We start from the raw sequence: 57671 nt of genomic DNA on the forward strand, positions 1-57671 counted from the left end.
TTTTAAGCAGAGAGCCAAAATCTGTGATTTTGTGCGAATCGGTTAAGCAGACATACAAAATCTGTGATTTTGATATGTTCGCTTACTCTGTGAGTACTCATCTGACGTAAGGAAGATGAGTTTCATATAAAATAAGAAGCTTTGATAAACTCGTACCTAAAAACACTTCACTAAGACTGATAAAAAAGTTTTTAAAAATGCCTTCAGTCTTGGCATCATATTCCTACGTATAAGTTAAATTTAAGCTATGGGTATCTATATATACTATTGAATTACATATTTTATTATAATTCATCTTCCATAGATAAGATAAAGTTAACTACCGCATAGATTCCATAATATAGTGCCTCATCTGAAACGTCAAATTTAGTAGAGTGAAGTGGATGTTGGCCTTTTAATCCATCACTTATGCCTAATCTAAAATGTACAGAAGGTACTTTTTCAGCAAAAAATGCAAAGTCTTCTGCGGCAAAGCTTCTCTCTAGGTCTAATACATTTTCCTTACCTAAAATTTTAGTAGTAGCATCTATAAATTTATCAGTAAGTGCCTTATCACTAATTAAAGGTGGGTATCCTGGATCAAAATTTACCTGAGATCCACACTTATATTTCTGTGCACATATATTAGCTGTATCTGTAATTTCTTGTATTAATTTTTTTCTTAAGTGGTTGTCAAAAGTTCTTAATGTCCCAAGTATTGTTGCATCATCTGCAATTACATTACAAGCATTCCCAGCATTTATTGAAGAAAAAGTAATAACAAATGGATTTAATGGATCATTTTCAATATTAATTTTTTGATTCATACTTTGTATAAAATCCAAGGCAGGATAAATAGGGTTTTTACATAAATACGGCATTGCTGCGTGACCGCCCTTGCCCTTAAAGTTTATAGCGAAATCATCTACAGATGCCATTGATGGTCCAGCAGTTACTTGAATTTTTCCAACTTCTACACCAGGCCATACATGAAATCCTATTATATTCTTTACTTTTGGATTTTCCAATACACCCCTATCAATCATAGGTGCAGCACCACCTATATCTTCTTCTCCAGGTTGAAATATAAACTTAATGCATTTACTAAATCCTATATTCTTTAAAACTAGTGCGCAGCCTAGCGCCACTGCCATATGATAATCATGTCCACAAGCATGAGAGACACCATTTACAGGTAATGCATCCATATCTGCTCTTATGGCCAAACATTCTTGCCCCTCATTAATTAATGCAACCACACCAGTTTCGAGTATCGTTTCAGTACTTATACCTAATTTATCTAAAAAGTTCTTTAATATTTCAGCTGTTTTAAATTCTTTAAAAGATAATTCTGCATTTTTGGAAAGCTCTTTTCTAATGTCAAATATAGTTTCCATGTTATCCCTTATAATTCTACATAAATCCATGTTAGTTCCCCCCTTGTATAATGAGCTATACTATTGAATAATTATTCACATTTTATCACTACTTTTTTTATTTTTCAATATCGTATATATAGATAACCACGCCCGAAATTTAACTTATACGTAGGCATATATTATCAATATTGAAGTCACATTTAAATATTTTTTTATTAGTCTTAGCGAAAATTTGAGCTTTAGACTAATTAAAAATATTTAACGTGGCGAAATATGGTAATATATCCGGTCGTATAAGTTATATTTGTGGCATGGTTATCTATATGAACTTAAAAGCTCTACTCTAAATTTAGAGTAGAGCTTTATGAATACCAAATTATTTTAATTTTATTAATAATTCACCTGACTTAACTTGTTTTCCTTCTTTAGCAAATATATTTTCAACTATTCCGGAAACTGGTGCTGTGATATTTGTTTCCATTTTCATAGCTTCTATTACTATTAGGCTTTGACCTTCTTTTACTGCATCACCTTCTGCTACTAGAACCTTTAATATAGTTCCTGGAATACTTGCGCCTATTTCCATTTTGTTATTAGGATCTGCTATAGCAGTGGATTCTTCAAGACTTATGGATCTTGCTGCACATTCTCTATCTTTTATCTTTACTTCTCTTCTATTACCATTTATCTCGAATTCAACACTTCTGTTTCCATGTGAATCCAGCTTGCCAATTTCAAGTAGTTGAACAATTAATGTCTTACCTTCTGCTATTTCGATTTCACTAGTTTCTCCTTCGTATAAGCCATGGAAGAATACATCACTTCCCATACGGCTTAAATCGCCATATTCTTTAAGTGATTCTAAATAACCTTCAAATACATCTGGATATAATGCATAGCTTAGTACATCCTTTTTAGTAGGCTTCATCTTATATTTTTGTGATAAATATTCTTCTATCTTATCAAAATCTTCATCTGGAAGCATTTCTCCTGGTCTACAAGTTATAGGCTCTTCTCCCTTTAGTACAAGTTTCTGAAGCTCTTGAGGGAAACCACCTTCTGGTTGACCCATCATTCCTTTAAAATAAGATACTACAGAATCTGGGAAGGCCATATTTGTTGCCTTTTCAAATATATTCTCAGGCGTTAAATCATTCTTAACCATAAATATAGCTAAGTCTCCTACCATTTTGGATGAAGGAGTAACCTTTACTATATCTCCAACCAAGAAATTTACTTTTCTATACATTTCTTTTACTTCATCAAATCTATGACCTAATCCAAAGCTTTCAGCCTGTGGTTTAAGATTAGAATATTGTCCTCCAGGTATTTCATATTTATATATTTCTGCAGTACCTGTAACTAATCCTGATTCAAATTTTGTGTACACAGGCCTTACTGAATCCCAGTAGTCTGATAACTTTTGAAGACCATCCAAGTCTATTCCAGTATCTCTGTCAGTATTCTTCAGAGATGCAACTACTGAGTTAAGAGCAGGTTGGCTAGTAAGTCCTGACATACTATTAAATGCTGTATCTACAATATCCACTCCAGCATGAGCAGCCATAAGAACTGTTGCAACACCATTACCAGTAGTATCATGTGTATGTAGGTGTATTGGAATAGATATTTCATCTTTTAGCGCTTTTATAAGTTTAACTGCAGCATAAGGTTTTAATAAAGCTGACATATCTTTTATACCAAGAATATGTGCACCAGTCTTTTCAATTTCCTTAGCTAATTTAACGTAATACTCTAATGTATACTTATCTCTACTTGTATCTAAAATATCTCCTGTATAGCATATACAAGCCTCTGCAACTTTACCTTGCTTTAATACTTCATCTATAGCTACTTCCATACCCTTTAGCCAGTTTAAAGAGTCGAATATTCTAAATACATCGATTCCTGAATCTGCTGATTCTTTTATAAATTCTCTTATTACGTTATCTGGATAGTTCTTATATCCTACTGCATTTGCTCCTCTAATAAGCATTTGGAATAATACATTAGGTATTCTTCTTCTTAATTCCTTAAGTCTTTCCCAAGGAGATTCATTTAGGAATCTGTATGCAACATCAAAAGTTGCTCCTCCCCACATTTCCATTGAGAATAAATCTTTTCCTAAAACAGATTGAGCCTGAGCAATTTTAATCATATCTCTTGTTCTTAATCTAGTAGCCATTAAGGATTGGTGAGCATCTCTCATTGTTGTATCTGTTAACAATAATTTATTTTGTTCTTTTATCCATTTAACTAGCCCAGCTGCTCCCTGCTCATCTAAAATTTGTTTCGTACCACTTAAATCTCCCACTGCCTTTACTTTTGGAACTAAAGGTACATCAAATTCTGTCTTTTCACCATGAGTTTCATTTACTACTTTTTCACCTATGAATTTAAGTATTCTTAACTCTTCGTCTGCTCTTGGTGATATATCAAACAGTGATGGATTATCAGCTATAAAATTAGTATCGCACTCACCCTTTGCGAATTGTTCGTGATTTAACACATTTATTAAAAAGTCGATATTTGTCTTAACTCCAGAAATTTCCATTTCCTTTATTGAACGTATAGACTTTCTTATAGCATCTTGGAATGTTCTAGAATATGATGTAGTTTTAACTAAAAGACTGTCATAGTATGGACTTATAACTGCACCAGCAAATCCATTACCTCCATCTAATCTTATACCAAAACCCGAACCAGTTCTATATACATCAATTTTTCCTGTATCAGGTGCAAAATTATTTGAAGGATCTTCAGTAGTTATTCTACACTGAATTGCATATCCTCTTATTTTTATATCCTCTTGCTTACCTATTCCTAATTCTTTTGATCCTAGTTCATAACCTTCAGCGATTAATATTTGACTTTGAACAATATCAATACCAGTAACCATTTCTGTTATTGTATGTTCAACTTGAACTCTAGGATTCATTTCTATAAAGTAGTGATCTCCGTTTTTATCTAAAAGGAATTCCAATGTTCCAGCACTTCTATATCCAACTAAATTTGCTATTTTTAGAGCGTCTTCACATATAGCATTTCTTTTTTCATCTGAAAGAGCTACTGCTGGAGTAATTTCTATAACCTTCTGATGTCTTCTTTGTATAGAACAGTCTCTTTCATATAAATGTACTACATTACCATGCTTGTCACCAAGTACTTGCACTTCTATGTGCTTCGGTTTTTCTAGATATTTTTCAATGAATATATCATCAATACCAAAAGCCTTTTTAGCTTCATTTTTTGCACTTCTGTACGCTTGTACTAATTCCTCTTCATGGGTTACAATTCTCATACCCCTTCCGCCACCGCCGGCAGCAGCTTTTAACATAACAGGGTACCCACAGATTTTAGCAAATTCTACTGCTTCTTCCTCTGATTGTATTGGCTTTTCAACTCCAGGAATAGTTGCTACTCCTGCCTTTTTTGCTACAATTTTCGACTTAATTTTATCTCCCAGTTGATCCATCATTTCAGCAGTTGGTCCTATGAATTCTATGCCAGCTTCTTCACATTTTCTTGCAAATTCCGTATTTTCGGACAAAAATCCATAACCAGGATGTATTGCATCTACACCTTTTTTTAGTGCAAGACTTATTATTTCGTCAATATTCAAATAGGCCTCTACAGGTCCTTTATTCTTTCCTATTAAGTAAGCTTCATCAGCCTTTGTTCTAAAAAGCGAACGCTTATCTTCATCAGAGTATATAGCTACAGTTCTAATACCTAGTTCTTGACAGGCCCTAAATATTCTTATTGCAATTTCCCCTCTATTGGCCACAAGAACTCTTTTAAATTTTTTAATCAAATTATTCAGCCCCTTTTTATAAAATTACTGCATATTAATTAATTTGCAACTATGATTGCTAAGTCTTAATATTATTATTATATATAAGTATTAAAATTATTTCAATTGCATTGTTTTTTTATTTTACTTGCATTTATTTGTAAATGGTTTCTACTAAAAAGCTAAGTATATTATTTATTTTACTACAAAATATCATTCATATTATATTTTGCACATTTATATAGTTACTAAAAAATGCAACTTTTTTATCAATATACAATCACAATAGCCATACAATATTATATATAACATTATCAATTTTGTAAATATATGATGTTTCGTGTTTCTTACTGTAGGGTTCAAGAGCAGCAACTTAACTTATACCTGGTATATATCACCATACTTCCTCATAATAAATATAAAACAAAAATTACCTAAGCATTAAATCTTAGGTAATTTTTTCTATCTTTCTCCGAGCTTTAAATTTGGTATAGCATTTAAAGTCAATGAAGCTATATTCCCTCTTAAGTACTCAAAATAAGCTGCACTTCCAATCATAGCTGCATTATCAGTACACAACTCAAATTTGGGAAAAAGTACATTTATATCATTATTTTTTCCAGCCTCTATAAGAGCTGCTCTGAGACATGTATTAGATGCTACGCCTCCTGCTACAGCAACTTTATTAACTCCTTTTAATTTGCAAGCTTTCATAGTGTTATCTACTAGAAAACTTACTACTGCCTTTTGGAAAGATGCCGCAACATCAGCGGTGTTAACACTTTCATTTTTCATCTCCATTTGATTTAAGTAGTTAAGTACAGCAGATTTAACACCACTAAAAGAAAAATCTAAAGATTTATCATCATGAAAATTTGCTCTAGGAAATTTTATAGCATTTTCATCTCCTTCTTTAGCAATTTTATCTATTTTAGGTCCGCCTGGATAACCTAGTCCTATAGCCCTTGCTACTTTATCATAGGCCTCTCCAGCTGCATCATCTCTTGTTTGACCAAGCACCTCAAATTTGCCATAGTCCTCCATATACACTATAAAAGTATGTCCTCCAGATACTACAAGACATACAAAGGGTGGTTCTAATTCTTTGTATTCTATAAAATTAGCACTTATGTGACCTTCTATATGGTTTACACCTATTAAAGGCTTTCCTAATGCATAAGCCAACCCCTTTGCATATTGAAGACCTACCAGCAATGCTCCAACTAATCCAGGACCATATGTTACGCCAATAACATCTATATCACTAAAGTTTAAACCAGCTCTATCTAAAGCTTCTTGTACAACCGCAGCTATAGCTTCTACATGTTTTCTAGATGCTACTTCAGGAACTACCCCACCAAATTTAGTATGTATATCTATCTGAGAAGAAATTATATTCGATAAAACTTCTCTTCCATTAACTACTACTGCCGCCGATGTTTCATCACAACTTGACTCAATAGCAAGTACTTTTATATCTTTACACATGGATTTTACCTCACTTCATTTTTATTAAAAATACTAGAAATAATTATACTTTATCCGAAAATTATAATCAATGCTCCACCTTTATTCAACTGACTACACACTATATATAATAATTTATTGTGATATAATTATACTTATCAATAATTTAGCTATATAGATAACTACAACTTAAATTTAACTTATACGTAGGAATATGCTGCCAAAACTGATGGCACATTTAAAAACGTTTTTATCAGTCTTAGTGAAGTGTTTATGAAAATCTTAGAAGCTTTCAACCAGCGACTTATCAATGGTAATTGATAAGTTGGTCCGGACTGAGGTACGAGTTTATCAAAGGTTCTTATAAATTTATAATGAAACTACTCTTCCTTACGTCAGAGTAGTAAGCGATTCGCACAAAATCACAGATTTTGGCTCTCTGCTTAAACACGAACTTTAGACTGATTAAAAGTTTTTAACCTGCCGAAGTTTGGCAGCATATTCGGTCGTGTAAGTTAAATTTCGGGCATGATTATATATAGGTTTCAAGTTTGAGATCAGTTTCTATAAAGGAGTACATTATGAACAATACATATGCAAAAGTTATAGTAAAAGGTTCCCCCATATCAAAATCCAATTTTAAACTTTTCAACATAAACGGAAGAGCTATTTTACCTTACAATTCAGGTAAATATCATGATAGATATGCTTTATACGAGGAAGAAATTGCCTATGAAACCAGAAGCCAAAACCCTGGCATAGTATTGAGTGAGTCTCTTATTGCTATACTTAAAGTATATTATAAAAGCAAAAAAAGACATCCGGATACCAATAATATTACTAAAAGTATATTCGATGGTATTGAAAAAAGTGGTCTTATAGTTAATGATGCACAGATTAGAAGAATTATAGTAGAAGAGTTTTACGACGAAGAAAACCCTAGATTTGAATTAGAGCTTTTTGGAGAAAGTACCTATGAAATAGACTATGAAATACGCAAAAAGCCTATAAAAGACACCCCCTTAGAGTATTCTCCTCCCTCAAATAAAAAGAGAAGTTTACCTTCTTCAGAGAAAATTGTTAAAACATCTATAACTACGAAGGAATTTCATTGCGAAATATGTAACAAAGCAGTTCAAAAAAATGACCTAGTCACAGCAAACAAGGGCGCAACTTTCATCTGTAAGAACTGCCTAAAGAACTTATTTTAGGATAAAGACAAGCCTCACCGTTCTTACTTCTTTTTGACGCCCTTCGCTTGGCGCGCCCAGGAAGTCCTTGCTTGGAGAAGTAACAGTTACCCTATTGGGGAACTTGCTGCTGTCGTAACAATCAAGTTTCACATTAGCAAGAATACTCATGCTGCATATATTATAATAGAGGAATTAAGTTTCTTCGATTTATAGAAAGCAATAATTCTTATGCGTTCTAAACTCATGTTTCTAAATTGAAGATTCCAATAAACACTTAGTACAGTGTAAGAACATTTATGCTTTCTATTTAATAACAAAATGATAAAAAGGTGGCGAACTTATGGAAAATGTATATGATTCCCAAGGTAGGCTTTATGGTTATGTTGATGAAAATGTAATTTATGACGAATTTAACAATGTCGCAGGTTATACTGATGGTTCAATGGTTTACGACCAATATTATACCCCTTTGGCATATGTAAGTAACGGATTAGTTTATACAATGGATGGTACACCTGTGGGTTATTACGAAGGCTATCATTTATACGATATGGCTGGAAACTATATTGGATATGGAAATCAAGGCTTTCGTGGACTACTTGGAGCTATCCTTCTCCTATTACTCCTTAGGCGTTTTTTCATACGCAGATTCTAGCCGATAAGCTGGGAATGGTGGTAAAGCCATCTTTTCCTGCTGCAAAATAACTATCTATAATATAAATAAATATAAATCTTGCTTTTTATAATATATCTTATTTTCACCCGAATTATTTATGAACTCAAATCTCATGGTTATTGTATAGAAAACGGGACATTTCTATACAACTAAAGTACTATTTTAGCTTGTATTATTTACAAAAGGCCCGGATATTTATCCGGGTTTATATATTTTAGGTAACATATATTGAATCAACAATGTATCTTTCTTTTTTACTAAATCTTGATTTATAGATTACTTAACAATTAAATTAAAAAGTATTTAACCTGACGAAGGATTGGCAACATATCCGGTCGTATAAGTTAAATTCCCACGGTATACTATATCTAAACTTATTTAAAAAACTCGTCAATTATTTTTTCAGCCATTCTTTTTTGTATATTAGCCTTTAACACTAAGGAAATTACAATCATAATTAGTTTACTTATATCTTTATGCTCTTCAAAGTTATCCTCTTCTCCTAACTCTTGCTTTATATGATTTATAAAATTCTCTTGAAACTCATGATTAAATTTTTCTGTTTCACTTTTTTCTATAGCCAAAAATGTATTATAAATATACTCCAAGTCTTTATCATGATTTTCTCCCGAATTTATAGACTGAACCAGTGGTGAAAACAAATCATGTATATCATTTATAGAAATTATTTGCTTTAAATAATAAGTTAGAATAATAAGTATCATATGTTGTTTTGAGTACTTCTTTTTTTTAGGAGGCATTAATATACCTGCCTTTGTGTAGTTATTAATCATAGTTTTTGTTAACGATGCATCTTCTAAATCCCTTTTTATGTATGAAAACTTTTCATCTATGAATGTAGTTATCTGATCCATATATAAATCTATATCTGGTATATTTGAAAGCTTTAATTGTTCAAAAGAACAAAGATCCTCTAATAATTTTGCTAACTTTTTCTCGTCCATTTTATTATAAATCCTCCTAAGATTTTAGTCTCTTCTTTAGTGTAAGTTTTTCTTTACATACTCAGCAGCACCTTTTCCAACAGCATAACTTCCAATAGCAGCATCATCTACCAAATCATAAATATGAAGTAAATTGCCACAAGCAAAGATACCTTCTAGATTAGTTTCGAATTCCTTGTTAACCTCAGGCCCACCCGTTGTGCGAGATATGTTAACTCCTGCTTTTCTAGAAAGTTCATTCTCTGGAGTCAATCCAACGGAAAGAATCAATGTATCACAAGCTATAAATTCTTCTGTACCCTTTATTACTTCTTTATCTTCATCAACAGATGCTATAGTTACTCCTTCAACTCTTTCTTCTCCTTTAATATCTATCACTGTAGAACTTAGCCTTAAAGGAATATTGAAATCATCTAAGCACTGAATCAAGTTTTTCCTAGTACCAGCAATCTGTGGCATAAGTTCTACTACTGCTCTAACCTTAGCCCCTTCAAGAGTCATTCTTCTTGCCATTGTAAGACCTATATCTCCTGATCCTAAAATAACAATTTCAGTTCCAGGCATATAACCTTGAATGTTAACAAACCTTTGTGCTGCTCCAGCAGTGTATATTCCTGCACATCTACTTGCTGGTATATTTATAGCTGACCTTGCGGTTTCTCTACATCCTGTGGCTAGAACTACGGACTTAGCTTTTACTTCTAAAATTCCATCTTCTTGATTCACTGAATATATAATTTTATCTGGATTTAAATCAAGTACCATAGTATCTAATTTATATTCTATTTTCATGTCTATAACTTTATCTATCAATCTTTGAGCATATTCTGGACCAGTTAAATCCTCTTTAAAAGTACGAATTCCAAACCCATTATGAATGCATTGATTTAATACTCCTCCTAGTTGACTTTCTCTTTCAAGAATTAGTATATTATCTATACCATTTTCTTTTGCGGCAATTGCAGCTGTAAGACCTGCGGGACCTCCACCAATTATTACTACGTCATAATTCTCCATTAATCTTAACCTCCAAATTTTACAGTTAGCCTTTCTGAACATTTTTATGTCATTATATAAACTCTTATAATTTTGGAAATGTTACTTTGTTTAATATCTATATACATTAGTTTTCTCTGTTATTAACTATATTATATAATATACTAAATCTTGAAAGCAAAAAGAACCAAAATTTAAAGCATACTATGTATACCTTAACTTGGCTCATATAACTCCAAACTAATTTATGAATATTATAAACTTACTAAATAAATTTACAATAATATAATTATAGGTTATTTTGCATCCTACATGCCTTTATAACATGCTTTGCTAGTATGGAAGTAGTTACTGCTCCGACCCCACCTGGCACTGGTGTTATCATTGAAGCTTTTTCTACACAATCATCTGTGTCTGCATCACCACAAAGGTTGCCGTTTTCATCTACATTTATACCTACATCCACTACCACGGCTCCTTCTTTCACGTATTTTGAATCAATCATTTTAGCTTTACCTATACCAACTACTAATATATCTGCTTCTGATGTTACTTTATGCATACTTTCTGTTCTTGAATGGCAGATGGTAACTGTAGCATTTTCATTCAACAGCAACATGGATACAGGTTTCCCAACTACCATAGATCTTCCTATAACTGCAGCTTTCTTTCCTGATATAGGTACATCATAATGTTTTAATATTTCAATAACTGCTGATGGAGTACAAGGTGCAAAACCTGTAGCATCACTTTCCATTATCTTAGCTACGTTAACAGGGCTAAAACAATCTACATCTTTTTCTGGTACAATTATGTATTTAATGGTACTTTCATCTAGTTGTTTTGGAAATGGTCTGAAAATTAATATACCATTAGTAGTCTTATCTTCATTTATTTTTCTTAATTCATCTATAAATTCATCTTGTGATATATCTACTGGAAACTCTTTGACTTCTGTTAAAATTCCTATTTGTTCGCATCTTTTTAATGCTCCTCTTTCATAGGCAAGGTCACTTCCATTTGCTCCAACTCTAACTATAGTTAACTTTGGAGTAATTCCCTTCTCTCTTAATTCTGACGTTTCTTTAGTTAAAATCTCAGTTATAGCATCTGCAACTGGTTTACCTTTTATTAATTGAGCCATACTTAAATTCTCCTTTGTATATAAATAATACTTATTTTACACTATAGATAACCATGCCCGAAATTTAACTTATACGACCGGATATATTACCATGTTTCATCACGTTAAATATTTTTAATTAGTCTAAAGCTCAAATTTTCGCTAAGACTAATAAAAAAATATTAGATGTAGCTTCAATATTGGTAATATATCTCTACGTATAAGTTAAATTTAAGTTGTGGTTATCTATATAAGGTTCTTAGGTTTTCTTAAATACAAACTTTAGACTGATAAAGTTTGGCAACATAATGCAATCTTCAATACTTCTACGCAAGCTCCATCTGAATTAAGTTTTACTTTAACTATGTTTATTTTGACAAAGCCTTTATAACTTTTTCATATACTGTATCAACAACTTTGATACCATCCTCTACTAAAGGTTCGGTTTCAGTTTTTACTTTATCAATATATGACTTATCTTTAATGGAATTTATATTTATTATTACATTTAACTGAGCTCCCAAAATTGCAGCTCTCAAACATTGCACTCCAACGCCTACATCACTTATAGCCAGCTTTGAACAGTTATCTACTAAAGCTTCATGTAATTTTATTGATTCATAAGCTAACTTTACAATGGAGATAGGCACTTCACATGCTTGTTTCAAACATTGTTCTAAAGTCTCTTCTTTTAATAACTTTTCTTCTTCAGTTTCTGCTTTCATTCCATAAGCCTTTGATAAAGGTAGAAAACATTCTGCATCTGCATCTATCATTTTTAAAAGCTCTGATTGCAGCTGGCCAGCTCTGTTAAGTATGCCTTTTACCTTTTCTTCATATTCAGCGAACTTTTTCTTTCCTATGGTTAAGTTACAAACCATACTTCCAAGTGCCATACCTATGGCACCTGTCAGAGCTGCTGCACCACCACCACCTGGCACTGCTGCTTTAGATCCAAGCTCTTCTATAAATTCTGTACAACTTTTATCTGCTAGCTTCATTAAAATTTCCTCCCAAGAACTTAGAATAAGCCACTTATTACTCCATTTTCGTCTACATCAATTCTCTCAGCAGCTGGAACCTTAGGAAGTCCTGGCATCTTCATTATAGAACCAGTTATAGCCACCACAAAACCCGCTCCTGCTGAAACTGTAACCTGTCTTACAGTTATATTAAAGCCTGTTGGTCTTCCAAGCTTTGTTTGATCGTCAGTTAAAGAATACTGAGTTTTTGCCATACATATCGGAGTTTCACCGAATCCATTCTTTTCTATTTCATTTATTTCTTTATTTGCTTGATCAGTAAATATAACATCATCAGCACCATAAATTCTTTGAGCTATAGTTTTTATTTTTTCTCTTATAGGTAGTTTCACATCATATAAGAATTCAAAGTTGCTTTCATTACTTTCTATAAGCCTTAATACTTCATTAGCGACTTCTACCCCGCCTTCGCCGCCTTTTTCCCAAACTTCAGATAACTTAACATTTACTCCAAGCTCTTTACATTTATCCTCAACAAGCTTTAGTTCTGCAGCTGTATCTGTTGGGAACTTATTTATTGCCACCACTGCTGGTAATTTGAATACTTTAGTTATGTTCTCAACATGTTTTAATAGGTTTGGAAGTCCTTTTTCAAGGGCTTCTAGATTTTCATTGTTTAATTCAGGCTTAGGAACTCCACCATTATATTTTAATGCTCTAACTGTAGCAACTATAACCACAGCATCTGGTTTTAATCCCGCCATTCTACACTTAATATCTATGAATTTTTCTGCTCCAAGATCAGCACCAAATCCTGCTTCTGTAACTACATAATCTGTAAAATGTGAAGCCATTCTAGTAGCCATTATTGAGTTACATCCATGAGCAATATTTGCAAATGGTCCCCCATGTACAAAAGCTGGCGTTCCTTCAAGGGTTTGAACAAGATTTGGCTTTAATGCATCTTTAAGTAATGCAGCTATAGCTCCTTGAGCATTAAGCTGACCAGCTGTTATTGGCTCTCCAGCTCTACTGTAGCCGATTACTATTTTAGCTAGCTTCTCCTTTAACTCACTTATATCATTTGATAGGCAGAATATAGCCATTATTTCTGATGCAACAGTAATATCAAAACCATCTTCTCTCGGCATTCCATTTACTTTTCCACCCATACCATCTACTATAAATCTTAATTGTCTATCGTTCATATCAACACATCTTCTCCAAACAACTCTTCTTGGATCTATATCTAATGTATTTCCTTGAAAAATATGATTATCAATCATAGCTGCTAGTAGATTATTAGCTGCTCCTATTGCATGGATATCCCCTGTAAAGTGAAGATTTATATCTTCCATAGGAACTACTTGAGCATATCCACCACCTGCTGCTCCACCTTTCATTCCAAATACTGGTCCTAGAGATGGCTCTCTCAACGCAACCGCAGTGCTTTTTCCAAGTTTTGATAAGGCATCAGCAAGACCTATAGATGTAGTTGTTTTTCCTTCTCCCGCTGGAGTTGGGTTAATTGCCGTACATAATATAAGTTTTCCTTTTTTTCCTTCTGTTTTCTTTAAAAGATTATAATCGATCTTAGCCTTATGCTTTCCATAAAGCTCAATATCATCTTCTGTAATCCCTAATTTTTCAGCTATTCTTCTTATATCCTGCATTTCGCATTGTTGTGCTATTTCTATATCAGATTTAAATGTCATTTAAAATACCTCCGTGTCTAGTTTTTCTTTATTTTTCTAATTTTATCTACAGATTTTTTGCTGCAATCACAAGCACTTTTATTAATTCTACCAGACCTTGCAGCAACTTATCAATGATGAATAAATTCAATATAAACATCTTTGTTTATATTTCTAAAAATATATTCTTTATTCTATATATTCTTTATTTTAATATGTACACCTCCTCTTTATTGGTATAATCGCATAAATATACTATAACATCAACTAGCAGATTTCTCAAAATAATAACGTTAATTTAATCGTTATTAATTCAAGATTATTTTTAACTCTTTCTATATTCCTAATTTTACGTTTTTCATTATAGAATAGTACCATATTATATATATTTTTTACAATATAATACTATAAATATTAAATATAAAAAAATGTCATACATCATCAAAATTCGATAATATATGACATCGTTTTATAACTCTTGTATATCTGCCCTTTTAAAATTCACTTTTACACTAATGATTAAAGTTCCTGATAAAATTAAAATACACCCTATAAGAGTTCTTCCTGTAAGCCTGTCTCCGATTAATGTAGAAAAAAATGCACCAAAAACCGGTTCTGCTAAATATATAATAGCAGCATGAGTTGGGTTTATATAGGGCTGCATTGCATTTTGCACACACATTGCAATTGCTGTACTAAAAATTGCAGTAAAAAGAATTGCTCCCACAATAACTGCATTAAAATTTATTTGAAGCTTTTCCACTCCTATAGCTGGAATAAAACTAAAAAGCCCTACTACAAATAATTCTAAAGCAGTTAGTACCCCTGCATCAACATTTCCCCCATACCTATCTACTAATATAATCTGAGCAGCAAAAGCTACTGCTCCTAGCAAAGTTAAAAAATCACCAAAATTAATGCCCATACGTCCATTTATTGACATGATTCCTAAACCTAAAATGGATAACACAATTCCTATAATAGTCTTTAAATCTGGAATTTGTTTGAAAAAAAGCGCTAAAATTACAGGGACAAATACTGCATTTAATCCAGTAATAAACCCAGACTTACTTGGAGTAGTATAAATAATTCCTACTACTTGAAATATGGTGCCAATGAGTAGAGCAACACCAATATATACTGCCGCTTTTATTGTTTTTTTATCTACATTCCTAAATTTTTTATAAAATATTGCTGCTAAAATTAAAGCTGCTAATGTGTTTCTAATAGCAATAAAAGAAAATGGCGGTATACTTTTTAAAGCAACACTCATAATCGGAAAACTCATTCCCCAAAACACCGTAATTCCAAGTAAAGATAAATCTGCTTTTAATTCCTTTGTCATTTTTGCCTCCCTTAACACTAACTTAATGTTCTTGCGCTCCATCTTTCCGAAGAACACATAGTTGCATAGAACTCTCTTTTCAAGCTATCTTCAATTGAAATAAGCTCTACAAAATGAGAAATAGCATTGCAGTTTTTTTATATTTATTATATCATCTTATCCTACATATTCAATTAAAGATAAACACTTTAGATTTATCTTTAATTCGGCAAGTAAAGGTTAACATAAAAGCAAAATTTAATAATAAAGAGGAAAGGCTATCTTACGTCATTTGAGAAAATAATAAAAGCGGTGTTTGTCAAGAGGGTTGTCGCATGGGCTTAAAAATTTTAGTATGATGATTCTCTTTTTTTATATTTTTAAATTATGTAATAATATTACAGTGAATTAGAAAGCACTAATCTATAAGCTTAAAATGAACTTTTTAAAATTTTAGAGACATTTTTTCTTTATTTCCTCTTTAATTTCATCCGTAGGATTTAAGGCTACCTTATTATCTAGATTCCAATTTCGTATTCCTTTGTTAAATCTTTGAGGATTTAGTTTCCTTGCAGTTTCATATACTTTTTTCCTGTTATTCATTATTATCTCAGTTTGTCCGTTATGTCTACTATTAGGTGTTAGGAATTTTAATCCACGGTGGTAGTGTTTATTGTTATACCAATCAACAAATGTACATACCCATTCTCTTGCTGTTTCTAAGGTTTTAAAGCCATCCTGTGGATATCCTGGCCTATATTTCAAGGTTTTAAAATGCGCCTCTGAAAATGGGTTATCGTTACTCACTCTTGGTCTTGAATAAGAGGATAGTACCCCCATTACTTCTAGCTTAGATTTAAGTGTATAGGACTTCATTGGCGCTCCGTTATCTGAGTGAAGAACTATTGGCTTACCTTTAGCCTTTTCGGCTAATAGTGCTCTTTCTACTAGTTCTGCAGCCAATTCTCCATTTTCTTCTGTCCACACTTCCCAAGCCACAATTTTTCTACTGTATATATCAATAATCATATATAGTTTATAGTAAATACCTCTAGTGTAGGTATTTAGCCAAGTTATATCCCAAGTCCAAACTTCATTTGGTCCAGTAGCTATATGAGTAGTAGGAATTTTAACCTTTTCTGGTGACTTAGTATTGCCTCTATGGTGTTGCAAATTCTCTTTTCTAAGTATTCTATAGAATGTAGATTCTGAAGCTATATAAATGCCTCTATCAGCGAGTGCAGGCACTATTTGAGAAGGTGGTAAATCTGCAAATTCAGACTTATTAACAATGTTTAAAATACTTTGATATTCTTGTTTGTTTAACTTATTCTTAGGTTCTGGTCGGATGGCTGTTTTTCTTCCATCTTCCCTTAGATAACCATCTTTACACCATCTCTCATAAGTGCGTTTGCTAATTCCGGCTGTTTCACAAGCAGGAATTAATCTTGCTCCATTAGCACTAGATTCCCTAACTAATTCAACTATTTGTTGGCGATCTTCAAGGCTTATTAATCTTCCTCTTGCTCCCCGAAAATCGCATTTAACTTTTTTCTGAGCACCAACAATGCTGTTGTTTCAGCTAATGCTTTATCCTTTATCCTAAGCTCCTTAGATAATTCTTTTGTCTTCTTTTTTTCTTCATTTAGTTCCACTAAAATGTCAGTATTATCTTGCTTATTTCCATCATTTGCTGCTACGCAGCTAGCACGCCACTATTTAACTTCTTCAACGTAGTAACCATGTTCTCTACAATATTTTGATAGTTCTATTTCAGACAAAGTGTATGTCTCCCATAACTATAATAAACTTTTCTTTAGTTGAGATTCTATTTTTAGATTTAACTTGTTTTTTACTAGCAGCACCACCTGTGGCTTTTGATTTCCATGTCGCTAGTGTAGATGTGCTTATTCCTGTTTCTATTGATAAATCCGTTGGAGAACAATTCTCTGGAGGTAACATTCTTGCTACTAATACTTCTTTTTCTTCTATAGTATATTTTCTATTATTCTTATTATTTTTTGTCATAGGGTAATCTCTCCTTAATATATATCTATTCGAGAATATCACCTTTTCTTTCCTACGACAACTATTTTACCACCCATTTACCACCCAAGGATATTACTATTAGAGTAGGTGGATCTGGTGATGTCAAAGTTGAGAAGTTCGAGCATATAAAAAGTTATGAGTTACCTCCAAACTATGAAAACATTAACAATTCAAAAATCTAAAATAACAGACCAAAGAAAATAAGGACAGTCACAATGGATTGAGCCAATCCTCTCGGCTCTTCCAAAGTATCTGTCCTTCTTTTTTATGCTTTATATATAGCATTTGCAATATAATGATGATATTGTTTTGTAACACAACTGTGTAGAATATTGTGGAATAATTAATTTTGATCTGCTTATTATTTTAGTTGTATAGTTATTTGAAATGTATGATATTTATAAAAATTATGGTATTTATTTGAAGTATTATATTGACATTATATGGTGCATAACATATAATCTAATTAAGTTATTATAAGTTATAACTTATAATATATAATAAAAATTTAAGGTTATATAAAAGGAGGCATAATATTGAAATTAATTTTACGAAAGAATGATAGTTCAACAAGTTTGTTGCTATTTATCTATAATATCTACATGACTAAAACAACTAAAGATTATATAAAACTATCAAGCCTAATTGAAATTATGAAAGTGTTCGGAAAGAATGAAACCGCAACAAGAATGGCCCTTTCAAGAGCTACAAAAGCAGGATTGCTCACAAACAGCAAAAAAGATAATGAAGTAAACTATGCTCTAACTCTTGACGGGAGAAAATTTAATTTACTTTGGGACGAAGGAGTTATGAATTTTTGGAAAAGGTATCAATTTAGGAACTCTAAGTCAGATAGTAAGTGGTACTTAATAAATGTTGAATTCAAAGGAAATAACAAAGACAGTAAAGTAGAAGTCATAGATAAACTTCAACAGTATGGATTTGCACAGATAAATACTAATTCATGGTTATCACCTTATCACCAATATGAAGAAGTCTGGAAACTTGTTGAAAAATATAACCTTGTTGAGGAAGTAGTAGAAACTTACGGTGAAATGAAAATTCATAAGGATATGGATAAGTTTTTAGATGATGTTTATGGTATAAAAAAGCTCAAATCATTATATCAGCACTTTATAGATACCTACAGTAGTAAATTAGTAGAGGTAAAACAGATATATAAAGAACAAAACTTTGTAAGTAACGGATTAGCACTTCCTATTCTTCATAAACTCGGCTGGAGCTTCTTTAATATAGCATCAGATGATGCCGTACTACCAAAACAGATACTTCCTGAATGGGAAGGAGATAAAGCCGCCCTAGTAATGAGGGAATTAAGAGAAATACTCTTAGAAGCGGTGTATAAATATCTTGAAAAATTTGATTAATAAGTAGGAGGAGTAAGTTTTATGGATTCAATAAATATGTTAAACTATTTATCTATGGTTTCAAATAAAAATATATTTCTGAATATCTGTATGCACCTTCTGGTAGTATTTGCTATCGTTTCTGTATATCTTTTAAAAAATATTAAAGCAAAAAAATATATTTTCAATGGGACAGTATTGGTATTGCTTCTCTCTGTAACAATTAATGCAGTAGTTTATGGCAATCCTTTTCACGCAGTTACATTCGGCATACTTACAGTTATTCTAACGGTCACACTCATAGAACAATACAACGGTTAAAAAAATAAAAAGAGCTGGCAAACACTTACCAACTCTTTAGACCCTTGAAAATATTACTGTTATACCCACAGTAAAACTTTGGCAGGGGCAGCAGGAATCGAACCCGCAACCAACGGTTTTGGAGTGCGTAATTTACCATTAAGTACATGTTAGTATGATTGTAAAAGCATTGGTATTACTGTGTTTTATGAAACAATATCCAAGTATAGTTAAGTATTTATGGGGACGTTTTTATTAAATGTGCCCCCAATATGTCCCCAACTTTATATTTAATTACTATAACTTATTAACTATGTATATTTGACACAACTGTATATATTTTGCAATAATAGTATTATTATATTTTAAGGGGGAATAAATATGAAACTATTAAGAAAGGTAACTCTAATTTTAATGTTAGTACTACTTACACTAACATTAGTTGCATGTGGTCCTAAACCAGATGAGACAGTCAAAAATTTCTTTGATGCCGTAAAAAAAGCTGATTTCAACACTATGTCTACATATGTAAAAAAAGATGCTAATAAAGACAAATTTACATTTGAAGATGCAAATCAAGAAAAAATAATAAAATCTACTTTTTCAAAAGTTAGCTATGAAATTGTTTCTTCAAAAATAGATGGTAATAATGCGACAGTAAAAGCAAAAGTTACTTCACTAGACTTACCAAGAATATATGGTAAAGTTGTAAGCGAAACACTGCCAACTTTAATGGCAGCTGCATTTGCTAATAAAGCTGATGATGCTAAATCTCAACTTATGCAATCATTTATGAATGCATTGAACGACCCAAATGCTTCTAAAACAACTACTGATATTGATATTAAACTCGTTAAAGGAGATAAAGGATGGTTAATAGAACCAACAGATGATTTACTAGGTGCTTTAACTGGTAATATCAATAAAGCTTTTAATAATAGCCAAAATGGTAACTCTTCAGTAAAGCCAGACTCAAAATTATATGATATTAATGAAGAAGCAAAAATAGGAAGAGCATCATTTACTGTAACAAAGTTTGAGTTATCAGAGGGTAAAGATTTTGATAAGCCAAAGGAAGGATATGTATTTGCTGTTGTAACAGTAAAAAAGAAAAATATTAGTAATGATACGTTATCATATAGCGAATCTCATTTCAAAATCCAAACAGATAAAGGTCAAATAATAGAACCTTCAATAAGTTCAATCGGAAAAAGACTTGATTCAGGTAAAGTAGCTGGTGGCGGTGAAGTTGAAGGAACTATAACATTCGAAGTTCCAAAAGAAAATGCTTCTCTGACTTTTATGTACTATCCAGAATCTGAAGCACTGCTAAAGTTTAAATTAAAGTAAATAATCTTATCACATTGTAAAATAATGGTAGCCTGTATCCTAAAGAAAGAATACAGGCTTATTTACTATAATAAAATTCCAATGTAGAGTAGAGGATTATTTATATAAATATAGTTTATACATTTTTATAATTACTATACTATAAGTTAATAAAAACTATATAATAATATGATTATATTATTATATAGTAGTTATAATCTAAACTGATAAATTTTAATCTTCAATCATTAATTTTTAACTTACCTCTAAATTTACAGAAAGCTGGCGTTATATTGCTAGCTTGATTTTTCTTTTTATTTTGCTACTGTTAACAAAAACAAAGGAGAGTTATTATGAATTATGACGTTTTTATTTCTCACGCATCTGAGGATAAAGATACTCTTGCAAGACAATTAGCAGATATGCTTAGTATTTTAAACTTAAAAGTATGGTATGATGACTTTGCATATTAAAATTAGGTGATAAACTTTTAAAATCAATAAACAGAGGGATAGCTGATTCTAAAGCTGGAATTATTATTATAAGCAAAAATTTCATGCATAAAGAATTCACTGAATACGAACTTGAAACACTTGAAAATCTTTTCTCTGATGATACTATTAAACTAATTCCAATTTGGCATGGAGTTACTAAAAAAGATTTAAAAAAATATAGACCTTCTTTACTGATTCCAATCGGAATTGATTCATCATCATCTAATTTAACTGAAATCGCTATAAAAATTGTAGAAGCTATAAGGCCTGATATTTTTGAAAATCTATCACGTTTAGTTTATGAAGAATATCTTAGAAGACATCCTCAATATTCGTGTTATGTGGAAGATGAGGATACTCTAAAAGCTTTATTTGATATAGTTAAACACTCACCTATGCGTCACGATGTTCTTCCTAAAACCTTAGTATCTAGAATGAAAATTATATTAAAAATATTTCAAGAGTATCTGAATATATCTGAAGAAGATTGGATTAACAATTTTAGAAAAGATTTAAATCCTAAAAGAGAAACAATTATTTGGGAAGTAATATTATTAACATACTTAGAATTTTTAAACAATAGAGAAGTAAGTAATGAATATAAATGGGAAGTATATTTTATAGCCCTGTCTACATCAACACACTCTAAATTTAATGCATATAACTTTAAATATTTAAGTGCTGAAGATATAGATAAACTTCAATCCTTATATTATAAAAATTTAATCGATTCTGGTATAGCTAGTATAAATAACTAAAATTTTATAGAGGAATAACAAAAAACCCCGGAGAGATCCGGGGTAAAATTATTATGCAGTTTGAGTTGTATTAGATGTTGTAGCTACAATAGTTTTCTCTTTATCCTTATTTAATTCACCAACTACAGATTTTATAATATCAAATATGTCTCCAGAACTTAAACCCGTTTGCGCAGTAATTTTTTCTACAGCTTTAGAATGCTTAACTGCTCCTTCCCAATTATGTTCTCTTGCCATCTGCTCTACAGCCATAACTATTCTTTTAGCAGTATCTACATCCTTTTTATATTGTGCATCACCTAGCTGTTGCTTTAAAACTTCCTTTTGTTTTTCTATAAAATTCTGTTTACTATCTATAAATTTCTTTCCATAATAAGTAGCTATTCCAGCTATAGTAGTAACCCCTATATAACATACATCTACAATTATTTGTTTTAATAAATCATTCATCATAATAAAATCATCCTCCAAAATTTTATTTTATAATATAAAAGAGAGCCTTTTAAGACTCTCCACTATCCACTTATTCTTTTAGATCCACCATGTCCAAAGTTATCATTCCAGTATAAATCAATGAATCCCTTACCTATAACAATATAATTTCCTCTATCTCTATGAATGGCTAATCTGTTATCTGCTGTTTGTTCTATATAAAACCAGGTGTTAGGTATTTTAAAAATGTTAGATCCTTCAGGATTATTTTCATCATACTTAGGAACTACCTCTGGCTGTGCTTTTGGTTGAACTGGTGTTGTAGTTTGAACCACTTGCCCTGTTATTCCTGCTACAATACATTGGGCCATTAACTTAGGATTCCACTTAGACATATCATCAGCATTGTCTACAAAGCATTGTTCTACTAATATAGCAGTCATATTAGTATCTCTTAAAACTTTTAGATGTCCACCATCAACGCCCTGTAATTTAGGTCCTCTATTTTTGTAACCAAAATTAGTTGCTATTTGAGCGCAAATCTTAGTGGCTAAATCCCTTCCCCTTTCTGATCCAATCCATACTTCTACGCCTGTTGCTCCTGGAGTAGCATTAGCATGTATACTTACATATAAGTCTGCTCCCCATTTATTTGCTATATCTACTCTAGCCTGTAAGCTTTGCTCTAAGGTAACATTGTTACTTACTTCTGAAATTACGTCTAATACTTCATGACCTAAGGTTTTAAATAATGCTATCACTTCATCGCCAGTAGCAATGTTCATAGCATTTTCATTTCCTATAGCTATAGCTCCTTGATCTCTTCCTCTGTTGTGGCCCTTATCTACTGCAATTTTCATAGTTAACATCTCCTATTTTAAAAATTTACCAATAATAATACCAACTATAACAGTAATAACCTGGTTTATTAGGTTATCCCACCGTTTAGCTGGCTTCTCTCTAAGATTTTCTAATTGTATTGTCATTTTTTCTATTAATTTTTTGATATCTTCAAGGGTATTTTTAAAATTCTGAACATCTTTTGCAGTTCCTACATTTTCATTTTCAATCTTTTTTAGCCTATCAGCATAGTCATTTAGCCGCCTCTCATGTGTGCCAAGTTCTTTCTCAATAGCCTCATGCATTTGTTTGCAGAGATCTTCACTATATCCACTCATAGAGCACCTCCTGTAAAAAATAGGCAAAATAAAAAAACTATCTCTAGTCCATCTTTGCCTTTACATTATTATTATTGAGTTATTAAATCTTGTCTTCCCTGATCTGTCAAATAAGCATCAATTCCAGCCTTTAGGTCTGGTCTTTTACTAATTACATAACTATAAGTATAAGCACCATCTATAATTCTTTGTCCTATATATTCATCCACTTTACACCACACCTCCTAGTATTAAGCCATCTATTGCTTTTTGCATAAGCTCTTGTTTCTGTTTAAGCTCTTTCCAATCAGATTCATTTATAGTTATCTCAATTACTTCTGTAGGAGGTTGTGGTGGGGTATCTGAAAATAATAAAAAATTACCTTCTGTTATATTCTGTTCTCCTACGAAAAACATATTTTTGTTTTCTTCTATCTTTATAGTTCGGTCTTCCTGGTCTGTGTACTGAACTTTTTTTATCATGCTATTACCTCCCTTATAAAAGTGTTGTAACTGAAGCAGGTACAGAAGCTACTCTAACATATATATAGTTAACATATGCCTGATAAGATGTAGTGCTGGAATATCCGTATATAGCTATTCTGTCTCCTGCTGAAATTGGTATGTCTTCTGTGAATGTACCACAACCAGCAGTTCCTACAGCTCTAAGTGGTCCATATGGTACATCATTTTTGTACAGTTGTAACCAAGCAGCGTTCTGACTAGTATACGCCCCACCATAGTATTCTATTCTTGCTATACCTGCTACGTTATTAAATTGAACTTCCTTCAATTTAGTCGGTGTAGTATTATAAGTCGTTTTTTGTGTACTATTGTTAAGCCATAATGTAGTACCTGGAGATATTAAACTAGGCGGAGTAGTTCCCACCAAACCAAATATATTCTTACCGCTTACTATATTACTTGCTATAAAATCAGCATCATAACCATAGACTTCTTCTGTGCCTACTGGTCCTGCTCCTTGTGTGATGTATGCACCTAAAGGTATACTTACATGTAAGTTTCCTGCTCCATCCGCCCAATAAGTTGACATCCACTGTGTACCACTTCCGTAGTTAGCCATAGTACCATTTAATTTAACACCATTTACATAAGCAGTCTTACCACTCAATATTTGCCCTACTGTTGCAGTAGCATCTGCTGTTTCTACTACACTGGATTTACCAGCAATACCAAATATAGATGAACCCGCCTTAATATTTGCAGATATTAAATCAGCATCTCCTACTACATAACCAGAACCATTATGATATCCTGTAGCTATAGTTTGATTAGTAGTACTAGGTGTAATTGTCACCGCTCCCTTATTAGGCATAGTTCCTGTTATCTGTCCACTATCTACCGTTGCAGTTTGACCACTTAAAATCTGTGAAGCTGTTGCATTACCACCACCTCCTTTACCCTGTACAATAAAAGTTCCACTGGTACTTTCATATCGAAAAGTATAAATTACATTAGCTTTCAGGTTATTAGTAGATGTAAGGGCATTGCCCAAACTGTCCTTAATAGCTTTAGCTCCTAAACCATTAACATTTATTGTGCTTGCACCTGTACTAGCTACATTTATTTTTACTGATAAAGCCATACCATCTACATAAGCTGTAGGAGCAGGATTTAAAGTAACTGCGTAAGTGTTTGCTGTACCTGTAGCTACTGCATATCCTGGTTGTCTTACATAATCCGCAGTTGATAATGCACCTACATCTGATGCAACTAAGTTAACTGCACCTGTTTTGGAATTTACTGATTGTACTGGAGCACCACTAGTAGTAATATAACCAGGACCATTTGTAAATTGATTAAGATTTGTTGGCATATCTGTTATTTGTGCCTTGGTATGAGTATGTGAAGATGCCGCCTTACTATCTAATGCTACTTGCAAACCATCTACATTACTAATCACATGATTATGGCTATCATCAGTAACTGTAACAGTTATAGGTGCATTTGCTGAACCATCAAAAGATGCTGAGCCTGTAACATCCCCCGTTAATGATATAGTTCTAGCAGTTGATAACTTTGATGCTGTGTCTGAATGACCTCCATTTGCAGGTAGTGTTGTAGGTATATCAGTTAAATTAGCAAGACCAACCCAAGCTGTCCAAGCGCTACTAGTATATTGCCTATACCAGACTCTATTGCTTATATCATGTTTAAAATATTGTAAAATTCTACCAACACTATCAGTAGCATTAATAGCTGCTTGTACAAATAAATGCCCCCATCCACTTTCAGGAGCATTAGTAGTTGAGCCTTTTATTAAATACAAACCATTAGTTTTCATTGTATTTAAATCGGTATTGGCTGTAATTTCCACAACCTTACTTTCAAAGCCATAACCACTCGGAGCTCTCTTTGCCAACTCAGTATCTATAGTATCAGCATTATAATTTAAATCATCAATGTTAACTACATCTGTCCCCTCTGGCTTTTTTAGTCCTAAATTTGCTGTTGTTTTCATTTAATCACCTCTATCCATAAACTTTTAAGTCGTTCCAAGACTTAGTATTTGCTTGATCCCAAGTAAGCTCTTTAAGATTATTCCACCAAGTATAAGTATATTTAAAAGAGTATCCCAAATGTGCAGGCTTAATAGTTTCTATCATATCTATCAATCCTGCCATATTCTTTGGAATACCCTTTATACCAATAAACTGTACTATAAAACTATAGTCTGCAAAGTTTTCTATTATATTTACTTCCCCGCCACTAAAAGCTTCTGCTACATTTTTAATCATTGCTTTTGTTACAGTTCCAGATCCCCTGAGTTTTGCTTTTATAATCTCTCTTCTATCCTCATAACTTTTATTTAAGTCTGTTTGAATACCTAAAGGCTTTTCCCATATAGTACTCAATCCCCATGTTGCAGTGTCTACAAAGAATTGATTAAGAAGATCTTGTTTAATATATCTTACTTTTCCTATTTCTAAAGCTATAGAATTTTGGGTATCTTGCATTATTCGTGAGTTATTATAATATGGTGGCAAATACTTCATTAATTCTGGAATATAAGGCTGTAACTGTTCTTCAGCAGCATTGTTTGCAGCATACTTCAGGGTTCCATATGGATTATTACCATACATACCTTACACCCCCTTTAAAGTATTCCATGTTACAGGACCTTTAGATATATAGTTATTTGGATTAAAATTATTTTCTCCCCATATTTTTCTCCATGCCCCCCAAATATCTGCTCCAGTATCTCTTTTAGCCCTAACCCATATTTCTGATTCTCCACCATCATTTCCTGGCCAACTTTGACATATTTGAGTTATAGAACTACCACTTGTACCTTTAATAGTTAACAAGGTTCCATATGAACAAGGATATCCATTATTATAAATTGTTGAATAGTATATTCCATTAGGCCATGTAGATGGTAAATCACTTGCTGTTTTACTACCAAGATTCATATTTAATTGAAAATCACTAGCATGCTTTCCATCTAATTTATCAGCATTATCAATAATCCCGTCACCATTAGTATCATAAGAGCTTTTTAACATATCGCCATAACCAGCATTGCTTATTTCTGTTTTAGTCGCAAATTTTGAATCTGCTTCTGATTCAGTATAATATCTGTCATCATGGGTATGTCCAATATCTGATTTAGCATCTGGATTGAAATTGCCTGCATTCCATGCTTTATTACCATTAATTTTTACTCCATCAATACTAGGTACTTTAAAATGAACTATATCATTTGTATCATTTGTCATAGTAAACGTCATTTCAGTAGCTTCACTGCCATTGGGATTTTGCAGTGTTATAGTTGCACTATCTCCACTCCCGCCAAAGGCATCATTAGGGAAAGCTATACCACCAGTAGTTCCAGGAGTTATTACTAATCTACCAATCACAGTATCTCCTGCTTTATTTATAGGTATATATCCTAATGCAGTTGTTATATTACTTGAAGTTATTTCACTTCTAATAGCAGCTGAAGATTTATTTTCTACATTTTCAAGCCCTAAATCAGCCTTTGTTGTTCCATGAGGATTGGTACCTGAAGGATGTGTATAGACCGTTTTCTCTACACTATCTATTTTTATATTTCCATTAGTGCTACTAGTTTCTACTTTGTTGGCACCTGTACTTATTCCATCTAATTTTAACTTATAATTATTATCAAAATCATTAGTAGATAATCCTTTCCCTGTTACTTTATCAACCTTATTTGAAACTGTATTCCATAAATTTCTCTCATCACTGGTTATATGCCTTGCTATATCTGCTACATGGTTATAAGCACTATTCCAAGTATCTACAAGAGCCTGTGTAATAGTCTCCAACAGTGTCAAATTATTATGTGTGTGCTTTTTGCTATTAGCATCGTTCCAGTTACTTTTCTCTATATCTGTGGAAAACCTATGTGTAGTATCTTCAGTAATCATTGTTGCTGAATGTGTTGGGGGATGAACATAATTATTGGCGTTATCCTGTACCCCAGCAAGCTTATTTTTCTCAGTAGTTGTGTAATCCTCAGTACTCAACTGCTTACCTGCTACTTTGTCCACTTTTGAAGCTAATTGATTGGTAACTGTACTTGCAAAGTTTGCATCATCATTTAATGCTTGTGCTAATTCTTGTAGAGTATCTAAGTTAGATGGAGCAGTTCCTATAACATTTTGAATACGCTGGTCAGTTTCATCTTTAGTGTAAGTATTGACTTTATCGGCTTTTTTATTTAACTCAGTATCCACATAGGTTTTGTTAGCCTTAGTGTTTTCAAGGTTTGTTGTTCTATTCTTTAAGTTAGTAACTTCATCATCATTAGCACCTTTATATCTCTCCAGCTCTGTTTGAGTACTTACTATACTGTCTTGAACCTTATTAATGTCATCAGCCTCAACCGTATCTCCTTGTGTTTCATAAGTTACATATACTTTGGAAGCGTCTGAAAATATTTTAATGCTTTTTCTCCAAGGTGTTTTACTAGGTGTAGATATTATAAAATTTCGAACATTTTCTCCTGTAAATTTTGATCCTGTCCACACAGAAATTGAAGGTAAACTTACATTGTCATGCTCTAACTGACCTTCATACATCCCATCTACTATATTTATTTCCTCTTCAATAACATAAGTGTTATTATTAAGCTTATTTAACTTTTCCGTAAATTTATCAATGTCTTGAGGATACATTTATCACACCCCCAAACTTACAGTTCCAAGTACAGGTATTTCTTCATCTTGAAGTGTTATATTTGAAGTACCTCCGTTAACAAGAAGATTACTATAGTCTATAACTCCGTCAGTATTAAAAATTATGTTTCCTATGCTGGCATACGAGACATAATTTTTTATAAAAGCTATGCCTTTAAAGTACTCAGATAGATTAGTTTCAATAGAAGTTTGCATCTCATTTAAGGTATATTTTTGAGTGTCTATCGCTAAAGTAACTGTTACATTTATTGCTTTCTCTGTTACACTTGTTACTATAACAGTTGCTCCTATAGGGGCTTCTCCTTCACCATGTCCCTTTGGTTCAGGATCTATATAATTTTGTACATTTGCTATAAGCTCATTATCTGCAGCTCTTTTATTACTATTAATAATAACTACTTTTACGGTTCCGTTACCATTCCAAAGAGGAAATATTTTTGCATCTCCAACCCCTGTAACCTCTTTAGCCCAGTTTCTATAATGATACTTATTGCCTGAGGTTGCTGGAGTTTGCAACCTTTCAAAATATCTTTGTCTTAAGCTCTCATCATCTTCAACGTCATATCCATTGGTTACAGCATCAGGATTAGTTATAGATATTACTCCGTTAATCTGTACAGGAAGTTCTGTAATAATATTTGCTGGAATATTATACTTACTTCCAATATCAAGTGCTTCTATATTTACAAGCATTGTTTCACTTGTGAATATTGTATCTTCTATAGTCTGATACATTAAACCCGTTTTAGTCTGAACTAATGTACCAGATTGTAAATGGGTTCCTATAACAGCCTTTACTAAGATTCGTGCTGTAGCTTTTCCTCCTGTTTTTCTTGTAACACCATAAGGGTTAGTCATATTTTCCAAATCCTTTCCAGTTGCTGTATAAGGCGATGTTCTTTCTAATATATCATCACTGGATTTATAGACTAGCTCCAATTCTTTTGAAGCTGGAGAAAGAGCATCATAAATAAAATAACCTTCTGATTTGTCTACATTAGAACTAACATTTTGCAACATTCTGTTTCTTATATCATTAGCTGTATTATTTTCACTATACAAGTTATCACCTCCTACGCTCCCGTAGATACATTATTCATAAATATTTTGCCTTGGTCGGTTATTGCTGTAAAACTAATATTTAAAATATCATTTTTAAAGCTTATACTAAAATTTTCCACACCAGTTATGTGAGAATTTAAACTTAAACACTCCCAAATTAACCTTTTAGCTTCAGTTTCTAACAATTCTCTGCTATAGCCCTTTCCTACCATACTTTCCAAGTCATTCCCATATTTTAGCGAATAAATGCTATATTTTATTCTTGTAGTATGCAATGCTTTCCATACCCATATCTTAAGAGCTTCTTTACCTTGAACTATTACAAACTTACCATCTTTAAGTAAAAACTCATTTTTTTCAAAGTCCCACGCATATTCACCTGGAACTTTACCGGTAACTCCCTTTATACCTTGACTTATTACTGCATTAATATCTAAATTAATCTGTGGTACAATACTCATGGCTTCACCAACCTTGCTAAAATAATATATTTTTGCCTGTCCTCAGTTGCTAAGCAGGCAATTATATCATTTTTTTTAAGCCCATCTGTGAAGTTTAATTCGCCCTCTGGAATACTTATAGATGTTATACTTCCACTTGTTATACTACCTGCAGCTGTTGTATTTGGTATATTTATTTTTCTTTTGCAATTAGGTAATAAAAAATCTGCAACTAACACATTGTCTTTAGTTAGCTGCAGCTCCTCTATTTTAATAGTTAAAGGGCTTTCACTTATTACAATACCTATATCAATACTTGGAGGATTATACTTTAATCCATGATTCTCCATTATATTTAATATTTTATTATATGCATCCACTTAATCCACTTCCTTCGAATCCATATTATTGCTTAAATTAAGCGTAAGCTGCATTGTATATTTACCAGTTCCCATGTCCCAAGTATGTGTATCTGCATCAATATATAGGGTGCTATCAGCTAATACACTTACATACCATATTTCGGTTTTTACAGCATACCCTGTTCTACATTTTAAATTTCCTAATACTTCAATATCTATAGTAGTATCTATTCCATGCAGCATATTTGAAGCGACTTTATTATAATTTTTATCCTCCTCAGCCTGATAAGTTTCTTGTAGTATACCAAAATTTTTAAACAAGGAGCTATCTTCAACTTTACCAATATAATTACCTTCACCATCATAAATTTTCACTCGATTAATCATATTGTCCATAGTATCCTTATAGCTTGCATTTATAACATTCTCTTTTATACTCAGAGTATAATTACTTAGTACTTTTCCTTTCTCAATTACACTAAACTTATCGCCTTCCATTATTGGTATATATTGTTTGTAATTTTCCTTAGAAGCTTGACTATAACTCTCCATCACAGCTTCATAAAGAGATTTTTGTTGTATCAATCTATTTATTTTTATTCCAGTAGCTACAATCGTACCTGTATTTATATTTACCTCTGAACATATTTTTTTAGCTGAATCCTCTGGAGTAATATTTTGAAAATTAAAAGAAGCCTTTGACTTCACAAGATATATCATAAAATCATAGGCTGTAAATGTTAGTTCTTGATTAGAATTTAACTCTCTATCAAAAACTATGCCTTGAAAAATAACCCCTTCTACATCATCAATGATCCAAATTATATTAGAAGGACCAATTTGAGTTCTTGGCTGATTAGCATCAAATATAGGATATACTATAGTACCCTCACATTTTCTTACTGGTTGATCCTTACTTGAACTTAAAGATATACTTTTACAAAAGCTTGTAATATCTGTTTTTATGTCTCCTTGTGAGGAACTATGATATAAACTTATAACCCTAATCATAACCTTTCCTCCTGAATAATTTTATATTCCTTAAGTGTAAGAGTAAAATAAAGGTCTCCAGTACCATCTTTTTCTCCATATTCAAAATCTTCTATAGTAAACAATTCATTAACGTTAGTATTAGTTATTATATATCTTATAGGTTTATTGCTGGTAAGCCATTTTTCTATTAATTCAACATATTCAAGAGGCTTTTTAGGCTCACACTGACAAAAATAGTATCTTTGTGCTGGAAAAAACGAACTTACACTGGTTTCTCCCAATTTGCTTCTACCTATTAGATTTATTTCTCCTATATCTTCAACTACAACAGTGCTATTATTGTTACCTTTTTTAATGGTATATTCAGAAGGTGGTACTGGTAATTGTATTTTTTCATTATCTTGAAGTAACCAAAATTCCAGAATAAACACCTCCTAAGCTCTAGAAAAACTTACTTTTTCTAATCTATTTGCTAAAGCGTCTGCAATTTTATCTATGTCAGAATCCTCTCTAACTACTAATTGTTCTGCAAGCTTAGCAATATTTATCAGTATAGAAGCCTTACTTTCATTTTTAGTTGTGTTAACAGAACTTACTTTACCTAAACTTAAAGGCTCAGCATCAATGCCATTTTTCAAATTGGTTTTTACACCTACAGCTACATCTTTCACAGGATCTATGACATGGTTTATATTAGTTTTTATTCCTGTTCCAAATAATTTCATCATATCTGGACCATAGGTATCAAAATCAGCGAGTGGACCAATATCTGGTTTAGTGAAGTGTATGAATTTTCTTATTTTTTCCGCAACACCTTCTATAGCCCCTCCTACAACACCTATGGCTGATGTAATACCATTTGCTAAATTGTGAAGCATATCTTTCCCCCATTCAAAAAACTTTGAAGGTAAATTACTTATAAAACTTATAGCATTTTCAAATCCAGAATGTAATGCACTTGATACAGTACTTAAGCCATTAATTATTCCATTTCTAAGTCCATTCATTATAGAAGTAGCAAAGGTTATAAATCTTGCTGGTAATGCAGCAAAAAAGCTTAATATACCACTCCATACAGATGAGCATGTACTTTTTATACCACTCCATAAAGCAGCAAGAACATTACTTACATATTTCCAAACTAGTATTATATTATTTTTAGCATTTTCAAATGCACCTCTAATAAATCCTACAATTGCCTGAATATATCCTGTAAATATAAGTCTGATTCCTTGCCATATTTGATTTAATCCTGTTCTAATACTTTGAAAAGATTTAAGTATCATGGTTTTAGATTTTCCAAAATTTCCTGTAATGGCATATAATATAGCTGCTACTATACCAAGTACTGGCCTTAAAGTGGCATTCCAAATTCCAATAAAGACACTTTTAAATCCTTTCATTACATTTCCTATACCTTGTTGCATATGTTTAAATATATTAGTTATACCTTTTATAAATGGATTTAATATAGCCATTGTTGCAGTTCTTACACTATTAAAGACAGTTACGAATACTGCCTTTAATCCACTTACTGCAGCTTGAATGCCATTTCTCAAACCACCTATTATACTTCTTATACTATTTGATATGCTGTTCCATGTATTTATAGTATTAGCCTTTATATTATTAAAGCTAGCTATAATATCTGCCCACAACTTCTTAAAAAATCCACTGATAGGCCCCCAATATTTTATTATTAAAAAAGCTGCTATTGCTATTGCTGTAATAACTGCTATTATAATTAATCCTTGAGGCCCAAATCCAAATATATTCTCAAATATCTTTCCAGCACCAGCTAATCCTTTTAATCCTTCCGCTATTTCTTGAAGTTCTTTTATTTTTGTAATAGCTTTATCTATTTGAGATAAAACTTTAAGTGAAATAATAGCTGTTCCTAATCCAACTAAAATAGGCTGTATTATATTCCAATTTTTAACTACAAAAGTGCCTAATTTATCTATCAAATTAAGTACTTTAGGAATATTAACAGCTATTTTCCCTATAGCTGCACCTGCCATATTACCTAATCTATCAAAAGTACCACTTTTGCTTATTTTATCCATAGAAACTATTAAACTGCTGAGAGCAGTTTTCACTTGAGGTAAAGCCTTTTGACCTATATCTGTTCCCATTGCATTAAAACTATTTTTTAAAGTAGCTGTCAATCCATTAAAGGTTTGTCCATGTATGTCCGTTATTTTACCGTATTTTTCTTTTGTAATTTGCTGTACTGCACTTAATGCTTTTTCAGCACTACCCTTATATGACCCATCTTTGTCAAAAACAAGCCCTTTTGCCTCCAGCACTTTATTATCTATACCAAATTCATTTAATGATTTAAAAGCATCCGCAAAATTTCCTGTTCCAATTTTCCCAAAAGACTCTGCAACTTTTTCTATAGGTTGGTTAGTTCCTTCTGCTAAATTACCTATATCTTTTAAATACTGTGTTGTATCTAGTCCTGAGGTCATAAGGGTCTTTGCAGCATTTACTACTCCAGGAAATTCAAAAGGGGTTGTTCTGTAGTAATCACTTAACTCTTTAAGTTTAGCCTTTGCTTTATCTGAATTTCCCGTCAATGCAATGAAGGAAGTTTCATATTGTTCAAGATTTGCAGCATTACCTATAGTTAAATTATAGGCTTTTCCCTTTAACACCTTTTCTATTGAATCTTTTGTACTAAGTATTTTTTCTTTAGTATTTCCAAAAGTTTTGCTTATAGCATCATCAGCTTTTTTTCCTTCTGTTACTAAATTTTCAAAGAAGCTTCCGTTTGATGAGTTTGACGTAATCTGTACTATTTTTTCTATATCTTTAGACGTTTTAGTAGCTTGCTCAGATATTTTATTCATTGACTCTATTATACTTAGCATTGAAGCTGACATATCATCTTTTTTAGTAGCCATTAATCACCACCTCCAATCGCTTCAATTTCTTTATTACGATCTTCTATCTCTTTTTCTAAAAAAACACTGACGATTAACCTTTCTCCATATCCTTTTTCTAAAACCTCTGCTGGCCATTTACCATGTAAATGCCAGCAGTGATAAAGAAAGTTTACTAATCCATCAGTGTATATTAGTTTTTTATTTCATTTTTAATATCCTCTTCATCTTTAAAGCCTGAAAGCCTATTTATAGCATCATTTAATTTATCTAGCTCTCCTGGAAGAAGCAGCTTTTTTATTAATTCAAAAGGTGTCGGTGCACCAAAATGATTCATAAGTTCCTTTGATTTCAATTCTGGTACCCCAGCAAGAATTGTCTCAAGTTTCATTTCTCCTGCATTAAAGCCTACTATTCTTCCTTTTTTATCTATTTCAACTGCATTATCCTGAATCTTATTAAAATCTTCAAGTGATATTGCTGTACAAGTGAAAGTCACATCTTCACCAAGAAGTTTACACAATCTTTCTATTTTAACTTCTTCAGTAGGTTTTTCTAGTTTTCCTCCGTCTAGTTTTAATAGCTTTTCAACTAAATTCATAATCTGCTCCTCTTTCCTTAATTATTTTGCGGTTGTATTAAATCTAAGAATTCATAACCAGAGAATGTAAATGGAATTGATTCCTCTACATTCTTTTTTACTTCAAAATTCATTATAGTAAGTTCATCCAGGCAAACATTTTTAATGCATACACGTTCTGCTCCAAAAGCATCTGGATCAGCCAACTTAGCAATAATAGTACATACCGTTTGACTTCCTTTGGATATGTTATCCTGCATTTTTATAATCATTCTTGAATCAACCTTATGCATTTTTAAGGTTCCTGTACCTTCTATGCCTACAACCTTTTGTTTTTTCCATAACTCTCCACAAAAATCTACATCCACTTTAGTTAGTTTTACCTTTGCCTCTAATCCAGTAAGATTAGATATTTTTTCTCCATCGATCCATACCTGTCCATAGTTTCCATTTATAACTCTTTTAGCTTCCAAATTTCATTCCTCCTACATACCAATTTCAAAATTAAAGTCTTCCATGGCATCTAATATTTTTACAGTTCCGCCAAGAAAGACTTTATCACCAGTATTAGCTTCTTTTAATTCTTGCTCCTTAAGCTTAGATACATCTATTCCTTTTGACTTAAGAAAGTTACTTTGAGCTTCTATATCTATTCCTATTTTAGATTTTCCACTATCTAATAAATTTTGGTCTTCTAGCATTTCAAAGTAGGCCTGTAAAGCTGTTATTAGTACACACTTATGGTCATAATCATTTGGACATTTACCAGTATAGGTATCTTCAACCGTCTTGTTAATATCTATAAAAATTTGATCCATAATGTCTACAATTTTAATTTTTTTATAATCTTCATTTTTATCTACTGTGGTAGTAGTAAGAGAATTTACTGCTCTTGCAATTTTAACCTTCTCACCATCATGTATAAGCATAAGCTTTCCAGCATCTATTCCACTATCAAAATCACTTTTGCTTAAATGTGGTACATCAGTAACTTCTGAAAGTGGTGCATAAGTAGCACTTATATTTAATGGAGTACCTGCTAATAATCCAGCTATTCTACTGCAGTAATCAGCTGAACTATACATTGTACTACCTACCATAATATCATCAGTAGAAAAATTAATAATGCCTTCATGGTCTGCAGCTGTATTTGGAAGAACTGCTTTTACTTTAATGTTTTTAGTATCTCTAAGAGATTTAATCCAAATTGAAATATTGGTTGTATCCACTGCAGCTATTCCTGGTATAGCTAAATAATCCCACTTAGTGGTTTCTAAACTTCCTTGAGCTTCAGAATAATCTGCAGCAGCTGTTGGCAATACATATGCTATAACTTTAAGTGGTGGTTTTGTATAACCAGTAAAAGCTAAAGATATTTGACTTTTATTATAATTTGATAAATCTGTTGGCATTTCATTAATTGAATTTAAAGTTATTAAACCATTGTTATTATCATCTTTAAGTATTAATGCAACAATCCCCCTTTCTCCTCTTTTAATAGCTGAAACTCCTGTTTCTTTAAAAATAATATTAATATTTGGAAGTCCCATTAATTTATTCCTCCTTTTAAATTTATTTCAACACTATTTGCTGGTACTGACTCACTAGTTTCTGTTCCTATGTCATCAAAATAATCTACAAAAATTTGAAAGTGTAGAACTTTATCAACTATCTCATACCCAAATTGTTCTATTTTTAAAAATCTATCCTCAACTTGTAAGTGTTTGTTGAATAATTGCTCTAACTTATCACATATGCTTAAAATTTCTTCTCTTTTAAAGTTACTTACATCAGAAATATATTGTATATCTATTCCAATAGCTTTATATATACTAGCAGCTTCTATAACTGAAGTTAATGGAATTAATTCAATAAAAAAAGCCGGAAGATTAAATCCCAGCTGCGTTTCTTCACTATATATATTTCCGTTTTCAAAATTACTGCTTACCATCAAAGTTACAGCATCTTTTATATCATTGTAACTAATCATAAGCTCTTCTCCTTTATAATTTTCTCTTCGTAGATAAATTTTTATTTGGGCTTCTTTGTCTTGGCAACTACATCACCTCCTTAAGATCAAAGGTATTTTTATTTGTCACTTTAAGACTTTCTCTGTAGCTGTTACCTTTATCTAATTTTCTATATTAACATAATATCACTTATTTGGAACAAATTGATCCGAACTTTGTCCAAATTTTGTCCAACTATTTTACTCCACTACACCATTTAGCTATTTCATTTATTAACTTTCCACGTTTATCATATGCTGTTGATCTTGACATGTTTAATCTACTTGCAACTATTTCTACACTTAACTTTGGTTTTACTTTATATTTTAATTCCAAAAATTTCAAATCCTCATCCTTAAGCATTTTAATGTTATACTCTATTTCTGCAAAGCTTTCTTCTATTTCTCTTATCTCTTTTTTCAGGTCACTTATTTTAGCTAATTTATAATCTTTCTCCCTTTCTAACCTTTCTATAGCTTTAATAAGCTCTCTTTCTACATAACTTGTACCATCTGAACTGTACTGAACTTTTTCTTCATAAGTTATGGATTTATAGCCTTCTTCTATAACTACATTATTGCCTTTTATAACGGCCTCTATCTGCTTTACCTGCTCCTCTAACTTTTCTATCTTATACTTAATACTTTTTATTATTTCTTTCTTTTCATAATAATTATAAATGTTCCTCTCTATCTTTTTGGATGTCTCTTTATCTATCATAGCTAGTCCTCCTATCCTTTTTAGTAATTATATTTTCATCATCAAATATGGTAGTGGTTATTTTAATCCACTTAAACTCTGCCATGCTTATTAGCCTCCTTTAGTTAACCAATTGTTCAATAGATAACTTTAAAACATCTGATATCTTTCTTATCTAATTTTTAATTACCAATTAATTATTTATAGCGTAGTATTATTATATATTTAAAGCGAAATATTACACAAGCCAATTAATTCACTTTATTAAATTACAGTAAAGAGTTAACTTTCATTTTCTCCTTTTCTTTCCATTTACCTTGACATACCAAAGTATTTTAATTACTATATATATATAGCGAAGTATTTTAATTATTATATACATATAGCGAAGTATATAGAGGTGTTAAAATGTTTAATAAGGAAAAAATAGTAGAATTACTTAATGAAAAAGGTTGGACTGCTTACAGACTTTGTAAGGAAGCTAATATAGCACAATCAACGTTAAGTGATATTCTAAACGGTAAAAAGAAAAATCCAAGTGCTAATACTCTTACTAAGCTGGCTATAGCCTTTGGCGTATCGGTAGATGAATTTTTCAAAGAAAAGGATATTGAAAATAAATCAACTTACAAAAAAGAAAAAATAATTAACAAAATAAATAAAATAGTTAAAGAAAATGGTATAAAAACAATAGCAGCACACTTTGAGGGTGAAGAATTTACAGAAGGTGAAAAATCGGATATAGAAAAATTTATTAAATTTGTAATATCACAAAGGGAAAACAAATAACTTCTTGTACTACTACTTATGGGGGGATTTTATGACTTACGAAGAACTATTTTATGAGGCACAAGATGATGGCATTAAGATTGTTGAAATGAACTTTGAGAGCGATATAAAAGGATTATACGCTAATAACACTATAGCTATTCATAATTCTCTAAAAACTGATAGTGAAAAACGAAGTGTCCTTGCTGAAGAAATAGGACATCATTATACATCTTGTGGAGATATATTAGACCAATCAAATACTAACAGTACAAAACAAGAAAAAAAAGCCAGAAATTGGGCTTACGAGAAGTTAGTAGGGATTACATCTTTAGTAAATGCGTACAAAAGTGGTATTAGAAATAGATACGAATTAGCTGAATATTTGAATGTAACAGAGGATTTTTTAGACGAAGCAATAAAACATTTTAAGGAGAAACACGGTATGTATTATCAAATAGATAACTATATAGTTTATTTTGATCCATTAGGTGTATTAGAAATGTTTTAATCTCCAGTTGTTATAAATAATATTTAGAGCAACTGGTTAACTTATAACCTTTATCAGGATATGCATTTGTATTAGAAAGATCAACTATTTAGATTGCACTGGGATCGGATTAACCCCTTTGCTTTGGACAAGACCTAATAAATTCTCTATTTATCTTAGATTTACACCCTTACTTCAATATTGGTTAGTTTTTCTCCAAAATAAAGGTTATAAAACTCGTTTGGAGACATAAACATTAGGGTTGAATGCATTCTCCTAATAATAAATGTATAAGCAATTGTCCAAACTAATTTAGGGGCTTAAGAGATTTATTATAAGTGGAGAGTATAAATGTAAGGCACGTTTATGAGACTTCCAGCAGATCATAGGAAAGGCTATCTTACGTCATTTGAGAAAATAATAAAAGGCAGCCGTTTTCTTGCCCTCACCGGCTGCCGAAGTGTCTTTTAAAATGAACAATATACTTTATAATGTTATAAGTTGATAATATCTCTTATCAATAGCTTCCAAGATACGTAAAGGTATCGTTGGCGAAGCCATTCCATTCCAAGGATGGGGCGAATGCGTCACTTGGGTTTGTATCACCAGTGAGAATTCCAGTTTTTCTTACAAGTGTATTGTCGCAGGTAGAGGTCAAACCGCTTCCCCATTCAGTTCCAGGGTCATATCCAACCTGCCCTATGCAGTCCAGGATGGTATTATTATACTTTAAAATAATAGCATCATCACCATTAAAGCTTAAGCTGGATGTTTTCAAGTCTGCTTGAGCCAATATAGTGGATGAAGCAGAACTGTGTGAAACAACATAAACGTCATTGCTGTTTAATGTTCCAGATAAATTGATTGTTGAACCTGGGGTAGTGCTACCATTGAAATAAAGCTCAAGTTTATATCCTGACAGGTTCACACTGCTGCCTGTACCATTATATATTTCAATTGCTTTGTTGTTACTGCTACCTTCAATATATTCGGAGATAAATAATTGACTTGCTCCTGATGTTGGGATAGCACTTACTTGATTTGAGTAGCCGCTTTCAATTCCATTTATTACGGATGTCATTACATAATAATACGTTGTTCCTCCAGTTAACCCGGTATCAGTCCAGCTATTATTGCTGTCAGGAATATTTGTTTTCGCCAAGGTATATGGACCACCATTTACAGTGGAACGATAAAGGTTGTAATAATCCACATCCTGTGCTGTGTTGAAAGACACTGTTACACTTCCACTTCCTCCGGTAGCACTGGTTACTGCTGGCGATATATATGGCTGGTATTGTAGGTCGATTCCACCGTTTGGCTGGGGTTGAAGTGAACTGCTTCCATCATTTGAATCCACCTCAGCGAAAAATCCGTCTCCGTCTACATCCGTACGAACAGGTTCAGTTGCTGTATATGAATCTCCGTTAACGTTATAGTTGATACCATTAGAAGTTTTAACAACAACATTCCCGGCAATTTTTGCGCTGCCTGTATTTGTTGTCGAATCTCCATGTTCCGTCATATATACCTGACTGGTTGCATTCAAAAGATTCATTACAGGCTGTCGAGGATGGCCATATGAATTATCGTCACCAACTGATATTATTGAAACTTCAGGATCAAGCTGGTTTACAAAGGTAGAGCTGTTTGAGTGGTCACTGCCATGGTGGTTTGCCCTGTAAACATCTACATCTCCAACGGTGCGGGCAACATTTCTTTCAATATCATGGTACTTATAACCGAACTCACTTGTATAAAATTGACCATCCAAATCTCCGCCGATCCATTCATCAAAGTCATAATAACTTATTAACATTCCAATAGAATAGTCGTTTTCTGCCGGAGGTTGAAGGTCTAGGCTGAAATTACCTGGATTAATGTCCCCATTTCCATCCACAACCTTAATATCCACTACTACATTTCCACCAAGGTTGATTTGACTGGTTCCCCTAAGGGCTAATGTAGGGTGCAACTTGCTGCTTCCAGCACCTTCTAGGTATGTTTTCCAGTTATCAAAGGTTCCGCTTGTTGTGCCAAGATATGTATTATAGTCTCTGTGAAGAAATTGTCCCACAGTAAAGCCTTGAACTTCAACAAGGTTCCATAATCCTCCATATCCAACATAACCTATATGGTCAAGATGAAAGTGGGTGTTTACTACATAATCCAGATTTTTTGCTCCTGTCACGCTCTGAATATAGTTTCCCACAGTTTGAGCATCCGCACTACTATTCCAGTAGGTCTCTCCGGCATCGATAAGTAGAGTCTTTCCTGTGGGGCTGACTACAAGTGTTGAATCGCCTTGGCCCACGTCAATATGGTGGATTTCCAAGTTTCCAGGGGTCCAGGTACCGCTGCCAGTTGTAACATTTGAACTGCCTTTTGTTGGTGTACTTGTAGGATAGGCCTGCCATGTGCCTCCGTTAGGTACCCTATACCAAGAAACATCACTTGCGGTTGAGCCATAAGAATACTCGTCCAATACGGTAACGCCATCTGTGCTTAAAATACGAACGCTATCTCCACCATTGTTGAAATAACTGCTAAAATCCTTTGTCCAAAACCCTCGTGCAGGGATAGTTGTCCCAGCAGGGATTTTATAAGGGCTGCCACCGCCATTGACAATATCGTCAATATAGTAGTCGCCTATATCGATAGCGGTATCGGTGTTGTTGTAAAGTTCCACCCATTCACTTCCACTGCTGGGCGCCGGTAAAATCTCGTTGATCTTGATTTGGCCGGTTGTGATAGCCGCATGTGTAGGAATAGAAACCATTGAGATAGAAAGAACTATACCAAGTAATAAGCCTACGATTTTTTTATAAATTTTCACTTTTAAAAACCTCCTATTATTATGTTTTATACAGTGAAAGTTTATATAGTTTATATAAAAAAATCCACTAAATTGATGTTAATAATACGTTATTTTACCTTAACATTCAAGATTTGACATTTAAATCTTAATAATTTAGTAATAACATGTGAAAATAAAGCTGAAACGCGGGATGTGCCCTTAGAGCAGTGAAAATTCAGAAATAGAGAAAAACTTACCTTCTACTTTAGTGCAAACGTTGAAAAATTTTATCGCTAAAATCATAGGCTCTAGCTGATCATCGAGCAAGTCTTTTAAAAATATATTCACATTATATTTAGTTAATGAATAAACTGAATATATAAAATTAGAAAGGTGGTGTAACAGTATTGATATATACAGTACAACCAGATGATTCTCTTTGCCCAATTACAAAAAATTACAATTCAACAGCTTCTAATGCTGATCAGATACTGGATACTACTTCAAGAGTAGAGTACTTACGTCCGCAACAAACGATACCTGCTCCACAAGAAACGAAACCTGATCCCGGCCCGACACCATGGCCACATTTTGAAGAAAATAAAAAAGGTACTCAATTTGCCGTTTTTAAAGAGAAGGATATAAAAAAGGATATTGTAATCTACAATTGCAGATCATCTTTTTTCTTTATGAGTAAAATGGCTGTGGAAAAAACCGGATGTTTTTCTATTTGTGAGCATGCAGGCACTCAATGCGGGAGATGCTTTACTAGTGAGTCCTTACCTTTTTATGTAATACCGTGGAATACAAACTGGGTGGGTTTAGGAGATTATGGAGTGGTCATCAATACAAGAACCAAAAAAGCAGCTTATGCCATTTGTGCTGATTGGGGACCTAAGCAGAATACAACTCTAATTAGTGGTAACACATTATTTGCAGGTAAAATAGGTGAAGGCTCAATATACCTTGGCAAACATCTCAATATAAAGGATATCTCCCCAACCCCACATAAAGCATTTGAACCTTACAATATTCTGTATATCATATTCCCGAATTCATCTAATGGGGTAACTACAATTAAGAATGTAGAACAAGTTAACAAAGATGCTCATCGCTATTTCAAGAAATGGGGCGGATGGCCTCAGGCTCAATACGTACTCAAAGAAAATTATGGTATAATACTGCAATAAGATTATAAAGGAGAAGAAGTATTATGTGGTATGTTGTTCAACCGGGAGATTGCTTATACATGATTTCTCTAAGATTTGGTGTATGTATACGAGAATTGCTTAAATTAAATTCTATGAGATCTGACACACTATATGTAGGTCAGAAACTCTTTATCCCTTTGTCTTATTCAAGAGCGCTAGTAACCTATACAGTAAAATCCGGTGATACTTTAGACTCTATTGCTCAAAACTTCAACACTACTAAACAAGCAATAATGCAGCTAAACAATATGTCAAATGACATCATAGTTCCAGGGCAAAAAATGAAAATTGAGCCGGGTTCTCGTCATTCAAGAGCAATAACAACCTATGTAGTGAAAACTGGGGATACTCTGGATTCAATCGCTCAAAAGTTCAACATCACTAAACAGGCAATAATGCAGTTAAATAATCTATACAGTGACCTTATAGTTCCAGGGCAAGAGTTGCGGATTGAAACTCGTTCTGACATACCTTACACTAAGTTTAGACCAGCTGCTACTTATACAGTAGAGGTAGGTGACACTTTAGATTCTATCGCTGAAAAGTTCAACACCACTAAACAGGCAATAATGCAACTTAATAACTTGGCTAGCGAGAATATAAAAGCAGGTCAGACTCTAACTATTGAAGTCCGCGGAGAACGTTTCCGCGAAACTATTGCCCCTACCCAAAATCATGTTACCATAAATAATAAACGCGAGTTTTTTTCTATTTATGATTTCGGTCTAAATAAAACTATAAAGGTATTTAAAGAATTGGGCCAAGAAGGAATTTTTTTCTTTGTGAGCAAGATGTCCGTGACTGCCGCTGGATCACCAAAAGCTTATCATAATGACAATGAATTAGCACTTGAATTTTTAGATAACGCAGGCCGAGATGGATACTGGTGGGGGCTTGTCACTGATCAGTCTGGTATTCCTTTAATTCAAGGTATTAAAGACCCTGCTCCAGGATATTATATATCCAAAACTGCCCTTTCGGACTGTAGCAAGTCACAAGACGACCCTACTAGATATGTAGATGCTGCTGGTATTCCCTATATAGCACTACCTGCTCACCATATGATGGATGCCAAGCTAGGAGATCTGTGTGTAGTTATTAACACCCTAAATAGCAAAATTGGTTATGCGATAATAGCAGATGTAGGACCAGATGATTCGCTTGGAATAGGCTCAATTGCTTTAGCAGAAGACATTGGCATTGTTTCAAGTCCCAAAATCGGTGGAGCAGAAGACGGAATATTATATATTGTATTCTCCCAAAGCGGTGAAGGCTGGTGCAAACTCAAAACTCGTGAGCAAGTCATTAATGAAGCACAGTGGTTATTTAAACAATGGGGCGGAATTGAAAAAGTACATGCATTATTTAACAAATTCCCACTAAGCTATACTAGCATTCAATAGTATTTGCTGAACATAATCTATAAAATAAGGCTTTACTCTAAGCATTTCTACTTATAGTAAAGCCACTATTTACATATTCTCAACTTCTTTCTTTAACTCCAATATTTATTATTTTTTTAAAATTCATATGCTATTTCATGAACTCCTTCATAAATTATAAGCATTGATACTCCTCAATTTCTAAAATTTTAGAAGTAAATCACATCAACGGATTAAAGCTATTTTAGAGATAAAGGAAAAGAGTCCTAGCAGATTATAAAACCCGCTAGAACTCTTCATTCTCACGTTTTTAAGTTTTTGGCAGGGGCAGCAGGAATCGAACCCGCAACCAACGGTTTTGGAGACCGAATAAAGTCTTTCCTGTGCATAATCCCTGTTATTTCAAGGCTTTAAAGCCGTTTTCGTTCTGATAAATGTAACGGTTATATCAAAATTATAACATACAGTCAACTAACAGTAAACCAACAGAAATATTTAGCAGAAGTCTTACAGTTAATAAAATATACAGCAAGGCAACCTCTACCCCTGCAAGTTATTTTACAGCATATTATCAGTTATTCATTCCCCAGAGTATAAAAAAGAAGGAACAGAGAAATGTTCTTCGTAGAACTAATCACCGCTCCTATCTTTTTATGTCAGTGTAATTCCTCTTTACTTTGCACCTGTTGGATGTCCAGCGTCATTTCTAACCTGTCTGACTACATCAAGGAATGAGAAATGTAATGTATGATTTTCAAAACCTAATTCCTCAAATAACTTACCTTTATTCGATATGTATTTATAAAGTTCATCAAGTCTTTTAGGGCTTTATCAGCTTTAACAACTTTTCTCTCGAAGTTATCAATTTCTGGTTGAGATGTACTATTATTCTTCAAGTATTCCAAATATGCTTCTGATAATAGTATTAATAATCTTTCAGCCGCACAGCCTATCATAGTTGTAGCTGATAACCTATTTCCACTACTTTTTTAAACTTCGAGTATCATTTCAGTATTCTTTCGTAATTTTTACTTCTTAATTCCTTACCATTTTTTTACAAAACAAGAATATCATGAACTAATCATTAAGGTCCTAAAATAAGAGTTCCTAAAAACCAATATAGGTATGGTAAAAAAAACAATATAGTGTTACTAATAATTCCCCATTTTCCAAATTTATTAGATGATACTTTTACCGATATAAATGCAAAAATAAATCCAAAAGGACTTATAAATGGAGCTATCATTAAAGGTAATCCCTCAAACTTTTGATATGGAGTTATTTTAAAAAACCAATTTAATATAAGTAAAAACATAATTATAGGTATTACTAAAGAAACAATACCAAATATATTTCCAACTTTTTTATTAGAAGGCTCATTTCCCACACTATCCCCCCTTTTAACGATATAATCTTTTATAATACGAGTTACCTTGCCATTATTGACCAAAGAAGAGTATTACATCCTAAATCTTATTTTTACTTTACAATAAATAAGTTGTAAAAATGAAATTAATGTAGTAGAAAACCCTATAGTACTAACCAGCGTATCATACTTATGATAATGGTATATATCCACTTCCTCCTTGCCTTTCAACATTTACTATGTCAACACTATACGGAAAGATTATCGGCAGTTCGGTTAGATATTCTTTGTAATAATTGTTTATTTCTTTCTGCATATATGGAACAAGTAATGAAATAACTAAGTCTATATAAATAATTTCCTTCGAGTTCTCTGTTAACTGGGCTTGCTCAATTTTAGACGGTTGTTTTATGGTTAACTCATAGGCAGAACATGGAATTGAAAAAGATGTTATTACTATTAAAATACTTACTACAAACACAATTTTTTTCAAAAATACCACCTCCAAAGAGTATTCTATAAATAGTTTCTCTTATTAGTGGATTTATATGATAGAACCATAAAATTATAATATAAAAAAGAACTTGCTATTGTATTTCAAAATACTGTGACGCATTTTGAATACTATTCAGTAATAACTTATAATTAAATTATACTATTTTATACAAGCATATAGACATTGATTTTATTTTTTACATAAATATAATACTATACGCTTCAACACAATTCTTAAATATACAGTTAAGACACCTCTACCAAGGAAGTGCCTTTTTTCTAAAACTATTATTAAAAATTTTCACCACATTTTAAGTACTCTGTGATGTCAATCCCAACTCTTTCAATCTTCTGCATAGTGTTGCTTTACTTACACCAGTACTTTCACAAATTTTCCTGATACTCATTGTCTTACTCCTGTACAGCTCTATTGCAAAATCCATTTGTTTACCTCCAGTTTTAGGTCTACCCATTTTTACACCTTTGGCAACTGCTACTTCTCTACCTTCTGCACATCTTTGTAGCAATAATCTTCTTTCAAACTGTGCTATTCCCGCCATAAGCGTCAACATCAACTCTCCTGTAGGACTGGCAGTATCTAACCAATTCTCACTTAATGACTTTATATAACAACCCTTGGCAGTAATCTGCTGCACTAAATCCAACATATCCAATGTACTACGAGATACTCTTGTCAACTCTTTTACCATCACTATATCCCCTTCCTGCAACTCTGCCAACATCTTTTTAAGTTCAGGTCTATCTATTTTAGTTCCTGTAATCTTCTCTTGATAAATAACATCACAACCAGCTTCCTGTAATGCTATAATCTGTCTATCTAAGTTTTGTTCTATTGTTGATACACGAGCATATCCAATTTTCACTTTAAATCTCTCCTTGTCTCTTGAGCGTTAGCCTTTAAATTATCACTTGTATTTCAATTTAGTCTTTACTTTTGATTAATAATCTCTTATAGTTGGGTAATGTCTGCTTTTGTTTCTCAAAATAGTTTAACTACCTACACAAGTAAAAAAGAAAATAAATCTTAAATTACTGTATAAGTAGATAAACTATTAATTTATAGTTGGTTTAAAGCCTTGCTATGCCCTATAAATACCCCTCTTGTTTACTGCTCTCGCAACACTAACTAAAACGTGCAATACTTGTCCTACACTCGCCAATGCCTACCTGTGAATATCTCACACCAAGTAACCTCCGAACCTTTAATGGCTGTTCTCACCTTACACAGAACACACCGAAGAAGGGTCCAGCGTTTATCGTTCTGTAGTTGATTTATTTGCAGTGGCTCAACTGACCTACTGGATTGTTTTAAGTTATTCCAGTGCCTTATAACTGACCTACTGCCTAAAAAAGACAATAGGAAACTAAGCCTTTACAAATCCCATTTTTTTCAATACAATATAAATGTGATAGTTGAGATTGTTAAGGTTTAATTTAACGATATTCAATTTTATTTAAAGTCACCTACTGCGAATAGGTGGCTTTTAGTTTTCTCTACCCAAAATCAGTTCTTTTATGCTTAAAGCTTTCCATCCTATATATTTTCTTAAAGGGTTTACACTATTTAGCAGTGTTGAATGACCTAACATCTTTTGCAATGTAAATACATCCATACCAGCCTTTACAGCTTCTACAGCGAATGTCCTTCTATATTGGTGAGGTGTTGTTTGTTTATGGGTAATTCCAGCCCACTTTCCGTACTTTTCAAAGTTTTTAATAACAGCAAGTGTCTGTATTCTATCCCCAAGAGAACTACAGAAGATATATTCCTCATAGTTATTCTCAGCAATTTTTATAAGCTTTCGCAGATATTTAGCTGTTTTACTACTTATAGGTAAAATCCTTGCTTCTCTTGTCTTTGCTGTTTCACTACTAATTTTAATAGTCTTGTCCGTACTGTTATAATCTTCTATCTTAACATTTAATAACTCGTTAATTCTCACACCACAATCTAAGATAACCAGCATAATAACATAATCTCTAAATTGTGAGTAAATCTTTAAATCTAATACTCTGAATATCTTTCTCACTTCTGCTACAGTCAATGGCTCTTTCGTATCCTTTGGAACTTTGACTAACTTTACTTTGCTTGATACATCATCTGGAATAATCTTTTCGTTATATAACCACCTTAAATAACATTTAATTGTTCTAAGTCTGATATTTATTGTGCAAGGCTTGTATTCTTTCTGGAATAAATAAGCAATATATTGCAAAAATATCCCTTTTCCAACGACATGGTTCTCGTAATCCGTTACCTCGCTTTGTAACCAGTTTTTAAAGTATCCCATTAAATTCAAATGGTCTGAGATTGTCTTGCCTGCTAATCCTTCAAGCTTCTTCACAGTCATAAACTGCTCATGTAGCTTTAAAAAATCGCCAATATTAAAACCGTCTTTTTGCTCCTTTTCTTGATGTAACGGTTCTATTTCTGCTCCAACTCCATCCATTGTAATACGCTTTCTGAATTTACGTGTAGACTGCTTGCAACCCATTGTATTCTCCCTTATTTAGCTGTACTATATAAAGAACTATCCAATGGTTTATACGCAAAACACAGGCTAAAGGTTTGTAATAAAAAAGATGTGATTATAAAAGAAAAAAGTAGCCCAACTCGCTGAAAAATCAGCTGTCAGACTACTTTTCTAACCATCTGGCAGGGGCAGCAGGAATCGAACCCGCAACCAACGGTTTTGGAGACCGCTACTCTACCAATTGAGCTATACCCCTAAGACGTATTTAATTATAACTCATATATTTATAAAATGCAACCTTTTTTTATTTTTAATATAAATATTAGAATTCAATATTTTTGCTACTCTTTCTCCAAGGCTTAAAAGCACCAAACTTCCTGTTAAGAGGTAATCTTACCTCTTAACAGTCTCACTTTCATAAAATTTTTTTAGACTTTCAGTATTATACTTAATTATGTCTCCATACCTTATTTCTCCATTATATATTTTTATGTTTATCACCTTTAAATTATACTCTTTTATTAAAGCATCATTTCCTTTTAACACAGCTTCATCACTATACAAAAATATCTTATCCTTTGTATCCTTTAATTGTAAATTTAAATTTGCATTTGCATTAATTGTAATGATACCGTTTGAGTCTTTACTCAAATCTAACACTTTTAAATCATTGTATTTCGTAAAATAACTTAATTCATCTTCTGGCACTATAAATGTATAGTTAACTAACTTATCCCGAATACCTTTAAGTTCTTTTTGGCTACTTTCAATATCTTTAAGCGCCTGTGCAAAATTCTTTTCATATAAGTCTCTATTCTTAGGATCTCTGTCTTGTATAGAATTTTTGATGTTTACTAACGCAACTTTATAGTTATCTATATTTAAAAGGTAAAATGGGTTATCCTTTAATACGGTATCTTTGTACTTTATAACTTTATTATAGGAGAGAAGCTTTACGCCCCTGGACATATTTATTACGCCTACCTTACTCTTGTTCAATTTGTCTATGAAATCATTTATCCAGGGCTCAAATCCAGCTCCCATGTAAATAAATAAATCTTTTTTTGCTACGTTACCCAGGCTGTCAGCTGAAAACTGAAAATTTATTTCTGAATCCCTATTCTTAAACATATACTCTACATAATGTTTATCTTTAACTATATCTTTAATCATGTAGTACGTTAACTTGTCTGGAGTAATAATCGCTAGATCAACATCATTTTTAGTTTCCAACTTAGCACTTTCAGTATTTTCTGTTTTGTTTTTTACTTGTTTTCCACAACTAATTAAAAATACTATAAAAAAGCAAAGCAATATTATTAGTTTTTTACTCAAACTATTCACCTCAATATAAAAATAACCTAGTAACTTATAAAAATAAACCTGTACTATATATTCTACATAATATAATTTAACAATGCAAACGGTAATAAATATTTACACAATTATAAATTGTAATTTATTACTACAAATAATTGCCAAAATATTTAATACTTATTACAGTTATGCTAAAATTAATATAAACTATTTTCTAAAAAGTTTAGCGAGGTTTAACTATGAACATTAGCATGGATAAAATAATAAGAGCAATATCTATAGCCTTAGACTTATCACAAATTAGTACAACTACAGCGGTTCCGGTAATAGAAAATGTAACCAACGTTAACTATTCAGCTCATCAATTTATGCATCATTCTCAAAGAACCACATATATTTCATTAGAAATTGCAAAGCATTTAAATTTAACTGATCATCAGCTAAAATTATTATATATTTCTGCACTACTGCATGATATAGGTGCTACTAACTATTTATATCATATAGATGCTACTAACTATTTATATGATATACATTTTTCAGATACCTTTATAGAAGCTCATTGTAATCTTGGGTCAAGCATAACTAAATCATTTCCCTACTTTCACGATATGTCTAATATAATATTAAACCATCATGAAAATTTTGATGGAAGTGGTCCTATGAATTTAAAAGGTAGTTTCATTCCTATAGAGAGCCAAATAATTCGAATTTCTGATTTAATCGAAGTATTGTATAGTGAAAGTATGCCAGCTTTTAAACAAAAATTCCAAATTATTTCTTGGATTAAAGATAGATCTGAAACTATATTTTCTCCATTACTAGTTGAGGCTTTTACTAAAGCTGCTTCAAATGATATGTTTTGGTTTAATGTTGAGAATATTAACTATATGGGATTTATTCTTGATAATATAGCTCCAAAGATAGATATGCTGTTAGACTTAAATCAGTTTGAGGATATAGCTTATATTTTTTCTAATATTATAGATAACAAGAGTAAATTTACTGCAGCACATTCCATAAAAATTGGAGAACTAGCCTACACTGTTTCGAAATTTCTAGAATATCCTGAAGAAAAGTGCCTACAAATGAAAGTTGCAGGTTTACTTCATGATATTGGAAAGCTTGCGATACCTTCTACAATTTTAGATAAAGATAGCTCCTTATCTAAAGAAGAATTTGCTATTATAAAATCTCATGTTTATTATACAAAAATTATTCTTGATAGAATAAAAGATCTAGGAAACATTATTGATTGGGCATCTAATCATCATGAAAAACTCGATGGCAGTGGCTATCCTCGAGGTCTAAATAGTGAGCAACTAACTGAAGAATCTCGTATAATGGCCGTTTGTGATATATACCAAGCTTTAACCGAAGATAGGCCATATCGAAAAGGACTTGGTAATGAGAAAGCTTTTGCCATAATGAATAATATGGTTTCTGAAGGCTTTATCTGCAACACAGCTTTGTCATATTTAAAAGATACCCTATATAGTTATAAGTCCTACTCATAGCCTAAGTTTCTTTTCTTTTTGTACACTTTTGGATAAAATATTTATGAGGTGAATTAATATGGAGTTTATTGTTAACAATGCTGATAGCACAATTGAGTTAGGTAAAAAGTTAGGCGCTCTTTTAAATAGCGGTGATATTATATGTATTAACGGAGACCTAGGTGCTGGTAAAACTCATTTTACAAAAGGTATTGCAAGAGGTCTTGGTATAAATGAACCTATTACCAGTCCTACATTTACCATTGTAAATGAATATACTGGTAGATTAAAGCTTTATCATTTCGATGTATATAGGGTTAACGATCCTGATGAGATAGAACTTATAGGGTTTGACGAATATATTTTTAGTGATGCTGTAAGTATCATAGAATGGTCCAATTACATAAAAGATCTAATTCCTAAGGAACGTATAGAAATAGAGATTAAAAAAGCTCTTGATCTAGGTACGGACTATAGAAAAGTTATAATAAAATGTTACGGTGACAGATATGAGCATATAAAGGAGTTAAAATAAGATATGAAAATTTTAAGTTTAGATACAGCTACAGAGTCAGCAACTTGTGCTGTATTAGATGATAACAGGTTACTAGGAGAAATAACCTTTAATTATAAAAAACAACATTCTGTGGTAGTTATGTCTATGATAGATACACTATTAAAAAATATACAACTTAACATAGGTTCTTTAGATGGATTTGTTGTTTCAAAGGGACCTGGTTCATTTACAGGTCTTAGAATAGGTGCATCTGTTATAAAAGGACTAAGCCAAGGCAGCGGTAAACCTTTTGTTGGAGTTTCATCTTTAGATGCTTTAGCATACAACTTAGCGTATACCCCTGGTATTATTTGCCCTATTCTTGATGCACTTAGAGGCAATGTTTATACAGCGCTATACAAATTTCAAGATGAAAAATTGAAACTTATAAGTGATTATATGATTATTTCTATAGATGATTTGATATCTATGTTAAACAAACACAATGAACCAGTGTATTTTATAGGCGATGCAATTCCTAATTTTAAGGAACACTTAATGCTGAATATGAGGGATATTACATTCTCTCCTGTACACCTTAATGTAGTTAAAGCTGCTTCTCTAGGTGAATTGGGATTAAACCTTCTAAACCAAGGAATATCTGATGATTTATATTCCTTTTCTCCTTTCTATATTAGAAAATCTCAAGCTGAGAGAGAATATGATGAAAAGTTGGAGTCTATAAAAAATGAATGATATTGAAATAGCTTCTTTAAGCCTACAGCACATTGACAGCGTACTTGCTATAGATTGTTTGAGTTTTCCCACTCCTTGGAGTAAAAGCTCCTTCATAAAAGAGATAGAAAATAATAAGTTTGCGCGATATGTTGTAGCTAAAAAAAGTGAATTTGTAATTGGCTACGCTGGCATGTGGCTCATTCTTGATGAAGGTCACATTACTAATATTGCAGTTCATCCAGAACATAGAGGCATAGGTGTTGGCAACCTCTTACTGGAAGCCTTAATTAAAATATGTAAAACAGAAGCTGCAGTAAGTATGACTTTAGAGGTAAGAAAATCTAATATCATAGCTCAAAGCCTGTATAAAAAGTATGGATTTGTAGAAGATGGCATTAGAAAAAACTACTATGCAGATAACAAAGAAGATGCCATAATAATGTGGAAGCATAACATATAAAAAAACAAGGATTGAAATTTTCAATCCTTGTTTTTTTATCGATACCCATAACTTAAATTTAACTTATACGTAGGAATATAATGCCAAAACTGAAGGCACTTTTAAAAACTTTTTTATCAGTCTTAGTGAAGTGTTTTTAGAAAATCTTAGGAGCTTTGATATGTTTGAGGTACGAGTTTATCAATGCTTCTTAGATTTTCAGAAACACGAACTTTAGACTGATTAAAAATTTTTAACGTGCCGAAGTTTGGCAGCATATTCCGGAGTATAAGTTAAATTTCGGGCACGGTTATCTATATTATTCTACAAGTATTCTATTATAGTTTTTCTTACCTCTTCTTACTAACATACTTCCATCCTTAAAGTTATCCTTTGTCACTATCATATTAGCATCTGTTACCTTTTCATCATTTACTGTAAGTCCACCTTGTTGTACCAATCTTCTAGCTTCACTCTTAGATGGCACAATTTTTGTAGATACAAGTAAATCCAGTATAGTGCCTCCTAATGAGTCTTCTTTAACAGTAACAGTAGGCACTGCACTCATGTCTTGACCACCAGAGAATAGTGCTTCTGCAGCTACTTTTGCCTTTTGAGCTTCTTCTTCGCCATGAATAAGCTTAGTAACCTCAAAAGCTAATACTTTTTTAGCTTCATTTATTTCAGCATCCTTAAGTGCTCCAAGCCTTCTAACTTCATCTATAGGTAGGAATGTTAAAAGAGCTAAACACTTCTCAACGTCTGCATCACCAACATTCCTCCAATATTGATAAAAATCATACGGTGATGTTTTATCTTTATCAAGCCATACTGCTCCACTTTCTGTCTTACCCATTTTTTTACCTTCACTGTTAGTTAAAAGCGTAAAGGTCATACCATACGCTGCTTTAGCTTCTTTTCTTCTTATTAAATCAGTACCTGCTAATATGTTAGACCATTGATCATCTCCGCCCATTTCAAGAACGCAGCCATATCTCCTGTTAAGCTCAAGGAAATCATATCCTTGCATTAGCATGTAGTTGAATTCAAGGAAGGATAATCCTTTTTCTAATCTTTGCTTAAAACATTCAGCCGCAAGCATTCTATTTACAGAAAATAGTGCTCCTACTTCCCTTAAAAATTCTATGTAATTAAGCCCCATCAACCAATTAGCATTGTTTTCCATTATAGCTTTTCCATCACTAAAATCAATTAACCTTGAAAATTGATTTTTAAAGCTTTCTGCATTATGTTCTATCTGTTCTTTGGTTAGCATCTTTCTCATGTCGGTTTTACCACTTGGGTCACCTACCATGGCTGTACCGCCTCCAATTAGAGCTATAGGTCTATGGCCTGCTCTTTGCATATGTGCCATAACCATCATTTGCAAAAAATGTCCAACATGAAGACTATCTGCAGTTGGATCAAAACCTATGTAAAATGTTACCTTTTCCTTTTCTAATAATTCTTTTATTTCCTCTTCGTGAGTTAGCTGCTTTATATATCCACGTTCTAGTAACGTATTATAAACGTTAGGCAATTTCAAACCCCTACCTTTCTAAGCATTATAAAGTTATCACACCTTGTTATAAATTATAGTATATATTTAAAGTATTTTTTTATCAATATTTAAATACATATAAAATGAGTTTTATGTTAAAATTTATTATATATACTTAATACTTAACTGAAAGGGTGTATTTTATGCAGAGCTGGGCTTTTAAGTCCGTGGTTTTATCCAACGAAATAAATTTAAATGCTATTGCTTCTCATTTCGGTATTAACAAGAAGTTTAAATGGGAAGAACCATTGATACTATCAGATCGATTTTTAAAAGGAGTCCTAAAAGAGGTAGATAATAAGTGGGTATATATATTTTACTTTGGATCTCTAGTTTTTATAAATATGGAGTTCCATGAAACTCAAGATATTTTAAAATATTTAAAAAATATTGATTTAAATCTGAAAAATAATGATATTATTAATGACTATACTGATGAATATAAACTTGAAGTAGATACTAAACATGACTATTCTTTATATAATGATTTAATGACATCAAATGAATTTTTACCGTATTATTTAGATATAATATCCTTAGTGCTGGCAAAATCCACTTGCTTGAAAAAAATTGAAATCGATATTGATAAACTTTTAGATGGTATAGAAAATATCATAAATTACTTAAATACAGGAAAATTTAATATGTCTGATGAGGATATAGCCAAAACTTCAGCTAAAGTTCTGACATTTAAGTATAATACCATTTCCTCACTTATGCTTTTAGATAAACCTAAAGCAGCCTGGGATAACGAAAATATAGAAAACTTTTATCTACAAATGGCATCTCTTTTTGACTTAGATGAAAGATATAAAAAGATACATCATAAAACGGAAATTCTAAAGGATATTACAGATGTATTTGCCACTTTAACTCACGAGAGAAGAGCAACAAAGCTGGAAATAATGGTTATTGTACTTATTTTATTTGAACTGATTATATCAATTGTGGAGTTTATACTAAAATTTTAAACTAATTTAAGACTGGGTATATGCCCAGCCTTAAATTAGTAAGTTATTTCATAGGAATTCTTTTATGCCTGGATATATTACCTTAAACTCTCCGTCCTTAATGGAGTTTATAAAATTCACTCTTCCCTTGTTCTTAAATGCTTTTTTCATCATATTAAATCCTCTACCTGAATTAATTATTTTATCTTCGTTATCTAATGCAATCATCTTTTCATATACCCACATGTTTCTTCTTATATAATTAAAATAGTTATTACTATTACCTTTAACCAATACCCCTGGACTAACTACAACTATACTATTATACCCAACTATTACTTCTATTTCTTTATTACATTCTGTATAATCCCTATACAGAACAGCATTTTTCACACCTTCATTTATAGCATAAACAGGATAGGACTTCGGTAATATATCTCGTAAAATTTTTTCACTTTTATTCAACATAGTTAGCAGATCTCCTTGAACTATAAGGATGTTATCTAAATTTTTATTAGCATTATTAATTATTTTTATCATATTATGTGGAACATAAATATTATTTGTTTTTGAAAATACTAAAAGTCCTCCTAAGGTTACCATATATTTACCTGAATCTTTATCCATGTATATAATTGAAGCATTCTCCATAAGATTTAATCTATTTTCCTCTTCTATTCTTATGCCTTGAGATATAAAATATTTATCAACAATGCTATTATCTATACATTCTAAAGTACTGCCAGGTACAGGACATAGTTCTATATTTAAACTTAAACCTTCTTGTAATGATGATATTATCTCTTGTTTTCTCATAGTATCATTTGTAGATCCTCTTCTTATGTAGAAGGCTCCGTTATCTCTTAATTGATATGGTTTCTGAGGTCCATCATATATATTTATAACTGCAACATTTTTACCTTCATATTTTACTAACTCAAAAGATATTGGTACTGGTGGCTCAATTCTAGAGCTTATTATTTGTTGTATTTTTTCTTCGCTAAGCTCTAAATCTCCAATTCCTAATACTCTTTTAGTTTTATCTTCTATACCTATTATTAAATAACCTCTTCCACCTCTTGAATTTGCTATAGCACAGATATCCTTAGCTAACTCTTTTCTGCCGCTGTCAGTATCAATTTCTATATGCTGTTTAAAATCTAATTTAGTACCCTCTGACTTTTTTAATAGATTTACTAACTTCTTCTTATCCATATTAATAACCTCAAATTTCTTATATAAATAATTATATTCATTAGTCTTACAAATATTGTGATAACTTAATTATAATACAATTTATTCTATTAAAGTTCTTATAATGTGCATAACAACTGATACGCACTAGCTTGATTTAAGTAACCTTAATATATTTATATTATACCTCTATTAGTATAGTTTTGCTTTATTTGCAATAGATTAAACCTTTATATCAACTTTGTTTTTTTTAGTTATTATGGTATAATATTCTTAGAGTTTAACTCTATAGAAATTTGTATATAGGTCAATTTTTTCAAGGTACTTTGTTCTCCTTAGTCATGGGAGGAAGTTATCAAGAATCAATTAGTCCTATGATTTAAGGAGGTTTTTTTAATGGCAGACAAAACTATTGTATGCAAGGATTGTGCAAAAGAATTTGTATTTACTGAAGGAGAACAAGCTTTCTACAAAGAAAAAGGATTTGAAAATGATCCTGTAAGATGCCCTGAATGTAGAAAGAAAAGAAAAGCTGAAAAAAACGGAGCAAGAAGCAGATAGCAAAAGAGAGGTCAAGCCTCTCTTTTATTGTTTATATATTATCACTATATTATTTTCTTATTATGTTACCTTTTTAATACCTTTGCTAAAGCCTTTTTTAATATCTTTGTTAAAGGCAATGCTAAAACTATTCCTGCAACTACTTGAGTAATGTTTCCAGGGATTTCTGCTGCTGCTAGTATAAACGCTTGACTAAATGCTATATTAGTTATAAAATGCATTATAATTACTCCAGCTA

57 protein-coding genes, 1 tRNA gene and 1 pseudogene (1 of these 59 running past the window's edge) are annotated in these 57671 nt (G+C 32.2%); 17 read left to right on the top strand and 42 right to left on the bottom strand.

Annotated elements, in window-relative coordinates:
- Positions 1–284 precede the first annotated feature (284 nt).
- From HGI79_RS04905 to tsaD, 3 genes are all read right to left on the bottom strand, one after another.
- Positions 285–1406 carry a M20 family metallopeptidase gene (locus tag HGI79_RS04905; RefSeq protein ID WP_185649550.1) on the bottom strand — a complete coding sequence of 374 codons (1122 nt, stop codon included), beginning with the start codon at positions 1404–1406 and terminating at the stop codon, positions 285–287.
- A 328-nt stretch (positions 1407–1734) separates the two neighbouring features.
- Positions 1735–5172, bottom strand: coding sequence for a pyruvate carboxylase (locus HGI79_RS04910; RefSeq protein ID WP_185649551.1), 3438 nt, complete (start codon positions 5170–5172; stop codon positions 1735–1737).
- Positions 5173–5613: 441 nt separating this feature from the next.
- Positions 5614–6639 (bottom strand): tRNA (adenosine(37)-N6)-threonylcarbamoyltransferase complex transferase subunit TsaD, encoded by a 1026-nt coding sequence (gene tsaD, locus HGI79_RS04915; protein ID WP_185649552.1) that lies wholly within the window; start codon positions 6637–6639, stop codon positions 5614–5616.
- 560 nt (positions 6640–7199) lie between these two features.
- Here tsaD and HGI79_RS04920 point away from each other — a divergent pair.
- Both HGI79_RS04920 and HGI79_RS04925 read left to right on the top strand, forming a co-directional pair.
- Complete coding sequence (locus HGI79_RS04920) at positions 7200–7829, top strand: RusA family crossover junction endodeoxyribonuclease (RefSeq protein WP_185649553.1); 630 nt, start codon at positions 7200–7202, stop codon at positions 7827–7829.
- A 322-nt stretch (positions 7830–8151) separates the two neighbouring features.
- Entirely contained in the window at positions 8152–8466 is a 315-nt protein-coding gene (locus HGI79_RS04925) for a 4-fold beta flower protein (protein WP_185649554.1), read from the top strand.
- A 395-nt stretch (positions 8467–8861) separates the two neighbouring features.
- On the opposite strand, the gene HGI79_RS04930 is transcribed toward HGI79_RS04925, so the two are convergent.
- The 9 genes and pseudogenes from HGI79_RS04930 to HGI79_RS04975 form a co-directional block, all read right to left on the bottom strand.
- Positions 8862–9452: a DUF1836 domain-containing protein gene (locus tag HGI79_RS04930; RefSeq protein ID WP_185649555.1), complete on the bottom strand. Its 591-nt coding sequence runs from the start codon at positions 9450–9452 to the stop codon at positions 8862–8864.
- A 51-nt stretch (positions 9453–9503) separates the two neighbouring features.
- Positions 9504–10469, bottom strand: a pseudogene (locus HGI79_RS04935) (NAD(P)/FAD-dependent oxidoreductase); the annotation flags it as partial.
- Positions 10470–10737: 268 nt separating this feature from the next.
- A complete protein-coding gene (locus HGI79_RS04940) occupies positions 10738–11592 on the bottom strand; it encodes a bifunctional 5,10-methylenetetrahydrofolate dehydrogenase/5,10-methenyltetrahydrofolate cyclohydrolase (RefSeq protein WP_185649557.1) in 855 nt (284 codons plus the stop codon).
- Positions 11593–11939: 347 nt separating this feature from the next.
- Positions 11940–12572 carry a cyclodeaminase/cyclohydrolase family protein gene (locus HGI79_RS04945; protein ID WP_185649558.1) on the bottom strand — a complete coding sequence of 211 codons (633 nt, stop codon included), beginning with the start codon at positions 12570–12572 and terminating at the stop codon, positions 11940–11942.
- A 20-nt stretch (positions 12573–12592) separates the two neighbouring features.
- Entirely contained in the window at positions 12593–14269 is a 1677-nt protein-coding gene (locus HGI79_RS04950; RefSeq protein WP_185649559.1) for a formate--tetrahydrofolate ligase, read from the bottom strand.
- A 448-nt stretch (positions 14270–14717) separates the two neighbouring features.
- Positions 14718–15593 (bottom strand): DMT family transporter, encoded by an 876-nt coding sequence (locus HGI79_RS04955; protein ID WP_185649560.1) that lies wholly within the window; start codon positions 15591–15593, stop codon positions 14718–14720.
- A gap of 432 nt (positions 15594–16025) precedes the next feature.
- Positions 16026–17141, bottom strand: coding sequence for an IS3 family transposase (locus HGI79_RS04965; RefSeq protein WP_185649631.1), 1116 nt, complete (start codon positions 17139–17141; stop codon positions 16026–16028).
- Complete coding sequence (locus HGI79_RS04970; protein WP_185649561.1) at positions 17084–17227, bottom strand: hypothetical protein; 144 nt, start codon at positions 17225–17227, stop codon at positions 17084–17086. The genes HGI79_RS04965 and HGI79_RS04970 overlap by 58 nt, the downstream gene beginning before the upstream one ends.
- Positions 17228–17345: 118 nt before the next feature.
- Positions 17346–17600, bottom strand: a complete 255-nt coding sequence (locus HGI79_RS04975) for a hypothetical protein (protein WP_185649562.1) — start codon at positions 17598–17600, stop codon at positions 17346–17348.
- Between the two features lie 557 nt (positions 17601–18157).
- Between HGI79_RS04975 and HGI79_RS04980 the strand changes: the two genes are divergently transcribed.
- From HGI79_RS04980 to HGI79_RS05000, 5 genes are all read left to right on the top strand, one after another.
- On the top strand, positions 18158–19009 hold the full coding sequence (locus tag HGI79_RS04980; RefSeq protein ID WP_185649563.1) for a hypothetical protein: 852 nt from the start codon (positions 18158–18160) through the stop codon (positions 19007–19009).
- A gap of 21 nt (positions 19010–19030) precedes the next feature.
- Positions 19031–19309 (top strand): hypothetical protein, encoded by a 279-nt coding sequence (locus HGI79_RS04985; protein ID WP_185649564.1) that lies wholly within the window; start codon positions 19031–19033, stop codon positions 19307–19309.
- Positions 19310–19669: 360 nt separating this feature from the next.
- The gene (locus tag HGI79_RS04990; RefSeq protein WP_185649565.1) at positions 19670–20638 is read left to right on the top strand and encodes a DUF4352 domain-containing protein; all 969 of its coding nucleotides are present in this window, start codon (positions 19670–19672) and stop codon (positions 20636–20638) included.
- A 332-nt stretch (positions 20639–20970) separates the two neighbouring features.
- Positions 20971–21090 carry a toll/interleukin-1 receptor domain-containing protein gene (locus HGI79_RS04995; RefSeq protein WP_185649566.1) on the top strand — a complete coding sequence of 40 codons (120 nt, stop codon included), beginning with the start codon at positions 20971–20973 and terminating at the stop codon, positions 21088–21090.
- On the top strand, positions 21084–21869 hold the full coding sequence (locus HGI79_RS05000; protein ID WP_185649632.1) for a toll/interleukin-1 receptor domain-containing protein: 786 nt from the start codon (positions 21084–21086) through the stop codon (positions 21867–21869). Before HGI79_RS04995 ends, HGI79_RS05000 begins: the two co-directional genes overlap by 7 nt.
- A gap of 51 nt (positions 21870–21920) precedes the next feature.
- On the opposite strand, the gene HGI79_RS05005 is transcribed toward HGI79_RS05000, so the two are convergent.
- From HGI79_RS05005 to HGI79_RS05095, 19 genes are all read right to left on the bottom strand, one after another.
- Positions 21921–22322 carry a hypothetical protein gene (locus tag HGI79_RS05005; protein ID WP_185649567.1) on the bottom strand — a complete coding sequence of 134 codons (402 nt, stop codon included), beginning with the start codon at positions 22320–22322 and terminating at the stop codon, positions 21921–21923.
- A gap of 62 nt (positions 22323–22384) precedes the next feature.
- Positions 22385–23161, bottom strand: coding sequence for an N-acetylmuramoyl-L-alanine amidase (locus tag HGI79_RS05010; RefSeq protein ID WP_185649568.1), 777 nt, complete (start codon positions 23159–23161; stop codon positions 22385–22387).
- 12 nt (positions 23162–23173) lie between these two features.
- Positions 23174–23479: a hypothetical protein gene (locus HGI79_RS05015; protein WP_185649569.1), complete on the bottom strand. Its 306-nt coding sequence runs from the start codon at positions 23477–23479 to the stop codon at positions 23174–23176.
- A 71-nt stretch (positions 23480–23550) separates the two neighbouring features.
- Complete coding sequence (locus HGI79_RS05020) at positions 23551–23688, bottom strand: hypothetical protein (protein WP_185649570.1); 138 nt, start codon at positions 23686–23688, stop codon at positions 23551–23553.
- A gap of 1 nt (position 23689) precedes the next feature.
- On the bottom strand, positions 23690–23941 hold the full coding sequence (locus HGI79_RS05025; protein ID WP_185649571.1) for a hypothetical protein: 252 nt from the start codon (positions 23939–23941) through the stop codon (positions 23690–23692).
- 13 nt (positions 23942–23954) lie between these two features.
- Positions 23955–25940 carry a hypothetical protein gene (locus HGI79_RS05030; protein ID WP_207725713.1) on the bottom strand — a complete coding sequence of 662 codons (1986 nt, stop codon included), beginning with the start codon at positions 25938–25940 and terminating at the stop codon, positions 23955–23957.
- 10 nt (positions 25941–25950) lie between these two features.
- On the bottom strand, positions 25951–26562 hold the full coding sequence (locus HGI79_RS05035; RefSeq protein WP_185649572.1) for a YmfQ family protein: 612 nt from the start codon (positions 26560–26562) through the stop codon (positions 25951–25953).
- A 3-nt stretch (positions 26563–26565) separates the two neighbouring features.
- A complete protein-coding gene (locus HGI79_RS05040) occupies positions 26566–28623 on the bottom strand; it encodes a hypothetical protein (protein WP_185649637.1) in 2058 nt (685 codons plus the stop codon).
- Positions 28624–28626: 3 nt separating this feature from the next.
- Positions 28627–29706 (bottom strand): baseplate J/gp47 family protein, encoded by a 1080-nt coding sequence (locus HGI79_RS05045; protein ID WP_185649573.1) that lies wholly within the window; start codon positions 29704–29706, stop codon positions 28627–28629.
- 11 nt (positions 29707–29717) lie between these two features.
- A complete protein-coding gene (locus HGI79_RS05050) occupies positions 29718–30167 on the bottom strand; it encodes a DUF2634 domain-containing protein (protein WP_185649574.1) in 450 nt (149 codons plus the stop codon).
- The gene (locus HGI79_RS05055; protein WP_185649575.1) at positions 30164–30526 is read right to left on the bottom strand and encodes a DUF2577 domain-containing protein; all 363 of its coding nucleotides are present in this window, start codon (positions 30524–30526) and stop codon (positions 30164–30166) included. Before HGI79_RS05055 ends, HGI79_RS05050 begins: the two co-directional genes overlap by 4 nt.
- Complete coding sequence (locus HGI79_RS05060) at positions 30527–31519, bottom strand: terminase (RefSeq protein ID WP_185649576.1); 993 nt, start codon at positions 31517–31519, stop codon at positions 30527–30529.
- Positions 31516–31932 (bottom strand): hypothetical protein, encoded by a 417-nt coding sequence (locus tag HGI79_RS05065; RefSeq protein ID WP_313885182.1) that lies wholly within the window; start codon positions 31930–31932, stop codon positions 31516–31518. Before HGI79_RS05065 ends, HGI79_RS05060 begins: the two co-directional genes overlap by 4 nt.
- 3 nt (positions 31933–31935) lie before the next feature.
- Positions 31936–34410 carry a hypothetical protein gene (locus HGI79_RS05070; RefSeq protein WP_185649577.1) on the bottom strand — a complete coding sequence of 825 codons (2475 nt, stop codon included), beginning with the start codon at positions 34408–34410 and terminating at the stop codon, positions 31936–31938.
- A 172-nt stretch (positions 34411–34582) separates the two neighbouring features.
- Complete coding sequence (locus tag HGI79_RS05075) at positions 34583–34990, bottom strand: phage tail assembly chaperone (protein ID WP_185649578.1); 408 nt, start codon at positions 34988–34990, stop codon at positions 34583–34585.
- 17 nt (positions 34991–35007) lie between these two features.
- Positions 35008–35442, bottom strand: coding sequence for a phage tail tube protein (locus tag HGI79_RS05080; protein ID WP_185649579.1), 435 nt, complete (start codon positions 35440–35442; stop codon positions 35008–35010).
- Positions 35443–35454: 12 nt separating this feature from the next.
- Positions 35455–36519, bottom strand: coding sequence for a phage tail sheath subtilisin-like domain-containing protein (locus tag HGI79_RS05085; protein WP_185649580.1), 1065 nt, complete (start codon positions 36517–36519; stop codon positions 35455–35457).
- Positions 36519–36959 (bottom strand): DUF6838 family protein, encoded by a 441-nt coding sequence (locus HGI79_RS05090; protein WP_185649581.1) that lies wholly within the window; start codon positions 36957–36959, stop codon positions 36519–36521. The genes HGI79_RS05085 and HGI79_RS05090 overlap by 1 nt, the downstream gene beginning before the upstream one ends.
- A 214-nt stretch (positions 36960–37173) precedes the next feature.
- On the bottom strand, positions 37174–37698 hold the full coding sequence (locus HGI79_RS05095) for a sigma-70 family RNA polymerase sigma factor (protein WP_185649582.1): 525 nt from the start codon (positions 37696–37698) through the stop codon (positions 37174–37176).
- 387 nt (positions 37699–38085) lie between these two features.
- Here HGI79_RS05095 and HGI79_RS05100 point away from each other — a divergent pair, with 387 nt between their 5' ends.
- Positions 38086–38466 (top strand): helix-turn-helix domain-containing protein, encoded by a 381-nt coding sequence (locus HGI79_RS05100; RefSeq protein ID WP_185649583.1) that lies wholly within the window; start codon positions 38086–38088, stop codon positions 38464–38466.
- A 31-nt stretch (positions 38467–38497) separates the two neighbouring features.
- Complete coding sequence (locus tag HGI79_RS05105; protein WP_185649584.1) at positions 38498–38956, top strand: ImmA/IrrE family metallo-endopeptidase; 459 nt, start codon at positions 38498–38500, stop codon at positions 38954–38956.
- 496 nt (positions 38957–39452) lie between these two features.
- Here the strand turns inward: HGI79_RS05105 and HGI79_RS05110 are convergent, their stop codons facing one another.
- Positions 39453–41771, bottom strand: a complete 2319-nt coding sequence (locus tag HGI79_RS05110) for a lamin tail domain-containing protein (RefSeq protein ID WP_185649585.1) — start codon at positions 41769–41771, stop codon at positions 39453–39455.
- 368 nt (positions 41772–42139) lie between these two features.
- On the opposite strand from HGI79_RS05110, the gene HGI79_RS05115 reads away from it, so the two are divergent.
- Positions 42140–42922, top strand: a complete 783-nt coding sequence (locus tag HGI79_RS05115) for a glycoside hydrolase family 75 protein (protein ID WP_185649586.1) — start codon at positions 42140–42142, stop codon at positions 42920–42922.
- Between the two features lie 23 nt (positions 42923–42945).
- Positions 42946–44346, top strand: coding sequence for a LysM peptidoglycan-binding domain-containing protein (locus HGI79_RS05120; protein ID WP_185649587.1), 1401 nt, complete (start codon positions 42946–42948; stop codon positions 44344–44346).
- Between the two features lie 740 nt (positions 44347–45086).
- Here HGI79_RS05120 and HGI79_RS05125 read toward each other — a convergent pair.
- The 7 genes from HGI79_RS05125 to HGI79_RS05155 form a co-directional block, all read right to left on the bottom strand.
- A complete protein-coding gene (locus HGI79_RS05125; RefSeq protein WP_185649588.1) occupies positions 45087–45281 on the bottom strand; it encodes a hypothetical protein in 195 nt (64 codons plus the stop codon).
- A 128-nt stretch (positions 45282–45409) separates the two neighbouring features.
- Positions 45410–45712, bottom strand: a complete 303-nt coding sequence (locus tag HGI79_RS05130; protein ID WP_185649589.1) for a hypothetical protein — start codon at positions 45710–45712, stop codon at positions 45410–45412.
- 169 nt (positions 45713–45881) lie between these two features.
- Entirely contained in the window at positions 45882–46184 is a 303-nt protein-coding gene (locus HGI79_RS05135) for a DUF3888 domain-containing protein (RefSeq protein ID WP_241428141.1), read from the bottom strand.
- Positions 46185–46497: 313 nt separating this feature from the next.
- A complete protein-coding gene (locus HGI79_RS05140; RefSeq protein ID WP_185649590.1) occupies positions 46498–47070 on the bottom strand; it encodes a recombinase family protein in 573 nt (190 codons plus the stop codon).
- A 621-nt stretch (positions 47071–47691) separates the two neighbouring features.
- A complete protein-coding gene (locus tag HGI79_RS05145; protein ID WP_185649591.1) occupies positions 47692–48702 on the bottom strand; it encodes a tyrosine-type recombinase/integrase in 1011 nt (336 codons plus the stop codon).
- 159 nt (positions 48703–48861) lie between these two features.
- A tRNA-Trp gene (locus HGI79_RS05150) sits at positions 48862–48937 on the bottom strand.
- Positions 48938–49074: 137 nt separating this feature from the next.
- Positions 49075–50025 (bottom strand): metal ABC transporter solute-binding protein, Zn/Mn family, encoded by a 951-nt coding sequence (locus HGI79_RS05155; protein ID WP_313885183.1) that lies wholly within the window; start codon positions 50023–50025, stop codon positions 49075–49077.
- A 212-nt stretch (positions 50026–50237) separates the two neighbouring features.
- On the opposite strand from HGI79_RS05155, the gene HGI79_RS05160 reads away from it, so the two are divergent.
- The 4 genes from HGI79_RS05160 to rimI are packed head-to-tail and all read left to right on the top strand — an operon-like array spanning position 50238 to position 53188.
- Positions 50238–51515: an HD-GYP domain-containing protein gene (locus HGI79_RS05160; RefSeq protein ID WP_185649593.1), complete on the top strand. Its 1278-nt coding sequence runs from the start codon at positions 50238–50240 to the stop codon at positions 51513–51515.
- A 58-nt stretch (positions 51516–51573) separates the two neighbouring features.
- A complete protein-coding gene (tsaE, locus tag HGI79_RS05165) occupies positions 51574–52029 on the top strand; it encodes a tRNA (adenosine(37)-N6)-threonylcarbamoyltransferase complex ATPase subunit type 1 TsaE (protein ID WP_185649594.1) in 456 nt (151 codons plus the stop codon).
- A 3-nt stretch (positions 52030–52032) separates the two neighbouring features.
- The gene (tsaB, locus tag HGI79_RS05170) at positions 52033–52746 is read left to right on the top strand and encodes a tRNA (adenosine(37)-N6)-threonylcarbamoyltransferase complex dimerization subunit type 1 TsaB (protein WP_185649595.1); all 714 of its coding nucleotides are present in this window, start codon (positions 52033–52035) and stop codon (positions 52744–52746) included.
- Complete coding sequence (rimI, locus tag HGI79_RS05175; RefSeq protein ID WP_185649596.1) at positions 52739–53188, top strand: ribosomal protein S18-alanine N-acetyltransferase; 450 nt, start codon at positions 52739–52741, stop codon at positions 53186–53188. The genes tsaB and rimI overlap by 8 nt, the downstream gene beginning before the upstream one ends.
- Positions 53189–53486: 298 nt before the next feature.
- Here the strand turns inward: rimI and tyrS are convergent, their stop codons facing one another.
- Positions 53487–54707, bottom strand: coding sequence for a tyrosine--tRNA ligase (gene tyrS, locus HGI79_RS05180; RefSeq protein ID WP_185649597.1), 1221 nt, complete (start codon positions 54705–54707; stop codon positions 53487–53489).
- 164 nt (positions 54708–54871) lie between these two features.
- Here tyrS and HGI79_RS05185 point away from each other — a divergent pair, with 164 nt between their 5' ends.
- Positions 54872–55699 carry an RMD1 family protein gene (locus HGI79_RS05185; protein ID WP_185649598.1) on the top strand — a complete coding sequence of 276 codons (828 nt, stop codon included), beginning with the start codon at positions 54872–54874 and terminating at the stop codon, positions 55697–55699.
- 48 nt (positions 55700–55747) lie between these two features.
- Here HGI79_RS05185 and HGI79_RS05190 read toward each other — a convergent pair whose 3' ends face one another.
- Positions 55748–56893, bottom strand: coding sequence for a helix-turn-helix domain-containing protein (locus HGI79_RS05190; protein ID WP_185649599.1), 1146 nt, complete (start codon positions 56891–56893; stop codon positions 55748–55750).
- A 375-nt stretch (positions 56894–57268) separates the two neighbouring features.
- Between HGI79_RS05190 and HGI79_RS05195 the strand changes: the two genes are divergently transcribed.
- Entirely contained in the window at positions 57269–57433 is a 165-nt protein-coding gene (locus HGI79_RS05195; RefSeq protein ID WP_185649600.1) for a zinc-ribbon domain-containing protein, read from the top strand.
- Between the two features lie 65 nt (positions 57434–57498).
- Here the strand turns inward: HGI79_RS05195 and HGI79_RS05200 are convergent, their stop codons facing one another.
- Positions 57499–57671, bottom strand: the end of a protein-coding gene (locus HGI79_RS05200) for an ECF transporter S component (RefSeq protein WP_185649601.1). Its footprint extends 397 nt past the window's final position; only the last 173 of its 570 coding nucleotides appear in the window; its start codon lies off the right edge, out of view; the stop codon is at positions 57499–57501.

It is taken from the genome of Clostridium sp. DJ247 (assembly GCF_014231265.1).

Excerpts from the sequence above, each read along its gene's own strand:
- HGI79_RS05145 (WP_185649591.1), bottom strand. The coding sequence starts at position 48,702 with ATGGGTTGCAAGCAGTCTACACGTAAATTCAGAAAGCGTATTACAATG.
- HGI79_RS04905 (WP_185649550.1), bottom strand. The coding sequence starts at position 1,406 with ATGGATTTATGTAGAATTATAAGGGATAACATGGAAACTATATTTGAC.
- rimI (WP_185649596.1), top strand. The coding sequence starts at position 52,739 with ATGAATGATATTGAAATAGCTTCTTTAAGCCTACAGCACATTGACAGC.
- HGI79_RS05090 (WP_185649581.1), bottom strand. The coding sequence starts at position 36,959 with ATGATTAGTTACAATGATATAAAAGATGCTGTAACTTTGATGGTAAGC.
- HGI79_RS05120 (WP_185649587.1), top strand. The coding sequence starts at position 42,946 with ATGTGGTATGTTGTTCAACCGGGAGATTGCTTATACATGATTTCTCTA.
- HGI79_RS05095 (WP_185649582.1), bottom strand. The coding sequence starts at position 37,698 with ATGATAGATAAAGAGACATCCAAAAAGATAGAGAGGAACATTTATAAT.
- tsaB (WP_185649595.1), top strand. The coding sequence starts at position 52,033 with ATGAAAATTTTAAGTTTAGATACAGCTACAGAGTCAGCAACTTGTGCT.
- HGI79_RS04955 (WP_185649560.1), bottom strand. The coding sequence starts at position 15,593 with ATGACAAAGGAATTAAAAGCAGATTTATCTTTACTTGGAATTACGGTG.
- HGI79_RS04950 (WP_185649559.1), bottom strand. The coding sequence starts at position 14,269 with ATGACATTTAAATCTGATATAGAAATAGCACAACAATGCGAAATGCAG.
- HGI79_RS04995 (WP_185649566.1), top strand. The coding sequence starts at position 20,971 with ATGAATTATGACGTTTTTATTTCTCACGCATCTGAGGATAAAGATACT.
- HGI79_RS05125 (WP_185649588.1), bottom strand. The coding sequence starts at position 45,281 with ATGATAGGCTGTGCGGCTGAAAGATTATTAATACTATTATCAGAAGCA.
- HGI79_RS04945 (WP_185649558.1), bottom strand. The coding sequence starts at position 12,572 with ATGAAGCTAGCAGATAAAAGTTGTACAGAATTTATAGAAGAGCTTGGA.
- HGI79_RS04940 (WP_185649557.1), bottom strand. The coding sequence starts at position 11,592 with ATGGCTCAATTAATAAAAGGTAAACCAGTTGCAGATGCTATAACTGAG.
- HGI79_RS04990 (WP_185649565.1), top strand. The coding sequence starts at position 19,670 with ATGAAACTATTAAGAAAGGTAACTCTAATTTTAATGTTAGTACTACTT.
- tsaE (WP_185649594.1), top strand. The coding sequence starts at position 51,574 with ATGGAGTTTATTGTTAACAATGCTGATAGCACAATTGAGTTAGGTAAA.
- HGI79_RS04930 (WP_185649555.1), bottom strand. The coding sequence starts at position 9,452 with ATGGACGAGAAAAAGTTAGCAAAATTATTAGAGGATCTTTGTTCTTTT.
- HGI79_RS05010 (WP_185649568.1), bottom strand. The coding sequence starts at position 23,161 with ATGAAAATTGCAGTAGATAAGGGCCACAACAGAGGAAGAGATCAAGGA.
- HGI79_RS05060 (WP_185649576.1), bottom strand. The coding sequence starts at position 31,519 with ATGATTAGGGTTATAAGTTTATATCATAGTTCCTCACAAGGAGACATA.
- HGI79_RS05050 (WP_185649574.1), bottom strand. The coding sequence starts at position 30,167 with ATGAGTATTGTACCACAGATTAATTTAGATATTAATGCAGTAATAAGT.
- HGI79_RS05100 (WP_185649583.1), top strand. The coding sequence starts at position 38,086 with ATGTTTAATAAGGAAAAAATAGTAGAATTACTTAATGAAAAAGGTTGG.
- HGI79_RS05075 (WP_185649578.1), bottom strand. The coding sequence starts at position 34,990 with ATGAATTTAGTTGAAAAGCTATTAAAACTAGACGGAGGAAAACTAGAA.
- HGI79_RS05085 (WP_185649580.1), bottom strand. The coding sequence starts at position 36,519 with ATGGGACTTCCAAATATTAATATTATTTTTAAAGAAACAGGAGTTTCA.
- HGI79_RS04920 (WP_185649553.1), top strand. The coding sequence starts at position 7,200 with ATGAACAATACATATGCAAAAGTTATAGTAAAAGGTTCCCCCATATCA.
- HGI79_RS05040 (WP_185649637.1), bottom strand. The coding sequence starts at position 28,623 with ATGTATCCTCAAGACATTGATAAATTTACGGAAAAGTTAAATAAGCTT.
- HGI79_RS05030 (WP_207725713.1), bottom strand. The coding sequence starts at position 25,940 with ATGAAAACAACAGCAAATTTAGGACTAAAAAAGCCAGAGGGGACAGAT.
- HGI79_RS04975 (WP_185649562.1), bottom strand. The coding sequence starts at position 17,600 with ATGACAAAAAATAATAAGAATAATAGAAAATATACTATAGAAGAAAAA.
- HGI79_RS04925 (WP_185649554.1), top strand. The coding sequence starts at position 8,152 with ATGGAAAATGTATATGATTCCCAAGGTAGGCTTTATGGTTATGTTGAT.
- HGI79_RS05070 (WP_185649577.1), bottom strand. The coding sequence starts at position 34,410 with ATGGCTACTAAAAAAGATGATATGTCAGCTTCAATGCTAAGTATAATA.
- HGI79_RS05190 (WP_185649599.1), bottom strand. The coding sequence starts at position 56,893 with ATGGATAAGAAGAAGTTAGTAAATCTATTAAAAAAGTCAGAGGGTACT.
- HGI79_RS05035 (WP_185649572.1), bottom strand. The coding sequence starts at position 26,562 with ATGTATGGTAATAATCCATATGGAACCCTGAAGTATGCTGCAAACAAT.
- tsaD (WP_185649552.1), bottom strand. The coding sequence starts at position 6,639 with ATGTGTAAAGATATAAAAGTACTTGCTATTGAGTCAAGTTGTGATGAA.
- HGI79_RS05015 (WP_185649569.1), bottom strand. The coding sequence starts at position 23,479 with ATGAGTGGATATAGTGAAGATCTCTGCAAACAAATGCATGAGGCTATT.
- HGI79_RS04985 (WP_185649564.1), top strand. The coding sequence starts at position 19,031 with ATGGATTCAATAAATATGTTAAACTATTTATCTATGGTTTCAAATAAA.
- HGI79_RS05160 (WP_185649593.1), top strand. The coding sequence starts at position 50,238 with ATGAACATTAGCATGGATAAAATAATAAGAGCAATATCTATAGCCTTA.
- HGI79_RS05025 (WP_185649571.1), bottom strand. The coding sequence starts at position 23,941 with ATGATAAAAAAAGTTCAGTACACAGACCAGGAAGACCGAACTATAAAG.
- HGI79_RS05105 (WP_185649584.1), top strand. The coding sequence starts at position 38,498 with ATGACTTACGAAGAACTATTTTATGAGGCACAAGATGATGGCATTAAG.
- HGI79_RS05185 (WP_185649598.1), top strand. The coding sequence starts at position 54,872 with ATGCAGAGCTGGGCTTTTAAGTCCGTGGTTTTATCCAACGAAATAAAT.
- HGI79_RS05195 (WP_185649600.1), top strand. The coding sequence starts at position 57,269 with ATGGCAGACAAAACTATTGTATGCAAGGATTGTGCAAAAGAATTTGTA.
- HGI79_RS05005 (WP_185649567.1), bottom strand. The coding sequence starts at position 22,322 with ATGATGAATGATTTATTAAAACAAATAATTGTAGATGTATGTTATATA.